Below are 55,394 nucleotides of genomic sequence, written 5' to 3'. Positions count from 1 at the left end.
CTCGCGCGAGCCGGTGCGCGTCACTTGCCACAGCACCCACGGGAACACCCGCCGGCCCACCAGCAGCATCAGCGCGATGAACACGGCCACCTGCAGCAGCGTTGCGCCCAGCGTGCGCCACATGTCCATGCCCGGGGCGGCCTGGCCGCCGAGCCAGCCGGCCAGCGGCGGCAGCAACACCAGCACCAGCACCATCGCCAGGTCCTCGACGACGAGCCAGCCGACCGCGATGCGGCCGTTCATCGATTCGAGCACCCCGACCGACTCCAGCGCCTTCAGCAGCACCACCGTGCTCGCCACCGACAGGCTGAGCCCGAACACCAGGCCCGCACCGAAGCTCCAGCCCCAGGCCCATGACGCCAGCATGCCCAGCACCGTGGCCGCGGCCATCTGCACGACGGCCCCGGGCAGCGCGATGCGGCGCACGGCCAGCAGGTCGTCGAGCGAAAAATGCAGCCCGACGCCGAACATCAGCAGCATCACGCCGATCTCGGCCAGCTGCGAGGCGATCTCGAGGTCCGCCACGAAGCCCGGCGTGGACGGCCCGATCATCACGCCGGCGAGCAGGTAGCCCACCAGCGCCGGCAGCTTGAAGCGCGCGGCGACGAAGCCGAGCACCAGCGCCAGGCCCAGCGCGGCGGCGATCGTGCTGATGAGGGAAACACTGTGCGGCACGGACACCCTCCTGCTGAAGCGGCATGGCAGTGCGCGCCGGTCCGCCTGCCGCGCGCGCATGTCGTTGGAAAGCCAGAGCATGCCAGCATCGACGCGGTTCCCGCGCAGAACCGCGTGCCGCCGGCAAATAAAAAACGCCCGCCGAAGCGGGCGTTTGGGCCTGCGGTTGGGACCGCGGGGTGGTCAGCGCACGATGGCGATCTGCTCGCGGTTGCCGCCCTTGAACGTGAAGAGGGTCAGCGCGCCGTTGCGGATATCGCCCTTCTCGTCGAAGGCGATCGTGCCGGTGATGCCCTTGTAGTTGGCCTTGGCCAGCACCGGCAGGTACTTGGCCGGGTCGGACGAGCCGGCCTTGACCATCGAATCGGCCATGACCATCACCGCGTCGTAGACGTAGGGCGCGTAGAGCTTGACGTCGACGTTGAACTTCTTCTTGAAGGCCGTGCTGAACTCCTCGACCGCCTTCTTCGATTCGCCTTCCACGCCGCCGGCTTCCGCGCACACGACCTGGCTGTCGGCCATCGTGCCGGCCGAGAGCTTGGGCAGCTCGGCGGTGCAGATGCCGTCGCCGCCCATGAACTTGGCGTTGATGCCGAGCTGCTTCATCTGGCGCAGCATCGGGCCGGCGACGGCGTCCATGCCGCCGAAGAAGACGATGTCGGGCTTCTTGGCCTTCAGGCTGGTCAGGATGGCGGTGAAGTCGGTGGCCTTGTCGTTGGTGAACTCGCGGCCCACGGTCTTGCCGCCGGCGGCCTTGACGCCCTTCTCGAATTCGTCGGCCACGCCCTGGCCGTAGGCGGTGCGGTCGTCGATGACGGCGATCGACTTGCCCTTGAGCTGTGTCACGGCGTACTTGCCGAGCGTGCCGCCCAGGTGCACGTCATCGGCCACGACGCGGAAGGTCGTCTTGAAACCCTGGCGGGTGTATTTGGGATTGGTGGCGGACGGAGAGATCTGAGGAATGCCCGCATCGCTGTAGATCTTGGACGCGGGAATCGTGGTGCCGGAGTTGAGGTGGCCGACCACGCCGTTGACCTTGCTGTCGACCAGCTTCTGGGCCGCGGCCGTGCCTTGCTTCGGATCGGCGCCGTCGTCCTCGGCGAGCAGCTCGAACTTGGCCTTCTTGCCGCCGATCGTCACGCCCTTGGCGTTCAGTTCGTCGATGGCCATGCGGGCGCCGTACTCGTTGTCCTTGCCGAGGTGAGCGATCTGGCCGCTGGTAGGGCCGACGTGGCCGATCTTCACCACCAGTTCCTGGGCGCTCGTGGCGCCCGTGAACAGCACGGCTGCGGCGGCGACGATGACGTTCATCTTGACTTGCATTCAAACTCTCCGATTGATGGGTTGAGAGGTATGGGTAGGTTTCTCAACGGCCGAGAAGATACTCCAAAACAGTGCCTGTCTTGCCCCGATATTCCCTGAAGCAGGGCGCGTGCCACACGATGGAAAACCCCTTCGGCGTGGGCCCGAAACGTGGCACGGCAGGATTGCGATGACAGGCCCTGGCAAACCCTGATAGCCGGGCTGCCGTCCGAGCCGCCTCAACGGCCGCGCTGGCGGTTGAGTTCCTGCGAGACGGCCCGGGCGACCACGTCGCGCAGCGTCGACGCCAGCTCGGTGCGGGCCTCGTGGACCAGCGCATCGGTCAGCCGCGCCATCGCCGGCGCGAGCGCCTCGCGCAGCCGGTACTCGAGCATCAGGTCGATCTGCCGCTGCACGTCGGCCAGCACGCGGCGGGTGAGCTGGTGCTCGTCGACGGTGGCGGGCTCGACGACGGCGTCGAGCACCGGCGGCTCGGACAGCGGCGGCATGTCGGCCGGCGGCTCGACACGGACGATCTCGGTGAGGGTGGGCAGGACGGAGCGGGGCATCAGGCAGCTCCCTGGGCATGGTGCACGATCTTCGCACCCTGCGCCTCGTAGGCGCGCCAGCGGCGGCGGCCGGCCTCGCGGTCGCCGGGGTCGGCGGCGACGATCTCGATCACGCGGGCGAAGCGGTGGGCGTCCTCGGGCATCTCGGGCCCGAGGTTGACCAGCACCTCGGGCGCGGGGCTGCCCGGCGCGGCGGTGCCGGGGTCGAGCAGCCACAGCGGCGTGCGCGCCAGGCGCGGTGCGACCGCCGGGCCGCGCCTCACCCGCACGTGCGGCACGAACTGCTGCGGATCGAACAGCCACAGCGCCTCGTCGAGGCGGCCCAGCAGCTCGGGTGCGCCGCGCACCGCGACACGCGCCCCCTTGGCGTAGGCCTTGCGCAGCAGGCGGCAGGCGAAGCCGACCTTGTCGGCCATGCCGGTATGGAACTCCACCGCGGAAGGCATGGCCAGCGTGCGCCTGCGGCTCTCAGCGCGCCTGGGACAGCACGAAGTGCGTCAGCAGCGCCACCGGCCGGCCGGTGGCGCCCTTGGCCGCGCCACCCTTCCAGGCGGTGCCGGCGATGTCGAGGTGCGCCCAGCGGTACTTGGCCGCGAAGCGCTTCAGGAACATCGCTGCCGTGATCGCGCCGCCCGGGCGGCCGCCGACGTTGGCCACGTCGGCGAAGTTGCTCTTCAGGCCCTCGGCGTACTCGTCGTCCAGCGGCATGCGCCAGGCGGTATCGAGCCCCGCGTCGCCGGCGGCCAGCAGGTCGGCGGCCAATGTGTCGTCGGCCGTGAAGAGGCCGCTGTGCACGTGCCCCAGCGCGATCACGCAGGCCCCCGTGAGCGTGGCGATATCGACCACGGCCCTGGGCTTGAAGCGCTCCGCGTAGGTCAGCGCATCGCACAGGATCAGCCGGCCCTCGGCGTCGGTGTTGAGGATCTCGATCGTCTGGCCCGACAGGCTGGTGACGACGTCGCCGGGCTTGACCGCCCGGCCGCTGGGCATGTTCTCGCAGGCGGGGATCAGCGCGACGACGTTGACCTTGGGCTTGAGCTGCCCGATCGCGCGCATCGCACCCAGCACGCTCGCCGCGCCGCCCATGTCGAACTTCATCTCGTCCATCTCGCCGCCGGGCTTGAGCGAGATGCCGCCGGTGTCGAACGTGATGCCCTTGCCGACCAGCACCACCGGGGCGTCGTTCTTGGCGCCGCCCTGGTACTGCATGACGATGAAGCGCAGCGGCTCGTCGGAGCCCTGGGCGACCGACAGGAAGGAGCCCATGCCGATCTTCTCGACCGCCTTGCGGTCGAAGGCCTGCACCTTGAAGCCGAAGGTCTTGCCGAGCGCCAGCGCCTGCTCGGCCAGGTAGGTGGGGGTGGCGTAGTTGCCGGGGCGGTTGGCGCATTCGCGCGCCAGCGTCACGCCGGCATGGACGGCCGCGGCGCGCGCCAGCCCCTTCTGCAGGCCGGCAGCCTCGTCCCGGGCGCAGGCCAGCGTCACCTTGGCCAGCTTGGAGGGCGCAGGCGCGCTCGGCTTGGTGTGCGTGTAGAGGTAGACGGCGTCGCCCACCGCGGCCACCAGCGCATCGGCATGGCCGGCCGTGAGCGGCGCCCCGACGCAGGCCACCACGAGGTGCTTGGCACCCAGCGCCTTCAGCGGGCCGAGGCCTGCGGACACCGCGGCCTTGAAGGCCTTGGGCGTCGCCGCCGACGCGGCGGCCAGCACCAGCCTGCCCGCCTTCATGCCCGCGGGCCGGTGCACGTACAGGCTGCGGCCCGCCTTGAACGCGAAGTCGCCCTGCGCGACGGCATCGGTGATCAGCGCGGCCAGCGGCGCATCGAGCGTATCGGGTGCATGGTCGCCGACGACGACCACCAGCAGCGCATCCGCTGCCAGCGAACCCAGCCCCGACGGGCCGATGGATTGGGAACGGAAGTCCATAATGCGCGCAGGTTTGAAGAACGCACGATGTTATTCGATACGACGCTGCGCAAAGAGCTCTCCCGCACCTTCGGCGCGACCCTCGTGGTGATCCTCACCATCGTGCTGACCATCTTCCTGATCCGCACCATCGGCCAAGCGGCCGGGGGCTCGATCGCGCCTCAGGACGTGGTGCTGCTGCTGGGCTACACGGCGCTGGGCCACCTGCCGACGATGCTCGCGCTGTCACTGTTCGTCGCGATCGTCGTGACGCTCGGCCGCATCTACCGCGACAGCGAGATGGCGATCTGGAACGCCTCGGGCGTCAGCCTCTCGCGCTTCGTGCGGCCGGTGCTGCGGACCTGCTGGCCGGTGCTGGTGGTGGTCGGCGCGCTGGTGCTGGTGGTGTGGCCCTGGGGCAACCGCAACTCGACCGACCTGCGCGACCGCTACCAGCAACGCTCGGACCTCTCGCGCGTCACGCCCGGCGTGTTCCAGGCCTCGCGCGACGGCAGCCGCGTCTTCTTCGTCGAGCGCGAGGACGATGCCTCCGTCAATGCCCGCAACGTCTTCGTGCTGAGCAACGACGGCGAGCAGGAGTCGGTGATCTCTGCGCGCAGCGGCCGGCTGGAGACCCTGGCCGACGGCCGCTGGCTGGTGCTCGAGAGCGGCCAGCGCAACGAGACCGACCTCCTCACCGGCACACGCAACCTGGCGCGCTTCGAGACCTACCGCGTGCTCGCCGACGAGCGCTCGGTGCAGCGCGCGCAGGAGCAGCCGCCGCGCGCCATCCGCACCATCGATCTGCTGCGCCAGCCCAGCGAGAAGAACCAGGCCGAGCTGGCCTGGCGCTTCGGCCTGCTGTTCGGCGCCGGCAACCTGCTGCTGCTGGGCATCGGGCTGGCCGCCACCAACCCGCGCCGCGCCAGCAACTGGAACCTGCTGTTCGCGCTGCTGGGCTTCGTCGTCTACTACAACCTCATCAACCTGTCGCAGGCCTGGATCGCTTCGGGGCGGATGTCGCTCGGCGGCTCGCTGCTGCTGCTGCACGGATCGATGTTCGCGATCGCGCTGGGGCTGCTGTGGTGGCGCGACCATGGCACCACGCTGCGGCGCCACCGGAGGGCCGCGGCATGAGGACCGTGCGGCGCCTGCTGTACCGCGACATCTGCGGTTCGGTGATCTTCGTCGCGGCGGCCTTCCTGTCGCTGTTCTTCTTCATCGACATCGTCGACGAACTCGACAAGGTCGGCCGCAAGGGCTACACGGTCGGCGGCGCGCTGCTGGCCGGCGTGCTCGACATGCCGGGGCATTTCTACGAGCTGTTCCCGATCGCGGTGCTGATCGGCACCATCTACTCGATGTCGCGCCTGGCGCAGTCGTCGGAGTTCACCATCCTGCACACCGGCGGGCTGGGGCCCGGCCGCGCGCTGCTGCTGCTGGCCGGCCTGGGCTCGGCGTTCGCGGTGCTGACCTTCGTGATCGGCGACTACATCGCGCCGCTGTCCGAACGGCAGGGCGTGCTGCTGAAGTCGCAGTACCAGGGCGGGCGCGAACTGGGCAAGGCCGGCGCCTGGCTGAAGGACCGCCGCAGCACGCCGGAGGGCGATCGCAGCGTCTCGGTCAACGTGCAGCGCACCACGGCCGATGGGGAGCTGCAGGGCATCCGCATCTTCGAGTTCGACCGCGACGGCCGGCTGACCGCGCGCGTGGGCGCGGCCCGCGGCCGCATCAGCGACCAGGGCCACTGGGAGCTGCAGGACGCCACCGTCACCCGCTGGCCGGTGCAGATCGAAGGCGCACGGCTGGTGGACGAGCGCCATGCGCAAGTGCAGTGGCCGACCTCGCTCACCGGCGACGTGGTCGCCGCCGCGGTGCTGCCGGTGAGCACGATGTCGACGGTGGAGCTGTGGCGCTACAGCAGCCACCTGACGGACCAGGAACAGGCGGCGCAGCGCCATGCCATCCTGTTCTGGAAGAAGGCGCTGTACCCCTTCGCCTGCCTGGTGATGATGGGCCTGGCGCTGCCCTTCGCCTACCTGCACGCCCGCAGCGGCGGCGTGAGCCTCAAGGTCTTCGGCGGCATCCTGCTGGGCATCAGCTTCGTGCTGCTGAACAATGTCGCCAGCCACCTCGGCCTGCTGCGCAACTGGACGCCCTGGGTGGTCGCGGCCACGCCCAGCCTGCTGTACCTGCTGATGTCGATGGCCGCCTTCACCTGGCTCGTGAGGTACCGATGACGGACACCGCCTCCCCCCCCGGCCTGCTGCTGTTCGCCCACGGCGCACGCGACCCGCGCTGGGCCGAGCCCTTCGAGGCCCTCGCGGCCCGCCTGCGCAGCCGGCGCCCGGGCCTGAACGTCAAGCTGGCCTTCCTGGAGCTGATGGCGCCCGACCTGCCCGCCGCGGCCGCCGCGATGGCGGCCGAGGGCTGCAGCCGGATCGACGTGCTGCCGCTCTTCCTCGGGGCAGGCGGCCATGTACGCAAGGACCTGCCGGCGCTCGTGCAGCGGCTGCAGGCCGAGCACCCGGCCGTGCAGTTCCGGCTGCACCCGCCGATCGGCGAGATGCCGGCGGTGATCGATGCCATGGCCGAGGCCGCCGCCTCGCTGCTGCCATGAACCTCCACCAGTTCCGCTTCGTGCAGGAGGCCGCGCGGCGCGGCCTCAACCTGACGGAGACCGCCAAGGCCCTGCACACGTCGCAGCCCGGCGTCAGCAAGGCGATCCTCGAGCTGGAGGAGGAGCTGGGCGTCGACATCTTCACGCGCCACGGCAAGCGGCTCAAGCGCATCACGGAGCCGGGGCTGCAGGTGCTGAAGTCGATCGACGCGATCATGCGCGAGGTCGGCAACCTCAAGCGCATCGGCGAGGAGTACAGCCTGCAGGACGCCGGCACGCTCTCGATCGCCGCCACCCACACCCAGGCGCGCTACATGCTGCCGGAGCCGGTCGCGGCGCTGCGCAAGCGCTTCCCGAAGGTGATGGTCAGCATGCACCAGGGCACGCCCGCCGAGGTGGCCCGCATGCTGCTGGACGAGAGCGCCGACATCGGCATGGCCACCGAGTCGATCCACGAGATCGACGGCCTGGTCACGCTGCCCTGCTACGAATGGCAGCACGTGCTGGTGCTGCCGCCGGCGCATCCGCTGGCCGCGGTGGAGCGGCCCACGCTGGAGCAGCTGGCCGCCGAGCCGCTGGTGAGCTACCAGAGCGCCTTCACGGGCCGCCGGCGCATCGATGCGGCATTTGCGCAGCGGCGCCTGAAGCCCAACTTCGTGCTGGAAGCGATCGACTCCGACGTGCTCAAGACCTACGTCAAGCTCGGCTTGGGCATCGGCATCGTGGCCGAGATGGCGGTGCGGGACGATCCGCCGGGCGGCGACCTGGTCTCGCGTCCGCTGGGCTACCTGTTCGGACAGAACATCTCGCGCGTCGCGTTCAAGCGCGGCGCCTACCTGCGCAACTTCGTCTACACCTTCGCCGAACTGCTCTCCGACCGCCTGAACCGCGCGCTGATCGCCCGCGCGATGGGCAGCGAGCAGGAAGGCGACGACTACGTGTTGTGAGCCTTGGCAGGTAGCTTGGTCACCTTATTCCACATGCTTACGCCCATGAACACGCCCGTAACGCCCGCCCTGCCCAGCCGCCTGCCGGACGTGGGCACCACCATCTTCACCGTGATGTCGGCCCTGGCTGCGGAGCACGGGGCGGTCAACCTCGGGCAGGGCTTCCCCGACTTCGACTGCGACCCGAAGCTGCTCGACGCCGTCACGCAGGCGATGCGCGAAGGCCTCAACCAGTACCCGCCGATGGCCGGCGTGCCGGCGCTGCGCGAGGCCGTCTCGGCCAAGCTCGACACACTCTACGGCCACCGCTACGACCCGGGCAGCGAGATCACCGTGACGGCCGGCGCCACGCAGGCCATCCTCACCGCGATCCTCTGCTGCGTGCATCCCGGCGACGAGGTCGTCGTGCTGGAGCCCTGCTACGACAGCTACGGCCCCAACATCGAGCTGGCCGGCGGCACCATCGTGCGCGTGCCGCTGACGCCCGGCACCTTCCGGCCCGATTTCGACCGCATCGCCGCCGCGCTGACGCCGCGCACCCGGGCCATCATCGTCAACTCGCCGCACAACCCGAGCGCCACCGTGTGGACACGCGACGAGATGCAGCGGCTGGCCGCGCTGCTGCGCCCGACCGGCGTGCTGCTGATCAGCGACGAGGTCTACGAGCACATGGTGTACGACGGCCGCCCGCACGTCAGCGCGGCGAGCATCCCGGAGCTGGCGGCGCGGGCCTTCGTGGTCTCGAGCTTCGGCAAGACCTACCACGTCACCGGGTGGAAGGTGGGCTTCGTGGCCGCGCCGGCGGCGCTGACGGCCGAGTTCCGCAAGGTGCACCAGTTCAACGTCTTCAGCGTCAACACGCCGGTGCAGCATGCGCTGGCGCGCTACATGGCCGATCCGGCGCCGTACCTCGAACTGGGCGCCTTCTACCAGCACAAGCGCGACCTGTTCCGCGAAGGACTGGGCGCCACGCGCTTCCGGCTCCTGCCCAGCGAGGGCAGCTACTTCCAGTGCGTCGACTACAGCGCGATCGACGAGCACAGCACCGAGGAAGACTTCTGCCGCCGGCTGACCACGCAGGCCGGCGTCGCGGCGATCCCGCTGTCGCCGTTCTACGCGGAAGGCTTCCAGCAGCGCATCGTGCGCTTCTGCTTCGCGAAGAAGGACGAGACGCTGCAGCGCGCGCTGGACCGGCTGGCCCGGCTGTAAGGCCGCGCGCGCGGCGTCAGCGCAGCGGCGAAAGGTCGCTGGACAGGTCGAGGTCGAGCCGGGCGTCGCGCGCCGGGCGTGCACGCTCCGCGCCTTCGGCGCCGGGGTCCATCGGCAGCAGCAGGTCGACGTCGGAGGCCGCCGGCGGCGCCTCGCCCGGCAGGAACGAGCGGGCGACCTGGTACAGCAGCAGCGCCTCCTGGCTGGCCTGGAGCGACAGCACCACGCCGCGCTCGCAGCCGCCGAGCAGCCGTTCGAGCAAGGCCATGGCCTCCTGCGGAGCGGACCATGCCTGCTGGATGCGATGGACGACGCCGGGGTAGTCGTCGAGCAGCCGGGGCGGCAGACCCTCTTCCTGCCATTCGTCGCCATGCGGCCCGAACCGCTGGCGGAACCGGTCCAGCGCCCGCTGGTACGAGCCCTGGTCGCCCTGGCGGCGATGGATGTCCAGCAGCTTGAGCCAGGGCATCGGGCTGCGGCCCTCGACGGTGCGCAGCTCCGCGATGAGCCGCTCGACGGCGGCTTCGTGCTGCCCGAGCGCCAGGAAGAAGTCGGCCTGCTGCTCCAGGTCGATCAACGCGTCGGCGGTCAGCGCCGGTTCCACCGCGGGGGGTGCCGAAAAGAGCTGCGGCACCGGCCGGGTGCTCGAGACGAACTCCGGCCGCTCGGCCAGCGACCGTTCGAAGGGACTGCGCGGCGGCTCGGCCGGCGCCGGCTGCCCCGCCGGGGGGGCGGTGGCCGGCAGCGCGGCCGCGGCCGTCGTGTCGGAGGACGGCGGCTCCTCGTCCTCGGTTTCCACCAGCCGCATTGGCTGCGGCTCGGGCGGGCTTCGCCGCGGCACCGGCGGCATCGCCGTGCGATGCACGGCGGCGGACGCGGGACGCCGGCGCAGCGACCACCAGCCCGACAGCCCCAGCGCGCCCGCCATCAGCACCAGCGCCGCGCCGATCCAGGGCAGCACCTGCTCGTGCCATTCGACCTGCGCCCTCAGCAGGGTGACCTGGTCGTGCAGCCGATCGAGTTGCGCCTGGCGGGCGGCCTCCGATGCCCGCAGGCGGCCCACCGTGGCAGCCAGCTCCACGGTGCGCGCCACAGCGGGCCGGCCCTCGGCACCGGCAGGCGGGGCCTCGGCTTCGGGCGCTGCGCCCAGCGGCGCCGCCGTCAAGCCCAGCGGCGCGCTGGCGGCCCCCTCCGGCGCCTGCTGCGCAGCGGCCGGCAGCCATGCCGCCAGCGCCAGCGCGGCCGCGGCCAGGACCAGGGAACAGCGTCGGACGCCAGCGTCGCTCATGCGTCGGTAAGGAGGGGCTGCGGGGATCGGACCACTCTAGCATGCAGCCCGCCCGCCGGCCGGCACGCCGGCGACCGCATGACACAATGGCCTGCAAGGCCTTACCTTCCTTTGCAGGCCGCCTCGGCGGCGGCAGCGACGATGCCCTTCGAACTGCTGACCGAACGACGCGATGCCACGCTGGTGCTCACGCTGAGCGATCCGGCCACCCGCAACACCTTGTCGCGCCAGGCCTGCGCCGCGGGCATCGAGGTCCTCAACAACGCGGCGGACGATCCCACGCTGCGCTGCCTGGTGCTGCACGGCGGCGGGGCACATTTCTGCGCGGGGCTCGAATCACCGGCGGTGCAGGCCGGCGGCCCCGACGAGGAGCAGGATCTCTTCCGCAGCCTGCTCGACGCGCTGCGCGCCTGCCCGCTGCCGGTCATCGCCGCGATGGAAGGCACCGCGGCCGATGCCGGGCTGGTGCTCGCGCTGGCCTGCGACCTCGTCGTTGCCGCGGAGGATGCGCAGTGCCTGTGGTCGCGCGCCCCGCGGGCGCCTTCGCTCGCACGGCTGCTGCCGCGGGCGCTGGCCATGCAGATGCTGTGGCTGGCGGAGCCGCTGGCGGGGACGCGGCTGCACGCGCTCGGCCTGGCCAATGCGGCGGTGCCCGCGGGCCAGGCGCTGCCCGAGGCGCTGCGCTGGAGCGCGCGGCTGGCGGCGGCGCCGGCCGCCACCATCGCCGAAGCCAAGGAGTGGCTTCAGCGGTCGTAGCCGGGCATCGTGCGCGCCAGCCGGCGCAGCAGGCCCGGCCACGCGAGCGCGCCGGCACCCTGCCCGCGCGTGACCTCCCGCGACTGCTGGCGCGCGGTCGCGATGATGTCCTGCGGCACGTGCACCAGTTCGCCGCCGCCGGCCTGCGCACGGATCTGGATCGTGCAGACCGATTCGAACAGGTACATCGCCATGAACGCGTCGGGGATGGTGCGGCCCACCGTCAGCAGGCCGTGGTTGCGCAGCATCAGGAAGGTGTTGCGGCCCAGGTCGTCGACCAGCCGCGGCTTCTCTTCATCGCGCAGCGCCACGCCTTCGTAGTCGTGGTAGCCGAGCGAGCCCATCACGAAGATCGACTGCTGCGACAGCGGCAGCACGCCGCCCTTCTGCGCCGACACCGCGATGCCGTTGAGCGAATGCACGTGCAGCACGCACGCCGCCTCGTGGCGCGCCTCGTGGATCGCGCTGTGGATGGTGAAGCCGGCCGGGTTCACCGGCCAGGGCGAGGCCTCGGTCTTCTCTCCGGCCAGGTTCACCTTGACGAGGCTCGACGCGGTGATCTCCTCGAACATCAGCCCGTAGGGGTTGATCAGGAACTGGTCCTGCGTGCCGGGCACGCGGGCGCTGATGTGCGTGAAGACGAGGTCGTCCCACTTGAACAGCGCCACCAGCCGATAGGCCGCGGCGAGGTCCACGCGGGCCTGCCACTCCTCGGCGCTGACGCGGCCTTGCAGGCTGGGGATGTCGATCGGGGCCATGGATTCGTCTCGTGGTGGTGGTTGAAGGCATGTGGACAATACCCAGCGCGCGGCGGACCTCGCTGTCGCCTGAGAGACACGACATGACCAGCCCGATCCTCACCGCCGCGGAACGCCAGAACATCGAGCAGGGCTCGTGGTTCTCCAAGCTCTCGCTGGGGCTGCGCCAGGCCATCCTCGCACGCGCCACCGTGCGCCGGTTCGCCGATGGCGCGCTGCTCTCCACGCGGGGCCAGCCGGCGGAGGACTGGTGCGGCGTGGCGGCCGGCGCGGTGCGCGTGAGCTCGGTCTCGCTGTCGGGCAAGCAGATCGCGCTCACCTACGTCGAGCCCGGCACCTGGTTCGGCGACATCGCGCTGTTCGACGGCCTGCCGCGCACGCACGATGCGAACGCGCATGGACCGACCACGCTGCTGGCCGTGCGCAAGGCCGACTTCAAGGAACTGCTCTCGCAGCACGTGGAACTGTACGAAGCCCTGCTGCGCCTGAACTGCCGCCGGCTGCGGCTGATGTTCGACCAGATCGAGGACCTCAATACCCGCCCGCTGTCGGCACGGCTGGCCAAGCAGATCCTGCTGCTCGCCAAGAGCTACGGCATCGCCCAGGGCGAGGAGATCCGCATCAGCCTGCAACTGGCGCAGGAAGACCTCGCGCAGCTGCTGGGCGCCTCGCGCCAGCGCGTCAACCAGGAGCTGAAGGGCTTCGAGCGCGAGGGCGCCGTGCGCGTCGAGCCGACGCGGCTGGTGGTGCTGTCGCGGGACAAGCTGCTCGCGCTGGCCGACCGCTGAGCGGCCTGCCTCGGCAGGCTCAGCGGGTGGGCGATCCGTCGAGCCGTGAGTCGAGCGGCGCGCCCGTCCAGTCGCCGGGCGGCGTGCTCGCCTCGTCCGCCGCGGTCCACGACGCGGCGGCACGCCGGCCTTCGCGCAAGGCGGTGTCGAACAGCTGCACGAGCGCGCGGACGAGCTCGGCATCGGGCTCGGCCATCCGGGCCCGCAGCGTGAGCCGGCCCCGCAGCGCGATCAGCACGAAGGGATCGTCCTCGGCCAGCCACTGGCGGCGGGCCTCCACCAACCTGGCCGACAGCGGCCCCGAGAGCCACTGCTCGACCGCGGCGAGTGAACTGCCCACGGCGCCGAAGCCCTCCTGCAGGGCCTTCGAGGCATAGGCCGGCTGGGCCGGGAACAGCACCAGCCAGCGCATCTCCTCCGGCGTCTCGGCGTCCATGCGGGTCTGCAGGCCTTCGGTGAACTGCTCGAACACCTGCTTCTCCAGCGCCTCCATGAGCCGGCGCGAGATCACCAGCATCTGCAGTTCCTCGCCGCCCTTCAGGTCGCCGCGCAGCCGCAGTTCGTTGCCCTCGATGTAGCCCCGCTGCGAAGGCCCCCACTCCAGCCGCCAGCCCTGCGACGCCGCCGCCGGCTCGATCACGAAGCCGCCGCCCTCGCGCGTGCGCTTGAACGAATGGCCGGCCGATTCCGCCCAATCGGCGACGGCAGACCAGGCCGGGCGCTCGGTGCGCCGGGACAGCCAGCGCTTGAGGGTTTGGAACATCGTGGACGTGGAAGGGGCGCTGATGAACTAGAGTCGCACCACCCTGACACGAGGAGCTGCGCTGATGATCGAAGTGTATTCGTGGGCCACACCCAACGGTCACAAGGTGCACATCATGCTGGAGGAGTGCGGCCTGCCGTACCGCGCCATCCCGGTGGACATCGGCGCGGGCGACCAGTTCAAGCCCGGGTTCCTCGCGATCAGCCCGAACAACAAGATCCCGGCGATCGTCGACCCCGAGGGGCCGGACGGCAAGCCCTATTCGCTGTTCGAGTCCGGGGCCATCCTGCTCTACCTGGCCGGCAAGACGGGCCGCTTCCTGCCCGAGGACACACGCGGCAAGTACGACGTGCTGCAGTGGCTGATGTTCCAGATGGGCGGCGTCGGCCCCATGCTCGGCCAGGCCCACCACTTCCGCATCTACGCGCCCGAGAAGCTGCCCTACGCGGTGGAGCGCTACACCAACGAGGCGCGGCGCCTCTACGGCGTGATGGACCGGCGGCTGGCCCGCAGCACCTACCTCGGCGGGCCGCAATACAGCATCGCCGACATCGCGGTGTTCCCGTGGCTGCGGTCCTGGAAGAACCAGGGCATCGACTGGAACGACTTCCCGCACCTCAAGGGCTGGTTCGACGAGATCGCCGCCCGGCCCGCGGTGCAGCGCGGCGTCGAGGTGCTGGCCGACCGGCGCAAGCCGCTGACCGACGACAGGGCGCGCCAGACGCTCTTCGGCGACATCCAGTACCAGCGCGGCCGATGAGCCGCGGCGGCCGCGCCGGGCCATCACTAGAATGCCCGGGTTGACCGGCTGCCCGTAGCTCAACTGGATAGAGCAGCTGCCTTCTAAGCAGCAGGTCGGGGGTTCGAGTCCCTCCGGGCAGGCCAACCAGACGTTCCCACCCCACCACCCATGCAACCCCTTCGCAGCGCCACCCGCCTCTACCGCCTGGTAGTGGCCTGGTTCATGCTGTCGCTGGGCGTGGCGGTGGCCTCGCCCATCGTGCATCCGCAATCGATGGAGCTGGTGTGCTCGGCGGCCGGGTCGGTCAAGCTGATCGTGCAGAACGGCGACGGCACCGCCACCGAGCTGGGCAGCGTGGGCATGGACTGCCCGCTGTGCCTGCCGGTCGGCGCGCCGCCCCCTTCCCTTGCCGCCACCCTCGTGCTGCCGGCGCTGCCGCTGGCCTACGCACTGCAGTCCGTGCCGTCGGCGCGGATCGCAGCGGCCACGGCCGCGCCCTTGCCCGCCCGCGGGCCGCCTGCCCTGCGCTGAACCCCTTCCCTCGGCGGCCTGCGGTGCGACGACCCTCGCGCCCGCGGGCCATCACGGTTCAGCCGCTGCCCCACGCCCCGCCCGATGCGGCCGGCGCGGGGCAGCGCCAGGAAAGCATCCATGTCCACTGTCGTCCACGGCCGCTGCGCGGCCGCCTGCGGCGCTGCGCTTCGGCAGCGCGCCCCCTCGTCCCTTTCGACCCCCCGCATCGCCACGCTGGCCGCCGCCACCCTCTGCGCGATGGGCCTGCCCGCGGCCGCCCAGGACGGCACCGCCGCGCAGCAGGTGGAGATCGTCGGCACCCCGGCCACCGCGCCGGCGCCCAACGGCCGGCTCGAGCTCGACACACCGTCCGACACCGGCAGCCGGCTCGGCCTGACGCCCCGCCAGACCCCGGCCGCCGTCACGGTCATCCGCCGCGAGACCATCGACGCCCGCGGCGCGCAGAACACGCAGGAGGTGCTGCGTGCGATCCCTGGCATCACCGCGCACGATGCGCCCGGCTCGATCGGCGTCAGCTACCGCGGTTTCGGCGCCGGCTCGCTGAACCAGCTTTTCAACGGCATCAACGTGCAGTACTCGATCGCCGCGCGGCCGGTCGACAGCTGGATCTACGACCGCGTCGAGGCCATCGGCGGCGCGTCGAGCTTCCTCTACGGCGCCGGCGGCGTCGGCGGCACCATCAACTACATCACGCGGCTGGCAGGCACCGAGGACGACTCGCAGGGCCGGCTGCGGCTGGGCAGCGATGCGCTGAAGGAGGCGTCGGTGGGGCTCAACCGCCGCATCGCCGGCACCGGCGGCGAGCCGGGCAGCCACTACGCGCGCCTCGACCTCAACCACCGGCGCACCGGCGGCTGGGTCGACGGCAACGCCGCGCGGGCCACCCAGGTGGCGGCCTCGGTGCTGTCCGACCTCGGCCGCGGCCTGCGCCACACGCTGGCCTACGAGTACCAGCACGAGCACGTCGACCGCCCCTACTGGGGCACGCCCGTGCTCAACCCGAACACCGGCACGCTGCGCATCGACGAGGGCATCCGCTTCAAGAACTACAACAGCGCCGACGGGCTGTACCGCCAGCGCGTGCAGTGGTTGCGCTCGGTCACCGACTTCGCCGCCGGCAGCGCCCTGCGCCTGAAGAACACCTTCTACGTCTACGACGCGCTGCGCGACTACCGCAACGTCGAGAGCTACCGCTACACCGCGGACAACACCGCCATCGCCCGGTCGAGCACGCTGCTGCAGCGGCACGACCAGCGCCTGGTGGGCAACCGCCTCGAGGCCGTGCACGAAGGCACGCTCGCCGGCCGCCGCAGCGACTGGGCCTTCGGCATCGACCTCAGCGTCAACCGGCAGACGCGCTTCCCGAACAGCCTGACGGCCGTGGTCAGCACCGTCGACCCCTACGACTTCGAGGTCGAGCACTTCTACGACATCCCCGGCATGACGCCGGGCCACCGGCCGGACAAGCTGAACCGAGTGCAGACCGTGGCGGTGTACGCGGAGAACCGCACCGCGCTCGCGCCCGTGCTGCACCTGGTGACCGCGCTGCGCCACGACGAGATCGACCTCGACCTGAAGAACCGCCGTGCCGTCACGCCCACCAGCCCGGCCCGCTTCGACCGCGCATACCACCCGACCACCGGCCGCATCGGCCTGGTGTGGGACGTGGCGCCCCACGCCAACCTGTACGCGCAGTACGCGACGGCCGCCGATCCGCCCTCGGGCGTGCTCAGCACCGCGTCGTTCGCCGACGTGCGCAACAACAGCGAGTTGACCACCGGCCGCCAGGCCGAGGTCGGCGCCAAGCTCGACTTCTGGAACGGCAAGGGCAACGCCACCGTCGCGCTCTACCACCTGCGCCGCAAGAACATCGCGACGCAGGACCCGGCCAACAGCGCGCTGACGGTGCTGGTGGGCGAGCAGTCCTCGCGCGGGATCGAGGTGGCGGTCGGCCTGCAGCCGAGCGCGCGCTGGTCGCTGCAGGCCAACGTGAGCCATGCCGACGCGCGCTACGACCGCTTCGTGCAGGGCGGCGTGTCGCTGGCCGGCAACCGACCCCAAAACACGCCGGCCACGGTGGCGAACCTCTGGGCCTCGTACGCGCTGACGCCGGCCGTGCAGGCCAGCGCGGGCCTGCGCCATGTCGGCAAGGTCTATGCCGACGCGGCCAACACCGCCCAATGGCCGCACTACACGCTGCTCGACCTGGGCCTGGCCTGGCAGGTGACGCCGACGGTCTCGCTGACGGGGCGGCTGCGCAACGCGACCGACCGCGTCTACGCCGCCAACGCCACCGCGACCATGGCCTACCTGGGCGCGCCCCGCACCGCCGACCTCACGCTGCGGGCGTCGTTCTGAACGGGAGGCCCCGGTGAGCGCAAAACGCTGGCTCTTCCTCACGCACCGCTGGCTCGGCGTGCTGCTGTGCGCCTTCTTCGCGATGTGGTTCGTCTCGGGCGTGGTGATGATGTACGTGGGCTACCCCAAGCTCACCGAGGCCGAGCGGCTGCAGCACCTGCCCGTGCTCGAGGGCGCGGCGGGCTGGCTGGCGCCGCGCGACGCGCTTGCCGCCGCCGGCGTCGCCGGCCCGTTGAAAGACCTGCGGCTGGCCGCGGCCAGCGGCGGGCGCGCGGTGTACCTCGCAACCGCCGCGGACGAGGCGGCCGGCCCGCGCCGCGGCAGGCCGGCCGCGGTGGTCATCGACGCGGCCAGCGGCGAACGGCTGCCGGCCGCGGACCGCGACCGCGCCCTGGCCAGCGCGGCGGCGTACGCCGGAGCCGGCGTGCCGCTGGCGCACCAGGGCTCGATCGGAGAGGACGCCTTCACGCACTCCCGCGCGCTCGATGCGCACCGCCCGCTGCACGTCGTGCAGGTGGGCGATGCCGCCGGCACGCGGCTCTACGTCTCCAGCCGCACCGGCGAGGTGGTGCGCGATGCCACCTCGGCCGAGCGGGGGTGGAACTACGCCGGCGCATGGATCCACTGGCTCTACCCGTTCCGCGGCAACCTGTTCGACCGCTGGTGGGCCGACATCGTCAACGGCCTGTCGGTCGCCGGCATCGCGCTCACGATCACAGGCACCGTGGTCGGGCTGATGCGCTGGCGCTTCGGCCGGCCGTACCGCAGCGGCGCGCGCACGCCCTACCCCGGCGCGCTGATGCGGTGGCACCACGTCAGCGGCCTGCTGTTCGCCGCGGTCACCCTCACCTGGATCTTCAGCGGGCTGATGTCGATGAACCCGCTGCGGATGTTCGACAGCGGCGCGCCCGCGCTGCGCGAGGCGGCGATGCACGAGGGCCGCCTGCAGGCCGAGGCGCTCGGCACCGCCCCCGCCGCGCTGCTGGCGGCCGCCGGCCCCGGCGTGCGGGAACTGCGGTGGGTGCGCAGCCTCGGCGCCGACCGCGTGCTCGCCCAGCCGGCCGCCGGCCGGCCGCTCGTGCTGGACGCCGCGCAGGCCCGCCCCGCGTCGGTCGACCGAGAGGCGCTGCGGGCCGCCGCCGCGGCGCTGGTCGGCGCGCCGGTCGTGCGCACCGAGTGGCTCACCGCCTACGACACCCACTACTACGCGCGGGCCGCCCACACCATGACCGGCGGCACCGACAAGCCGCTGCCCGCGCTGCGGGTCGTGTTCGGCGATGCCGCGGGCACCTGGGTGCACCTCGATCCGCACACCGGCCTGGTCATCGGCCGCAGCGACACGCTGCGCCGCACCAGCCGCTGGCTGTTCGCGATGCTGCACAGCTGGGACTGGCTGCCCCTGCTGGAGCGCCGGCCGCTGTGGGATGCGGTGCTGGTCGCCCTCAGCCTGGGCGGCGCCGCGCTCAGCCTCACCGGCGTGGTGGTGGGCTGGCGCCGCCTCGTGCGTCCGCTGCAGCCGCGCCGGCGCCAAGCCGCGGAACACCAGCACACGCCGCGCAACAGCGAAGCCGCAGTTCCCACATCGACCCTGGGGCGGGCCGGGCGCTAAAGTCGGCGGTTCCCGCCCCATGACGCCAGACGCCCCGCCGCCGCCCCTCCCGCCCCGCGCCAGCACGCTCGCGCCGCTGTCCCGGCCGGTGTTCCGCATGCTGTGGATCGCCACCGTGACGGCGAACGTCTGCATGTGGATGAACGACGTGGCCGCGGCCTGGCTGATGACGCAGCTCGCGCCCGACCCGGTCTGGGTGGCGCTGGTGCAGACCGCCGCCACGCTGCCGGTGTTCCTGCTCGGCCTGCCCAGCGGCGCGATGGCCGACATCGTCGACCGGCGGCACTGGTTCATGTTCACGCAGCTCTGGGTGGCGAGCACCGCGGTGCTGCTCAGCGTCCTGGCCTTCGCCGGCGCGCTCAACGCCCCGCTGCTGCTGCTGCTGGTGTTCGCCAACGGCATCGGCCTGGCGATGCGCTGGCCGGTGTTCGCGGCCATCGTGCCGGAGCTGGTGCCGCGCCACGAGCTGACCTCGGCGATGGCGCTCAACGCGATCGCGATGAACGCCTCCCGCATCGCCGGTCCCATCCTGGCCGGCGCCATCCTCACCGGGCTGGGCAGCGCCTGGGTGTTCGCGCTCAACGCGACGCTGTCGCTGGGCGCGGCCGGCATCATCTGGCGGTGGCGCAACACGCCGCGCGCCAGCGCGCTGCCGGGCGAGCGCTTCGTCGGCGCGATGCGCGTGGGCGTGCAGTACGTGTCGCAGTCGCTGCGCATGCGGGTGATCCTGCTGCGCATCTTCGTGTTCTTCCTGCACAGCACGGCGCTGCTGGCGCTGATGCCGCTGGTCGCGCAGCAGTCGCAGGGCGGCGGCGCGGGCACCTTCACGCTGCTGCTGGCCTGCATGGGCGGCGGCGCGGTGGCGACGGCGCTGATGCTGCCGCGCATCCGCGAGAAGCTCACGCGCGACGACCTCATCTTCCACGGCACGCTGGCCAACGCGATCGGCACGGTGATCGTCGCCCTCTCGCCCAGCCTGTGGCTCACCGCGCCGGCCATGGCGCTGGCCGGCGCCGGGTGGATCTCGGTGGCCAACTCGCTGACGCTGTCGGCCCAGCTCGCGCTGCCCGACTGGGTGCGCGCCCGCGGCATGGCGACCTACCAGACGGCCCTGATGGCCGGCAGCGCCGGCGGCGCGGCGCTGTGGGGCCAGGTCGCCAGCCTCAGCAGCCTGCGCGGCAGCCTGCTGGCCTCGGCGGCCGCGGGCCTGGTGCTGCTCGTCCTGCTGCGTGGCAAGCGGGTCGAGTCGCTCGCCGACGACGACCTCACGCCGCAGCGCGTGTGGGCCAGCCCCACCCCCGCGCTCGACATCGACCCCCACGCCGGCCCGGTGATGGTGACCGTGGCCTACGACATCGACCCCGCCGACGCCGATGCCTTCTCCGACCTGATGCGCGAGAGCCGCCGCAGCCGCCTGCAGCAGGGCGCGCTGTCGTGGGGCCTCTTCCGCGACCATGCCGACCCCCGGCGCTGGCTGGAGTACTACGTCGACGAGTCGTGGGTCGAGCACCTGCGCCGCTTCGACCGCGTGACGGCGGTGGAGGTGGCGCTGCGCGCGCGGCGGCTGGCCTTCCACCGGGGCGAGTCGCCGCCCAAGGTCTCGCGCTACATCGGCCAGGAAGTCGAGCGCTGACGCGGTCTTTGCGGGCCGGGCATGATCGCGGGCCACCGACAGAACACACGAAGGAGAAGCTTGCGATGACCCCTCCCACGAACCGCTGGGTGCTCTACACCGCGCCGAACACCTGCGCCCTGGCCACCCACATCGCGCTGCGCGAGGCCGGCGCCGATGTCGACATCGTCGTGCTCGACTTCAAGGCCCAGCAACAGCAGAGCGCGGAGTACCTGGCCGTCAACCCGAAGGGCCGCGTGCCCGCGCTGAAGACGCCGCAGGGCGTCATCACCGAAACGCCGGCGCTGCTGGCCTTCGTCGCGCAGTCCTTCCCGCAGGCGGGCCTCGCGCCGCTGGACGACCCCTACGCCTTCGCGCAGCTGCAGGCCTTCAACGGCTACCTGGCATCGACCGTGCACGTCGCGCACGCCCACCGCTTCCGCGGCGCACGCTGGGCCGACGATCCCGCCGCGCTCGAGTCCATGCGTGCCAAGGTGCCCCAGACGATGACGGCCTGCGCGCAGCTGCTGGAAGAAGGCCTCTCCGGCCCCTGGGCACTGGGCGAGCGCTACAGCGTGGCCGATGCCTACCTCTACACCGTTGCCAGCTGGCTGGAAGGCGATGGCGTCGACACCGGCCGTTTCCCGCGCCTGATGGCCCACCAGGAGCGCATGTCGCAGCGCCCTGCGGTGCAACGCGCCCTGGCCGAAGCCGCCCCCCGCTGAACGCAGCACCGGCCGGCGCCAGCCGGCCCGCGGGGCTGCTGGGCCCCTTCAGGCGGGTGCGTCCAGCGCCCGCGCGAGGGCCTGGTTGAAGGCCTCGGGCCGCTCGTACTGCACCCAGTGCCCGGCCCCTTCGATGAACACCGGCGCGCCGGCCCGCGGCGCCTGGGCGAGGGCGTGGCGCACGACGTCCAGGCGCCCGCGGTAGAGCGCGTCTTCCTCGCCCCAGATGCCCTGCACGGTGCAGCCGATGTGCGGCAGCGTGCGCAGCAGCAGGTCCGTGCGCATCAGCCGGCGCCGGCGCATGCGGTCGCGCACGATGTTCGCGGCGTGCAGCGAGACGGCCAGGTCGTCGATCGCATCGGGCCGGGAGAGCATCAGCACGCCCAGGTTGTGGCGGTGCACGGCGTCGCGCCGTTCGCCGGGCGGCAGCCGTTCCCAGACGCGCAGCGGCAGCGGCGGCATGGTCTCGGCCGACAACGCGGGCGCGCCGACCAGCACCAGCCGGCGCACGGGGCAGGTGCCGCCGGCGGCCAGCAGGCCCGACACCAGGCCGCCGAAGGAGAAGCCGACGAGGTCGAAGGGCTCGCGGGGCGCCAAGCGGGCCAGGCCCTCGGCGATCCAGCGCGGCAGCACGTCGGCGTCGTGGCCGTCCGGCGGCTCGGCTGAATCGCCGAAGCCCGGCATGTCGGCCGCCAGCACGCGCCGGCCCGCAGCGACCAGCGGCCCGATGGTGCGGACCCAGTGTGTCCAGCTGCCGGCACCGCCGTGCAGCAGCACCACGGCCGGCCCGTCGCCCCAGGTGTGCCAGGTCATGCGTCCGTCGCCGCACGGCGTGTGCACCACGTCGGCGGCGGCTTCGAGGGTGGCGACGTCGGCGGCCGTGGCGACGGGAAAGGGCCAGGTGTCGAAGGAGGTCATGCAGGGGCAACAGCGGGAAAGCCGGCATTCTCGCCTTCGGTCCCCGGGCCCCCGCCGTCCGGGCGCCGGCGCGAAGTACCCTTGCGGCGATGGACTCACTCATCACGGCCGCGGCGCGCGCGCTGGCGGCCGGCGACGTGCTCGGCGCCCTCCAGCGCGTCAGCCTGCGCCAGGACCCGCCGGCCCTTGCGCTGCGCGGCGTGGCGATGGCGCAGCTCGGCGAACACCCCCGCGCCCGCGAACTCCTGCGCCGCGCCGCGCGCGGCTTCGGCAGCCGCGAGGCGCTGGCCCGCGCCCGCTGCGTCGTCGCCGAAGCCGAGGTGGCGCTGGCGATGCGCGACCTGCGCAGCCCGGCACGCGCGCTGGCGGCCGCATCGGCCGTGCTCGAGGCGCACGCCGACCGCGCCAATGCGCAGCAGGCCCGGCTGATCGCGGTGCGCCGCCTCCTGCTGCTCGGCCGCGCCGGCGAGGCCGCGGCGGCGCTCGCGGGGCTCGACGTGCACGGGCTGCCGCCGGCCCTGCAGGCCGTGGCGGCGCTCACAGAGGCCGAGGTCGCGCTGCGTTCGCTGCGCACCGTGCCCGCCGAGGCCGCGTTGGTGCGCGCGCATGCGGCGGCGGAACGCGCAGGCGTGCCCGCGCTCGCCGCCGAAGTGGCGGAGGCCCGCGGCGTGCTCGACCGGCCGGCCGCGCGGCGCCTGCAGGCGGGCGACGACCGGCCGCTGCGCCTGGCCGGGGTCGAGGCGCTGCTGGCCTCGGGCGCCCTGGTGGTCGACGCCTGCCGCCGCGGGCTGCGGGCCGGCCCCGCCTGGACGCCGCTGGCCCGCCGGCCGGTGCTGTTCGCACTGGCGCGTGCGCTCGCCGAGGCCTGGCCCGGCGACGTCGACCGGGAGACGCTGATCGCCCAGGTGTTCCGCACCCGCCGGCCCGACGAATCGCACCGGGCCCGGCTGCGGGTCGAGATGAGCCGCCTGCGCGCGCTGGTCGCGCCGCTGGCGCGTGTCGAGGCCAGCGCGCGCGGCTTCGTGCTGGCGGTGGGCGATGCGCGTGAGGTTGTCGTGCTGGTGCCGCCCATCGAGGGCGAGCCGGCGGCCCTGCTCGCCCTGCTGGCCGACGGGGCGGCCTGGTCCACGTCGGCGCTGGCGCTGGCGCTGGGCGCCAGCCAGCGCACGGTGCAGCGCGCGCTCGCCGAGCTGGAGGCCGGCGGGCGGGTGCGCGCCATCGGCCGAGGGCGGGCGCAGCGCTGGCTCTCGCCGCCCCTGGCCGGATTCACGACGATCTTGTTACTCCCCGCCGCGCTGCCGCTCACGTAGATTGGCCCCGGCGGCGCACCTTCGACGCGCCGGACGGAGCCAGACCCCATGACCCCTCTGACCGACCTCCAGCCCCGGGCGGCCACCACGCCGCCAGCCCGTGCCGCCGAGATCGTGCGCGAGTACGGCCCCTTCGAGGGCGCCGAGCTCATCCACGGCATCACGCACGACGGCCGCCACGTGTGGGCCGCGACCGGCCCGCGGCTGCTCGCCATCGACCCGGCCACCGGCACGGTGGCCCGTTCGCTCGACCGCACCGGCGACGCCGGCACCGCCTTCGACGGCCAGCACCTCTACCAGATCGCCGAGGCGCGCATCGACAAGATCGACCCCGCCACCGGCGACATCCTCGCCTCCATCCCGGCCCCCGGCGGCGGCCGGGACTCGGGCCTCGCCTGGGCCGAAGGCAGCCTGTGGGTCGGCCAGTACCGCGACCGCCGGATCCACCGCATCGACCCGCAGACCGGCGCCATCCTGCGCACCATCGAATGCAACCGCTTCGTGACCGGCGTGACCTGGGTCGACGGCGAGCTGTGGCACGGCACGTGGGAAGGCGACGACAGCGACATCCGCCGCATCGACCCGGACAGCGGCGCCGTGCTCGAGCGGCTGGAGATGCCCGCCGGCACCGCCGTCAGCGGCCTCGAGTCCGACGGGGCCGGCCTCTTCTACTGCGGCGGCGGGCCGAGCGGCAAGGTCCGCGCCGTGAAGCGTCCCCGCCGGCAGGGGCGTTGAACGGCCGCAGGGCGTTCGGGCCATCATTCGGGTCCCTGCCGGGCCGCCTCCCAGAGCCCGGCGGACGAACCCCGGGGGCCGGCCGCCCCCGCCCTGCATGGACGCCTTCTCCGACATCGCCTTCTTCTCGCTGCTGGTCAAGCACGGGAGCCTCGCCGCCGCGGCCCAGCAGCTCGGCGTCACGCCGCCGGCCGTCAGCAAACGGCTGGCCGCGATCGAGCGCCGCCTGGGCGTGCGCCTGCTGCACCGGACGACGCGGCGCATCGGCCTCACGCCCGAAGGCGAGATCTACCTTGCCGACGGCGCCCGGGTGCTGGAGGACCTCGACACGCTGGAACGCACGGTGGCCGGCAGCCGGGTGGCGCCGAAGGGCCTGGTGCGCGTGTGCGCCACGCTCGGCTTCGGCCGCCGGCACGTCGCGCCGGCGTTGTCGGCCTTTGCGCGGCAGTACCCGGACGTCGAGGTGCAGCTGCACCTGACCGACCGGCCGGTCAACCTGGTCGAGCAGGGCTTCGACCTGCAGCTGCGCTTCGGCGAACTGCCCGATGCCCGGCTCACCGCACGGCTGCTGGCACGCAACCGGCGCGTGCTGTGCGCATCGCCGGCCTATTTGCAGCGCGCCGGCGAACCGGCTTCGCCGCGGGCGCTGGCGCAGCACGCCTGCCTGTTCATCCGCGAGCACGAGGAGACCTTCGGCACCTGGCACCTGAAGACGGCCTCGCAGGCCGAGACGGTCAAGGTGCGCGGGCCGCTGGCCTCGAACGACGGCGAATGCGTGCTGGGCTGGGCGCTCGACGGGCACGGCATCGTGGTGCGCTCGCTGTGGGAGGCGGCCCCGCTGCTGCGCGCCGGCCGGCTGCAGGCGGTACTGCCGGAATGGCAACTGGCGCCGGCGGACATCTACGCCGTCTTCCTCACGCGCAGCCACCTCCCGGCCAAGACACGCGTGCTGGTCGATTGCCTGCTGGAAGCCTTTGCGCCGCACCGGGCGGACGACGAGGGAAACTGGTGAGCCCGAGCGGTTGGATCGCGGCCTAAACTTCCTGGGCCATGCCCGCCTCCCATCCCGCCGGCCGCACTGCGGCAGCCCTCGCGCTGCTGGCGGGCACCATGGGGCTGGCCGCGCCGGCGGGCGCGCAGGTCGATGCCCAGGCACTGCGCGTGCGCAGCCTGGCCGCCAGCTGCGCCGCCTGCCACGGCACCGACGGCCAGGCCGCGGCCGGTGGCGAGATGCCGCGGCTCGCGGGCCTGCCCGCGGACTACTTCGCCGCGCAGATGCTGGCCTTCCGCAGCGGCGCACGGCCGGCGACGGTGATGCACCAGATCAGCAAGGGCTACTCGGACGAGCAGGTCCGCGCCCTCGCCGGCTACTTCGCGGCGCGCGGCGGCCGCTGACGGAGCAGGCATGCGCCGGCGGCTCGTGCTCGGTGGATTCCTGGCCGGCGGCGCGGCGGCGCTGGCGGGCTGCGCGGCCGTGCGCACCGGGGCGCCGGCACGCGTCGTCGTGGTCGGCGGCGGCTTCGGCGGCGCCACGGCGGCCAAGTACCTGCGGCTGCTGTCGGGCCAGGCGCTCGACGTGGTGCTGGTGGAGCCGCAGCCGGCCTTCGTCTCCTGCCCGCTGTCGAACCTGGTGGTCGGCGGCCTGCGGCAGCTCGCCGACCTGACGCGGCCCTACGCCGCGCTGCACGCCCGCCACGGCGTGACGCGGGTGCAGGACACCGCCACCGCGGTCGACGTGCAGGCCCGTACGCTGCGGCTCGCCCGCGGCGCGCCGCTGCACTACGACAAGCTGCTGCTGTCGCCCGGCATCGACCTGATGTTCGACGACATCCCGGGCCTGGCCGAGGCGCAGGCCGACGGCCTGGCGCTGCAGGCCTGGAAGGCGGGCCCCGAGACCGCCGCGCTGCACCGGCAGCTCGCCTCGATGCGCGACGGCGGCGTCTTCGCGATCACCGTGCCCGAGGCCCCCTACCGCTGCCCGCCGGGCCCCTACGAGCGGGCCAGCGTCGTCGCGGCGTACCTGAAGGTGCACAAGCCGCGCTCGAAGGTGCTGATCCTCGACGCCAACGACGACGTCACCTCCAAGGGCCCGCTGTTCAAGCAGGCCTGGCGCGAGCTGTACGGCGGGATGGTGGAGTACCGGCCGCAGCACCAGGTCGCCGCGGTGGACGGTGCGCGCCGCACGATCCGCTTCGCGGTGCACGACGACGTGGCCGCCGACGTGCTGAACGTGCTGCCGCCGATGCGCGCCGGCGTGCTGGCGGTGCAGGCCGGGCTGGCCAACGCCAACGGCCGCTGGTGCCGCGTCGACTTCCGCAGCTTCGCATCGACCGCGGCAAGGCACGTGCACGTGATCGGCGATGCGATCCAGGCCGCGCCGCTGATGCCCAAGTCGGGCCACATGGCCAACGCCCACGCCAAGGTGGCGGCCGCCGCCATCGTGGCCGAGCTCGCGGGCCTCGAACCCGATCCGGGCCCGATGCTGACCAACACCTGCTACAGCTTCGTCGGTGCCGAGGAGGCGATCCACGTCGCGAGCGTGCATGCGTACGCCGACGACGAACGCACGTTCAAGACCGTGCCCGGCTCCGGCGGCGTCTCGGCCGCGCGCTCGGCCGCCGAAGGCCGGCTCGCGCTGGCCTGGGCGCAGAACATCTGGGCCGACATGCTGGAGTGAGCTGCCCTGGTCGCTGGGCATCACGGCCTGGCCGCCGCGGGCGACTGACGGCCGCAGCCGGTAGAGTCCCCTTCCCCCTTCCCCCGTCCAGCCGCACCCTGCCATGAACCCACTGCAGTCCGAACTGCACCGCCTCTACCTGCCGCTGCCGCAGGCCCCTGCGGACCGCGTCCGCGCGATCGTGATGGAGCTGGCGCGCCCGCCGGCCTGGAACGAACTGGCCCGGGTCTGGCACGGCGTGCAGGACGAGCTGGCGCTGCCCGCACCCGCCATCGCCGTCTCGGGCACCGACGGCCTGCAGCTGTGGTTCTCGCTCGCGGAACCGGTCCCGGCCGCGCAGGGGCCGGCCTTCCTCGACGGCCTGCGACGGCGCTTCCTGCCCGAGGTCGCGCCCGGGCGCGTGCGTCTGCTGCAGGCGCCCGACGCGTCGGCGCCGCCTTCCGCGCCGCAAGCGCTGCCGGTCCCGGCCTGCCGGGACGACGAGGGCCGCTGGTCCGCCTTCGTCGCGCCCGACCTGGCGCCGGTGTTCGACGACACCCCGTGGCTCGACATCCCGCCGAACGAGGAAGGCCAGGCCGCCCTGCTGCGCGGGCTGCAGCCGATCAAACCGGCGGCGTTCCGCGCTGCGCTCGACCAGCTCGGCCCCGGCGCCCCCCCGCCGCGCACGGGCGAAGCGGCGGCCCCGGCGGCCTCCGCCGCGGACGCAGCGGCCACCGACGACCCGCGGCGGTTCCTGCTGCGGGTCATGAACGACGAGAGCGTCGCGATGGCGCTGCGCATCGAGGCGGCCAGGGCGCTGCTGCAGCACCCCGGCGCCGCCCCGCCGGGCGGCGGCTGAAGCGGCGGGCGCGTCAGGGCGCGCGGCCGACCCAGCGCGCCAGCGTGGCGAACATCGCGTCCACGTCGATCGGCTTGACGATGTGGTCGTCCATGCCTGCGGCCAGCGCACGCTCGCGGTCGCCCGACATCGCATTGGCGGTCATCGCGATCACCGGCAGCCGGTGCCAGCGGGCCTGCGCGCGGATGAGGCGCGAGGCCTCGTAGCCGTCCATCACCGGCATCTGGCAGTCCATCAGCACCGCGTCGAACGCGCCTTCGCCGTGCTCCAGCATCTCCAGCGCCTGGCGGCCGTCGCCCGCCACCGCCACCTCGGCCCCCGCGTCCTGCAGCAGGGCGATGGCCAGTTCCTGGTTGATCAGGTTGTCCTCGACCAGCAGCAGCCGGGTGCCGCGCAGGCGGTCCCGCGCCGCGGCGACGGCATCGGCCCCCGCACCGGACGCGTCGGCGCCTTCGACCTGCAGGCCGAGGGCACGCCGCAGCGCGTCGGCGAGCGTGGCACGCGTCGCGGGCTTGACCAGCAGCTCGCAGCCGCTGGCCAGCAGGCCCTGCGCCTCGCGCAGCGTCGCCTCCCCGGCACCCGGGCCGGCCGTCAGCACGAAGGGGCCTGCGTGGGCGCCGTCCGCCAGCTCCTGCGCGACGGCCACGCCGCCCAGGCCCGGCAGGCTGGCCGCCAGCACGATGGCGTCGAAGGGCCGGCGGCCCTGCTGCGCGAGGGTGGCGGCACGCATCGCGTCCCAGCCGTCGGCCGCGGCCTCGGCCTCCATGCCCAGCGTCGCCGCCGTCGCGCACAGCGCCTGGCGCGCCACCAGGTGGCTGTCGACGACCAGCACCCGCCGGCCGGCCAGGCCTTCGGCCAGCGTGTCGGGGCCGGCGGGCGCGTCGGCAGGCAGGTCGAAGCGCAGGTCGAAGAAGAAGCGGCTGCCCTGCCCCGGCGCGCTTTCCAGCGCCAGCGTGCCGCCCATCAGCTCGATCAGCCGGCGGCTGATGGCCAGGCCCAGGCCGGTGCCGCCGTGGCGCCGCGAGATCGAGGCGTCGGCCTGCTCGAACGGCTGGAACAGGCGCGCCTGCTGCGCCGCGGTCATGCCGATGCCGGTGTCGGCCACGCTGAAGCGCAGCACGGCGGCGCCGCCGGTGCGCTCGAACTGCTCGATGCGCACCGACACATGGCCCTGCTCGGTGAACTTGACCGCGTTGCTGCACAGGTTGACCAGCACCTGCCCCAGCCGCAGCGGATCGCCCATCAGCATGGCTGGCAGCCCCGCCGGCTCCTCGAAGACCAGTTCCAGGCCCTTCGCATCCGCCTGCAGGCCCACGAGGTTCGCCAGGTTGGCAACCACGTCGCGCAGCGGGAAGGCGATGCGCTCGACCTCGAGCTTGCCGGCCTCGATCTTCGAGAAGTCGAGGATGTCGTTGATCACGCCCAGCAGCGCCTTGGCCGCGCGCTGCACGTTGCGCACGTAGTGCCGCTGCTGCGGCGCCGGCACGCCGGGCTCCAGCGCGAGGTGGGCCATGCCGAGGATCGCGTTCATCGGCGTGCGGATCTCGTGGCTCATGTTCGCCAGGAAGGCGCTCTTGGCCTGCGTGGCGGCCTCGGCCGCGCGGCGCGCCTCGTGCAGGCTGCTCACGTCGATCGCGATGCTGCCCACCGCGCAGGCCACGCCGTCGTCGTCGAAGACCGGGAACTTGTTGACCTGGTAGACACGCTGGCCGCCGCCGACCGGCAGCCACTCCTCGTTGCGCAGGCGCTGGCCTTCGCGCAGCACCTGGAGGTCCTGCGCCCGTGAGCGCTGCGCCACCTCGGCCGGCCACACGTCGGCCGCGTACAGCCCCTGCAGGCGCGCGACGGGGCGCCCGACGATCTGCGCATAGCGCGTGTTGGCGAGCTGGTAGCGGCCCTGCGCGTCCTTCAGCGCGATGGCCGCCGGCGCGCCGTCGAGCACCGTCTGCAACAGGCGCCGCTCGCGCTGGATGTCGGCGGTGCGCTCGGCCACCAGCGTCTCGAGGCTGCGGTGGACCCAGGCGTTCTCGTAGGCCACGGCGAACTGCAGCCCGATCAGCCGCAGCGTGTCGATCTGCTGCGGCTCCAGCCGCGTGGGAGCGCGCAGGTTGTCGAGGTAGAGCAGCCCCACGGTGTCGCCACGCAGCTGGATGGGCAGGCCGACGATCGACTGGATGCCCTGCGCCGCGACCTGCGGATCGCGGCCGAAGCGCGGATCGTGCGCCACATCCTGCAGCAGCACGGGCTGCTGTGCCTGGGTGAGGTAGTTGCGCACCAGCGGCGGCACGATGGCCGTGCGCTCGGCGGCCTCCACTTCGTCGAGCGAGAAGTCCACCCACTGGCGGCTCGCGTCGAAGCCCGCGCCCGGCCGCCAGCGCGGGCCCTCGCGCCACAGCAACAGGCCCCGCTCCGCGGCCGCGTAGCGGCGCAGCAGGTCGAAGAGCAGGCCGGGCAGCTTCTCGGGGTTGCGCTCCAGCGCGAGCTGCTGCGCCGCCTGCGTGATGCCCACCACGTCGATGCCCTGCGAGGCCGAGGTGATCGGCAGCGTGGACATCGCGGCGGATTGCGCACCCTCCACCACGCTCATCGCCAGTACACGCTGGCGCAGCAGCGCGGCCTTGCCCTCCGCGCCCCAGTGCTCGTAGGCGCCGAGGGCCGCGAGCCGGTGCGCCGAGCCGTCCAGGCCGTGCGCGGCCTCGAACTCCGCCGCGAGTTCGCAGGCCAGCGCCAGGTGGTAGGGCCGCCGGTGGCGGCGCGCCGCGGCGATGCTGGATGCGAAGGCCGGCACCGCGGCGAGGAAGTCGCCGGCCGCCCAGGCCTGCAGCGCGGCCGCCAGCTGGTGCATGTGCATGAAGTTCTCGGGCTGCCCCGCGGCGCAGCGGCCCAGCCACGCGGTGAGCGATGCCAGCTCGCCGCGCGCGGCCTCGCGGTCGGCCACCGGTTCGCCCGCGCCCAGCAGCGACTTGCCCAGCGCCAGCGCGTGCACCCAGCGTGCCAGCACGTCGATGTGCGTGCGCCCCCGCAGGCCGTTCGAGGCATGGGCGATGCGGATGTAGTGCATCACGCCGGCCCAGTCGCCGAAGATCGCCGCGGAGATGGCGCGCTGCGTGCCGTAGCGCATCGGGCCGCGCATGCTGGTGCCGTACTCCGCGAGGAGTGCCGCTTCGTCGAAGACCTCGTCCTCGAAGCTCCCGGGCGCCCGCGTGCGGCCCTTCATCGCCGCGATGAACTGCCGGTACGGCTGCAGCATCGTGACGCCATAGTCGTCGCCCCAGGCGGCGCTCGGGGCGATGGCGGCCTCCAGTTCGGCGGCGAACTCGTCGAGCGTCGGCGCCGTCTCCAGGATCATCTCGGAGGTCGGGATCGTGTAGTACGGCAGGAACTCCCGGTCGCCCGCCTCCAGGAAGGTGCGGAAGTTCGGCCGCGAGAACGCGATGACCCGCGGCAGCGGGTCGAACCAGAAGAGACCGATCGTCGCGGCCAGCTGCCGCCCGCGGGCCAGGCCCACCGGATCGGACTCGCGCGCGAGCATGCGCAGCGACGCCTGCACGAGCTGGTAGGCCATGGCGGGATGGTCCGCGCGCCGCGTGTCGAGCGAACCGGCGGCGCCGTTGATCACGGTGGGCAGCTCCGGGTGCCAGCCGTGCGCCACCCCCAGCCGCACGCCGCGCAGGCTGCACCACAGCCAGTGCGGCGCGCTCCAGCGCAGCGCATTGGTCGCCGCGCGGCTCAGCAGCGTGGCAGCCATGCGCACCGAGTCGTCGGCCATCGCCGGCAAGCCGTCGAAGACCTCGACGCCCCGTTGCGCCATCAGCGCGTAGAACGCGGCCTGTTCGTCGCGGGCCGCCTTCCGCCAGCCGTCGTCGGCCGGCACGTCGAGCCCGAGCCGCGCGGCATACCGCAGCGCGAGCTGGGTGGATTCGGGCAGCAGCAGCCGGCTGCCCAGCAGCGCGCACTGCCGGCCGACGGCCTCGACCACGAGGGCGCGGTCGAGCTCGAAGCGCGGCTCCAGCGTGGCGAACAGCGCATCGGCCTGCGCGTCGCGGCCGAGGCCGCAGAGCACACGGTGCGCCAGCACGTCGAGCCGCAGCCGCTGCAGGCCGTCCGGGGGGCTGCGCGGCTGCAGGGCGAGCGCGGCCTCGATGAAGCGCTGCGCACCGTCGAACGCACCGCCCTGCAGCGCGGTGCGCGCCGACGCGGTGAGCAGTTCCATCACCGCAGGGCATTCGCCGTCGTCCAGCAGCGCCAGCGCCGCGATGTAGTGGTGCGCCACGACGAAGCGCCGGCCCGCGTCGTCCGCCGCCTGCGGGTGCAGCACCCGCGCCAGCCGCAGGTGCCAGCGGGCGCGCTCCGCCTCGCCGAGGCAGCCCAGCGCGGCCTCCTGCATGCGGTCGTGGCAGAAGCGCAGGCGCCGCGGCGCGCCCTCCTCGGCCGCGTGCACCGGCAGCAGCACGTCGCGCCGCAGCAGCGGCAGCAGCCAATCGTCGACCTGCTGCGGCAGCACCTCCATCACCTGCGCGATCGTCGACGGATCGATCAGCCCGCCCGCGCACGCGCAGCCGCCGGCGAGCTGCAGCGTCTCCGGCGGCAGGCGCTGGAACTGCTCCATCAGGCCGGCGACGAGGTTCTCCGAACCCGGCAGCGCATCGAGCGCCCGGGCATCCCAGTACCAGCGGCCGCTGCGGCTGTGCAGATGGGAGGCATCGAACAACTGCTGCAGGTACTGCAGCACGAAGAACGGATTGCCGCCGGTGCGGCGGTGCAGGCCGTCGGCCAGGGGCCGCAGCGGCGCCGCATCCGCCGGCTGCGCGGCATCGCCGGCCAGGACATCGCAGACCAGCGCCGCGACCGCCTGCGGCTCCAGGTCGCCCACCACCACGTCGGCGATCGCCACGCCGGCCTCGCGCCAGCGCCGCAACACGGCGGCCAGCGGATGCGCCGCGCCGACCTCGTTGTCGCGGTACACGCCCACGACCAGCAGCGGCGCAGCCCCGTGCTCGCGCACCAGGTACTCCAGCAGCTCCAGCGAGCCCAGGTCAGCCCATTGCAGGTTGTCCAGGAGCAGCAGCACTGGCACGTCGCGTTCGCGCGCCACCCCGAGCACCGCGCCCACCGCCTGCTGCAGGCGCAGCGTGGGGTTGGGCGGCTCGACACCGGCATGCCCGCCCTCGCCGGGGCCGTGCCCATCCGCCCACAGCACCCGGGCGAAGCCAGGCGCGAACTGCGCCAGCAGGCCGGCGTTGGAGCCCAGGGCCGCCAGCAGGCGTGTGCGCAGGCCAGCAAGCACCGAGGGCGGCTCCGCCAGCCAGTGGCTCGACAGCTCGCCCAGCGCGTCGACGAGGCCGCTGAAGGGCTGCAGGCGCTGGAACTCGTCGTAGCGCCCACCGGCGAAGACGCCGTTGCGCCGGCCCAGCGCCGGATACAGCCCGCGCACCAGAGAGGACTTGCCCGCCCCCGAAAAGCCGCGCACCAGCGCCACGCGCGGCCCGCCGGCCTGCGCCTCGAGCAGTCCTTCGAGCACCGCCAGTTCGGCCTCGCGGCCGAAGAGACGGGACGGCTGCGCCGGCGCGACGCGGTGGTCGGCCAGGCCCAGCTCGAAGCCGCTGCCGCCGTCCAGGCAGCGCTGCAGGTCCTCGGCAACGCCGTGGGCCGACTGATAGCGCAGCTCGGGCTGCTTGGCCAGCAGCTTCCGCACGATGGCCGACAGCGTCGGCGTCACCTTGGGGTTCAGCCGCTCGGGCGGCTCCGGCGCCTGCGTGAGCAGCGCGTGCAGCAGGTCGAGCGGATCGCTGTGGGGCAGCGGGGGGCGGCCGGTCAGCGCCCAATACAGCACCGCGCCGAACGAGTACAGGTCCGCGCGGTAGTCGGCGCCCCGGCCGAGCCGGCCGGTCTGCTCGGGTGCGCTGAAGGGCAGCGTGCGGGCCAGCCGGGCCGCGTGCGCGAAGTCGAGGTCGACGTGGCTCTGCGCGATGGCATCCCCGAAGTCGATCAGCGTGACGATGCCGGTGGCCGGCTCGAACATCACGTTGGCCGGGCTCAGGTCGCCGTGCACCACGCGCTCGGCATGCACCGCGCCGAGCACGCGGGCCAGCGCCACGCCCAGGCGCAGCGTGGCGGGCACGTCGCGCAGCAGCGCCGCGGGGGTGGCGTAGAGGTTCGCGCCGGGCGCCAGCGTCTGCACGATCTCGGCGCCGTGCGCTTCGGCGCGCAGCAGGCGGGGCAAGCCCGGCACGCTCCCGAGCAGCTTCAGCAGCTGGGCTTCGGTGCGCAGGTTGGCGGCCGCGGCGGCGTTGGGCCGGTCGGCCCGTACGGACTTGACGATGCAGCCGATGTCGGCCTGCGCCGGGGCGCACCACAGCGCCGCATGGAGCGTGTAGCGCAGCGTCTCGCACAGCGGGCGCCGGGCCTTGACGAAAGCGGCGTCGCCTGCGGCCGAGGCGTCGGCGGCATCCGGAGGGCGAGGCTGGCGATCGACATGACCCATCGTGCTTGGACTCCCGCCCGCGCTGAAACCGCGTACGTGTTGAAACAGTTTAAGTCGACCTGCTGCCTGCGCCGTGACATGGGGCGCGCACTGCGCCCGGCTTTGTTGCCTGACCCCTATGATCCCTGCGCGACACCCTGGAGACAACGGCATGCAGCTGCACTTCATCGGCAACCGCCTGGTGCCCCCGGCCTCGGGCGCATCGATCCCGGTCGTCGACCCCTCCGACGGACAGGCCTTCGAGGCCATCGCACGCGGCGATGCCGCCGATGTCGATGCCGCCGTGCAGGCGGCCCGAAGCGCCTTCGAAGGCGACTGGGGGCGCCTTGCCGCGGCCGAGCGCGGGCGCCTGCTGCAGCACCTGGCGCAGCGGCTGCGGGACGATGCGGAAGGCCTGGCCACGACCGAGGCGCGCGACTGCGGCAAGCCGCTGAAGCAGGCGCGCGCCGATGCCGCCGCGGTGGCGCGCTACTTCGAGTTCTATGCCGGCGCGGCCGACAAGCTGCACGGTGAGACCCTGCCCTACCAGAACGGCTACACCGTGCTGACGCTGCGCGAGCCGCACGGCGTCACCGGCCACATCGTGCCGTGGAACTACCCGCTGCAGATCTTCGGCCGCAGCGTGGGCGGGGCCCTCGCGGCGGGCAACGCCTGCGTGGTCAAGCCGGCGGAGGACGCCTGCCTGTCGCTGCTGCGCGTGGCGGCCCTGGCGGCCGAGGCGGGCCTGCCGCCCGGGGCGCTGAACATCGTCACCGGCCTCGGGCACGAGGCGGGCGATGCGCTGGTGCGCCATCCCGGCATCGACCACCTGTCGTTCACCGGCTCGCCGGCCGTCGGCCAGGCGGTGGTGCAGGCCGCGGCCGGGCAGCACACGCCGGTCACGCTGGAGCTGGGCGGCAAGTCGCCGCAGATCGTGTTCGACGATGCGGACCTCGACGCGATGCTGCCGGTGGTCGTCAACGCCATCGTGCAGAACGCCGGGCAGACCTGCTCGGCCGGCAGCCGGCTGCTGGTGCAGCGCGGCGTGTACGAGGCCGTGCTGGCGCGGCTGGGCGAAGCCTTCTCGGCGCTGCGCGTGGGCAGCGCCGCGATGGACCTGGACTGCGGCCCGCTGATCCGCCGCTCGCAGCTCGACCGCGTGGCCGGCTTCATCGACGAGGCGCGGCGCGACGGCATCGCGGTCGTGGCGCAGGGCCGCATCGACCCCGGGGCACCGCCGGGCGGCTTCTACCAGGCGCCGACGCTGCTGCGCGACGTGCCGCCCGGGCACCGGCTTGCGCAGCAGGAGGTGTTCGGTCCGGTGCTGGCGGCGATGCCCTTCGACGACGAGGCCGATGCGCTGCGCATCGCCAACGGCACGCCGTACGGGCTGGTGGCCAGCGTGTGGACACGCGACGGCGGCCGCCAGCTGCGCATGGCGCGCCGGCTGCGCGCGGGGCAGGTGTTCATCAACAACTACGGCGCGGGCGGCGGCGTGGAGCTGCCGTTCGGCGGCGTCAAGGCCAGCGGCCACGGCCGCGAGAAGGGGTTCGAGGCGCTGTACGGCTTCACCGTGCTCAAGACCATCGCCATCCGGCACGATTGACCTTCGACCAGGAGACGGCACCCATGCGTGTGAAAGGCAAGTCCATCATCGTCACCGGCGCGGGCGGCGGCATCGGCGAGGGCATCGCCCGGCGCCTGGCCGCCGAAGGCGCGCAGATCGTCGTCAACGACATCCGGGAGCAGGAAGGCCGGCGCGTGGCCGAGGAGATCGGCGCGGCCGGCGGCACCGCGATCTTCTGCCGGGCCGACATGACGCTTACCGAGGAGGTGCGCGCGCTGGTGGCCGCCGCGGTGGCCCGCTACGGCGTGCTCGACGTGATGGTCAACAACGCCGGCTGGACCCACCGCAACCGGCCGATGCTGGAGGTCGACGAGGCCGACTTCGACCGCCTCTACGCGATCAACGTCAAGAGCCTGTACCTCTCGGCGATCCACGCGGTGCCGGTGATGCGGCGCCAAGGCAGCGGCAGCTTCATCAACATCGCGTCGACCGCCGGCATCCGGCCGCGGCCCGGCCTCACCTGGTACAACGGCTCGAAGGGCGCGGTGATCACGACGAGCAAGTCGATGGCCGCCGAGCTGGGGCCGGACAACATCCGCGTCAACTGCATCAACCCGGTCTTCAACCCGGACACCGGGCTCGCGGCCGAGTTTGCCGGCGGGCCGGTCGACGAGGCACGCCGCGCCAGGTTCCTCGCGACCATCCCGCTCGGCCGCTTCTCGACGGCGCTCGACGTGGCCAACGCCGCGCTCTACCTCGCCAGCGACGAGGCTGCCTTCATCTCGGGCGTGTGCATCGAGGTGGACGGGGCGCGCTGCGTGTAGCCGGGCCGGGGCATGCGGAAGTCCCAAGTTGCCGGCAGGCGATGCAAGATCGATGCGTTGCCGACGACGGAACCTATTTGGCGGCTGGATGCCATTTGGAGATGACCCGCGGCGTATCCGGTGATCTCTCGCCCGCCAGGCTGAACGACAACTCGTTGGCGGCGGCCATGACGTCTTTCGCCAACCGCCGCAGTCTCGTCTGCGGCAAGCGAGAGATCGGCCCGACGATGCAGACAGACCCGAGCAAGCGCCAGTTGAGGCCGAACACGGGAGCGGAAACCGTTGACACGTGCTTGTCCCGCTCTCCCAGCGTGAAGTGGTACCCGCGGGCGCGGATGGTCTCGTAGATCTCGCCGGCCTCGCCAGAGAAGGCCAGGATGACACGGCCGGGTGAACCCTTGTCCAGAGGCAGTGCCTCCCCCATCCGCGCATGGTGGCGCAGCGCCTGCGGACCTTCGACGCGGATGAGACAGGTGCGAGCGTTGCCTTCACGAACGTGGAAGGCTGCGCTTTCCCCGGAGATGCGCGACAGGTGCCTCAGCGTTGGCTCAACGACGTTCTGCACGTCGAAGCCAGCTTGATAGCGCGCACCGAGCCACCCGCAGGCGGGACCCAGCCGCCATGTGCCATCGTCGCGTTGAACCGTGTATCCGGCACGTGCGAGCGTGCGCGCCATGCGCAGCACCGTCGTCTTGTGCATGTTGCACCTGCGGCTCAACTCGGCCAGGGAGAGCTGTGATTCGCCCAGCTGAAACGCCCCCAGCAAGGACAGTGCTCGAAGCACCGCGACGGTCGCTCCGGCGCCGGGCTTCGGATCTGCCCAGGCAATGGCGGCCTGGGAGTCCGTTTCAAATGCCTGAGCGCTCTTCGAACCACCCCTGTTCAATCGGTCCTCCGTTTCAGCCAGTGCAACGCTGTTGTATGGCTTGATACACCGCCCTAGAGTAGCGCCAAACCAAGCAGCGAGAGACCCTCGCGCAACAAGCCACGGAGACAACGATGAACATCGTGCACGCGGGGGCCCACGCACGCCGCTCCCGGGGAGCCAGAGCCGATCCCGGCGCATCGCAGTGACGCCGAAACGCCCGTCTCGAAGCCCACAGCGCCCTGTCGATTCAGCGAGCCCCAACCACCCGACCCCATGGACCTCAGAGACCTTCGGTACTTCGAGACCATCGCCACGCTCCAGCATTTCGGCAAGGCGGCAGAGGCGCTGCATCGCACGCAGCCAGCACTGACCAGCTGCGTGAGGCGCCTCGAAGCGGAATGCGGAACGCCGCTGTTCGAGCGATCTGGCCGCGGCGTGCGGCTGACCCATGCGGGTGAGGTGCTGCTTCGCTGGGCCCAGAGGATGCGGTTCGACGAGGAGGACGCGCGACGCGAAGTCACCAACGTAGGCAAGGGCCTCTCAGGCCACATCCGCATCGGCATCGTTCCGACGGCCGCGGAGTATCTTCTGCCCGCCGCAGCCAGACAGCTTTTGCAAGAGGCGCCCGGCCTCACGCTGCGCACGGTCGTGGGCCTGGTCGACACCCTGATGCCCCTGATGCGCAAAGGCGAGCTGGATCTGCTGGTGGGAACCGAAGGCCCTGCCGAACCCGGCTACGTGAGCCATCTGCTGGCCGAAGACGAAATCGTCGTGGCCGCCAGTGCCGGCCACAAGATCTTCAACGGAACACCCAGCATGGCCGATCTGACGAGGCATCGGTGGGCCCTGCAGCCGCCCGGCGCGCCAACGCGCGACTGGCTTGACCATGAGTTCGAGCGCCGTCAGCTGCCAAGGCCCAAGGTTCAGGTCGAATCCACCATGCTGTTGATGTTGCCGTCGCTCGTCGCCCAGACGGGCCTGCTGAGCTTCGTGTCTCGCCACCATATTCGCCAGCACAGTGCGTCGACCGGATTGCGCGAGGTGCCGATCCCAGAGGCCACCATGCGGCGAAGACTCGTGGTGACCTATCGCTGCCACAGTTACTTGTCCCCATCGGCATCGCGGCTGATGTCGTTGCTCGCAAACCCGCCGAATCGAGGAGGCGACGACAACAGGCCATTGGGAAGCACGCCGTCCCGAGAAATGCACATCCATCGGTTCGAATTCCCATCGCCCGTCGACAAGACTACCGTGCCGTAAATTCTGGCGCTTTGGGTGGACGCAGGAGCTGCGTTGTCGGCAGCAAGATTGGATTGCCCTTCAAATTGCCGGGGAATGTCGCCACGACGGGTTCCCGGTCAAATTCTGGATGACCCCCTGCATGCCCATAATTGTCTGCCAACTGGCAGGTTGCAGTGCCATCGGCCCGACTCGTTGCAGTACACGCGGCGTGCGGGGGCTTGGTGAACATGACCTGCACTCCCGATAGCGGCCCAGCCTGGTCGGATACGCGGACCGTGACCACCGAATTGTCGCCAGGCAATACCTCCTGGGGACGCAATGTCACGATGCGCCAACCTGGCACCGTGGTGCGCACGCTGGCCGGCAAAGCCGCCGCGACACATTCGCGCCGCTGCGCGATCTGCTGCAGCGCTTCTGCCTGAGAAAGCAACTGCTCGGATTCGCAGTCGCCGACAAGGCAGAAACGGGCATTGGCTTCCTGCCGAAACCCGATCGTGTAGAGGTGTTCCAACCTCGCCACCTCGACGGCCGCTCCGGCCTCCTTGGCCGCGGGCGAAGACAGGGCAAGCAAGGACACCCGCGTCGAGCGCCATCGCGACCGGTCCACGACAGCCGCCGCCACAGGGTGCGTCTCCCCCATGGGAGCCTGGTACATCACGTACGAGATCGTGCTGCCCTTCCATTCGACCTCTTCGACGAAGAGGGGAGCCTTCGCGCCCACGAGTGCAGACCTCGAGTGCGACCTGGCGGCGGGCAGCGTTGCCGCGGCGAGTGGCTGCGCACGGGAGGCCAATGAACTCTGCACCTGGGTGGACGCGATGAGCCTGTCAAAGGAAGAGTTGCCTGGCCGCAGGAATGCCGCATTCGATGCGGGCAGGCCCCATCGTTCCTGGCCAACGCTCAGAGAGAAAACACCTTCTTCGGCAGCCAGTCCTGCGGCATCGCATTCCAAGCCTTTGGGTTGCGGCAGATGCGAACAGGCCGAGAGCACGCTGAAGCTGCAGAACCCAACGAGTCTGATCCAAAAGGCCGATCTGCTCAATGCCGGGCGCAATGAATAACTTCGATAGGGCGGTGGCGAAACAGTCATTTCAACTTTGCATGGCGGGCAGGACGAAGAACACTCTCGGCCGGCACGTCCCAGCTGTCCATAGGTGATTCCATGTCCATTTGCGGTGACCAGATTTATTGATCGAGAAACCGAATCTATTGGACGACGGCAAAGCCGCTGGGGAAACTTTCGTCAGCGCCCATCCACACCCAGCCGATCGGCGCGCCACTTGGCGAGTCCGCGCAATCCGGTCACCACTCGGCCGCGCGCAGGCCCCGCCCACAAAACTCCTCCGAGACAAAGGAACCCACATGAGTCAGAACGTGCAGGAAGACGGGCAGCAGACCTTCAAGCAGGCGGCGCAGCCCACGCGCCGCATGCCCAAAGCAACTTCGATGCTGGTACTCGCACTGACCGTCGCGGGTGTGACGACGGCGGTCATGCCGGAGGCCCGGGCCCAGTCGGCAGAAGCACTGAGGCACCTCGACTCGGCGGTCAAGAACTCCGGTGGCGACCTCGCCCTGCTCAACCACTATCGGGAGTACTCCTGTGACGCGGTCGAGGACACCGGGATGTACCCCCGCTCCAGTGCCGAGCGGAGAGAGACGCGGGTGCCGCTGACCCAGATCTTCGACAACGTCTGGTACATCGGGGACATGTACGTCGGCCAGTTCATCCTCAAGACGGCCAGCGGCGGCTTCGTCCTGATCGACGCGCTCAACAACAGCGCCGAGGTGGACCAGTACACGATGCCGGCCCTGCGGTCGCTCGGCCTGAGCGCCAGCAACCCGCTGCTGGCCGTGATGATCTCGCACGGCCATGGTGACCACGACGGGGGGGCGAACCGTCTGCGCGAGATCTTCGGCTCCAGCCTCGCCATCTACCTCGGATCGGGAGACGCCCGCAACAAGGCCTACAACCCCTTGCAGATCGATTCGGCGATCGCAGAACCCCAGGAACGCACGATAGGCGGCACCACGGTGGTCTTCCAATCCATCCCCGGTCACACGCCGGGCATGATGAACTTCGTGATCCCGGTTCGCCACAACGGCGTCGAGCACAAGCTGATGATGGGCGGCCGTCAGGGTCATCCCGGCGCGGTGGCGTCTGCCCGGAGCTACCTCCGCGGCACGGAGCGTTCCTACGAGTTGGTGAAGAAGTACGGCGTCGTAGGGACCTTCCTCACGCACCCCACGTCGGATGGCACCACCGTCCACATGCAGGCGATCGAACGCGCTGGCAGCCGCGATCCGAATCCCTTCTTCATCGGCCACGAACGCACCCTGCGCGCCGCAGCCATGTGGCGCGGCTGCGCAGCCGGTTGGCTCTCGACCCGGGATGCATCGTCCGTCGAACTGGTCTGGCGCGTCACGTCGCTGACGTTCCCTGAACTCAAGCCGAACCTCAATACGGTTTCCGCGCAGCTCGCTTCCGGGTGGGGGCCCAACGATCCCGACGCCGCGCAGACCACGCCCGATGCGCAGTGGGGCCCCATCGCTGGCCAGACCGTGACCTTCAGCATCGAGGGCGGTGGCCCCGGGTGCACGGCGATCACCAATGCCAAGGGCTTGGCCACCTGCACGCTGCCCAACAAGGCCAAACTGCTGCCGAATCAGCGAGTGGCTGCTTCGTTTGAAGGCAACACCACGGACACGTTCGTCAACCTGTCCAGCAAGGCGTCTGCCGTCGTTCCGGCCCGCGGCCGCTGAGTTCCGCCCGGCCGATGACCCCTGCAGGCCACACCGTCCTTCTCCATCAAGGAATCATTCGAATGTTCACCAAAACCTGGATTGCTGCTGCAGCAACCGCTGCCACGTTCGCGCTGCCCGCCCATGCCGACATCGTGACCTTCACCGGCAACACGACCGCAGGCATGACCTACACACGTGCGCTCGACGACTTCAGTGCGCCCAGCGCCGTCGGCGCTGACGTTCGCTACGAGCTGTACGCCGTGACGGTCAGCGCCGCCGGCGACTACACATTCCTGACCACGGGCGACTTCGACACGTTCACGTTCCTGTACACCTCCTTCGACCCGGCCAGTCCGCTGTCGGGAGGCATGATCGCCAACGACGACCTCCTGGGCACGGGCACCTCGGGCTTCACCGTTACGCTGGATGCCAATACACAGTACTCCTTCGTCGTCACTGGCTACCAGGGGACCGACTTCGGGTTTCACAGCACGACGATCGGCGGCATCGGCACCATCTCGGCCGTACCGGAGCCGTCGACCTACCTGATGCTCGCGATGGGTCTCGGTGCCGTCGCGCTTCGGCGTCGGCGCCTGGTCAAGGTCGATCACTGACGTGTCTCGAGCGGCTGCAGGTCGGCCAGGCCCTCGAGGCGCCAGAGCTGGCCGAGCAGCGCCCTGGCCGCCGGGGTGCCGAGCACCGGCGAGGCGAGCTCCAGGAACTTGCCATCCAGCTCCTCGTCCGACAAGGGCAGCTCGGGATCGCCCTTGCGGTCCGGCTGCAGCCACACCAGGCGCCGCCCGTCCACCGTCTCGATCTCGACGCGGGCGGAACGGCGGGCAGGAAAGGCCGCGTCGATGGCCGGGTCCACGGCCACGGTGATCCTGTTCATCATCGCCCGGGTGGCGGGATCCTGCAGCCGCTCTGGCGTGTAGGCCGCCAGCCGCACGCTGCCATGCACGAGCGCCGTCGCGACGACGTAGCGCAGGCTGAACTTGGCCTCGGTCTCGGTGCGGGGATCGTGGTGGCAGGCGATGTCGAGGGCCGGCCCGTACGTCGCGATGTGGACCCGCTGGACGTCCCCGGGCCGCAGCCCGTGCGCCGCCATCAGCGCGAGCGCGCCGTCGATCGCCGCGAAGGTGTGGCCGCAGCCGATGTGGTTCTTGAAGGTCAGCCGCTGGATGTGGAACGCCTTGCCCAGCGTCTGCCCGACGGCCGACCAGTCCGGGTCCTCGCCCATCGCCTGGCCGAACCCGGCGTCACCGTCGAGGACGTCCAGCGAGCCGGTCACGCCGCGCACGGCGAGCTGGGCGGCCAGCAGGCCGGCCTCGGCCGCGCGCCCGGCATGCAGCGGCTTGGACATCGAATCCATGCGAAAGGCCTGCTGCAGGCCAGCCGCGAAGGTGGCGGCCGTGGCGAGCGCATGCGCGAAGGGCAGGCCCCCGAGCCCGTACAGGCCCGCCGAGGCGGCCGCCGCGCCGAAGGTGCCGACGGTGCCGGTGTTGTGCCAGAAGCGGTAGTGCGGCCGCCCCATCACCACGCCGATCCGGGTGGAGACCTCGTAACCCAGCACGATGCCCCGAAGGAAGTCCTTCCCGCTCGCCCCGCGCTCCTGCGCCGCGGCCAGCGCGGCCGCGATCGTGGCGGCCCCGGGGTGGTACATCGCATCGCGGAAGCTGTCGTCGACCTCCGCCGCATGGGCGGCCGTGCCATTGATCAGCGCCGCTGCGCGGGCCGTCGCGCGCCGGCCATCGGCCAGCCGCGCCCTGCCCTGTCCCAGCTCGTCCTGCATCAGGTCGTGCAGCTGCGGCACGGGCGCGACCGCCAGCCCGGGGAACAGCGCGGCATACCAGTCGACGACCGCGCGCTTCGCGTGGTGCAGCACCTCGTCGTCGAGCGCGGCCTGGCGGAACTCCGCCGCATAGGCGGCAAACACTTCGGTGGCAAACATGCCGGACCTCCTTGGCTCACGCATCGGGTGGGCAGGCGACGCCGGGCGACTCCAGCCAGCGGGCCATGTGTTCGTTGACCACGGCGTGCGCCTCGTACTGGACCCAGTGCCCCGCGCCGGGAACGATGTGCGCCGTGCAGCGGGCCTGCGTGGCGAGCCGGGGCACCAGCACCGCGGGTTCCGCGGTCACGTCCTCGGCACCCCAGATCGCCAGCGTCGGCCCCGGGTGCGCCGCCCAGGCGTCGAACAGGCCGCCTCCACGGGAGATGCGCTTGCTGCGGAAGCGGGTCTTCAGGCAGGCCTCGGTGTGGATCGCCACGGCCAAGGCATCGACGCTCGACGCAGCATGCAGCATGTGCATCAGCAGGTTTTGGCGCATCACGCGCTCCAGCGCCGCCCGGTCGCCGCTCGCGGCGCTGTCGTGCCAGTCCTGCAGGGCCCCACGGGGCCGCCTCGCGCCGCCGTGCCCCGCCGCGCCCAGCAGGATCAGGCCCGCGACCCGCGGGCCGTCACTTGCCCACAGGCGTTCGGCCAGCTTCGCGGCGACCAGGCCGCCGAACGAGAAGCCCGCCAGGTCGAACCGGCCGGCATGCAGGCCGGGCAGGCGTGCGACGCTTTCCGCCAGCGCGTCCAGCAAGCCGGTGAAGCTGCCCTGCGGTGGATCGTCCGAATCGCCGTAGCCCGGCATGTCGGCCACCCAGACGACACGCCCGGCGGCCAGGGCCTGGGCGTTGCGGGCCCAGTGGCGCCAGCTGCCGTGCCCGCCATGCAGCAGCAGCAGGGGCCGCCTGGCCGTCTCCCGGCCGAAGCGCCGCCACGCCACCTGGCCACCGGCCGTCTCGACCCGGAGCACCTGCGCGGCCTCGTGCCCATGCCCGTCGTCCTGCTTCATGTCGCTGCCACGCTCCGTCATCGGTGCCTCGTTTGCTCGTCCTTGCCCCACGCGCCAGTATGTCGCCGGCCCTGCAGCGAGCCGCCTAGGCGAGCACCGCCACGCCGTCCGCCGCGCACACGCCCTGGCCCTGCGGCATCACGAAGAGGGGATTGATCTCCGCCTCGACGAGGCGGTCGCCCAGCTGCGCCGCCATCCTGGAGAACGCCACGATCGCATCGACCAGGGCGGCGACGTCGGCCTTCGGGCGGCCGCGAAAGCCGTCCAGCAGCGGCCAGGCCGTCAACGACTGCGCCATGCCCAGCGCATCGGCGGCCGCCAGCGGCTGCAGGCGCACGCCGTCGTGCGGCAGCAGCCGCAGGGCCGTGTCCTGGAAGAGCTCCGCGGTCACGCCCCCCATGCCCAGCAGCACGGCCGTGCCCAGCGCATCGCGGTGCATGCCGAGGATGAACTCGGCACCGCCCTGCACCATCTCCTGGACCAGGAAGCGATGCGGCCGCACGCCCGCCTTCGCCTCCACCTCCTGCGCCATCGCCGCCAGGCGTTCGCGGATCTGGTCGGCAGCCAGGCCGACGGCCACGCCGCCGACGTCGCTCTTGTGGGTGATCTGCGTCGACAGGATCTTCAGCACCACCCGGTCGCCCAGCGCCCGGGCGGCGGCCTCCGCGTCCATCGGGCCCGACACGACACGTTCGCGCGCACAGGGCACGCCGAAGCCGCTGAACAGCTGCTTGGCCTGGGCCTCGTCGAGCGAGCCCTGGCCGAACGCCGCAAGCGCCACCGGCGCCGCCTCGGCGCGGGGCGTGTCCGCCGGGGGGCGGAAGGTCGTCGCGCGCAGCAGGCCGCCCAGCGCCGCGGTGCAGCTCTCCGCCGCGGCGAACGCCGGGACGCCACGCTGCGTGAGCAGCGCGCCGATCTCCGGCGCGTGCGGGCTCACGTAGGCGAGCACGGGCTTGTCGGAGTTCGGCAGGCAATCTTCGATCGCTCCGGCCAGCAGTTCGGGCATCGCCAGGCTCGACGAGCCGACGATGATCACCAGGGCGTCATAGGTGGGGCTCGCCAGCAGCGCGTCGATCGCGCCGCGCAGCAGGTCGGGCCGAAGGCCGGCGAGCGTCACGTCGATGGGGTTGCGGTCGAGCACCGCTTCGCTGCCGGTCTGCAGCGCCCGCAGCGCCGCGGCGGTGGCCTCGTCCGGCGCGGGGGTGTCGAAACCCGCGACGCCGAGGTCGTCGGACACCAGCGTGCCCGCGCCGCCGGTGGAGGTCAGCACCGCCACGCGCCGCCCGTGCAGGCGCCGGCCCGTGGCCAGCGCGGCCGGGATGTCGAGCAGATCGGCGAAGCTGGCGGCGCGGATCACGCCGACCTGCTTGAAGAGCGCGTCGTACATCCGGTCGGCGCCGGCCAGGGCGCCGGTGTGCGAGACCGCCGCCTTCGCCCCCGCCTCGGAGCGCCCGATCTTGAAGGCCACCACCGGCTTGCCCAGGCGGGCGGCCTTCAGGCAGGCAGCGCGGAACTTGAGCGGGTCGCGGACGGTCTCGATGTAGAGCGCAATCACCTTCGTGGCCGGGTCGTCCGCCAGGTGGTCGATGAAGTCCGCGAGCTCCAGGTCCACTTCGTTGCTGGTGGAGATCAACTTCGACAGCCCGATGCCCCGCGCCGCCGCCCGGGACAGCAGGGAGCCGAGGATCCCGCCGCTCTGCGACACCACGCCGATGCCGCCGGCAGGGAAGGTGTCCATCTCCAGCGCCCCGGAGGGCGAGAGCACGATGCCGTCGGTCAGGTTGACCAGGCCGATGGTGTTGGGCCCAAGGAGGCGCATCGTGCCGGCGGCCTCCACCAGCTGCCGCTGGCGGCGGGCGCCTTCCTCGCCGGTTTCGGTGTAGCCGCTCGCCAGGACGATGGCGGCGGAACAACCGCGCGCCGACAGCGCCTTTACCGCGAGGTGCGCCCGCTCCGCGCCGAGCAGCACCACGGCCACGTCCGGCACCTCGGGCAGGGAGGCGACGTCCGGATAGCAGGTGAGCGCCCCGATGCGGTCGACCTTCGGATTGACCGGCAGGATGCGCCCCGCGAACCCGTGCTTCTGCAGGTAGGCCACGGGCCGGCCGGTGGTCTTGTTCGGATCGGCGGAGGCGCCGATGACCGCGACGCTGCGCGGCGAGAGCAGCCTGGCGATGGCTTCGTTCATCGCATCACTCCTTGGACGCCGACTTGGCGAGGAAGGCCTCGACCGCCGCGCGGTGCTCGCTGCTGGTGTAGCAGATGCCCTGCGCCTGGCTGCCCTGGGCGAACACGTCGTGCGCGGACAGCTCGAAGCTCTGGTTCAGGATGGTCTTGCTCAGGGCCAGGGCCGTCGCGGAGCCCCGGCCCAGCTCACGGGCCCACGCCTGGGCGTCGGCCAGCAGGGTGTCGGCCCCGGCCTTGCGGTCGACGATGCCGAGCGCCAGCGCTTCGTCCACCTTGACCTGGCGGCCGGAGAAGATCAGCTCCTTGGCCCGCGGCAGGCCGACGCGGCGGGGCAGGAAGTACATGCCGCCGCCATCCGGGATGATCCCCCGCAGGATGTACGACCAGGTGAAGCTGGCCGCCTCGCTGGCGATGACGAAATCGCAGGCCAGGGCCGTGTCGGCGCCCAGGCCGGAGGCCGCGCCGTTGACCGCGGCGATGACCGGCTTCGGCAGGGTGTGGAGCAGCGCCTGCGTGGTGTGCACGCGCTGCTGCCGGTGCCAGCCATTGAAGCCGACCTCGCCGGCGGGGGCGTTCATGCGCTGCTGCATGCCGCTGATGTCTCCGCCTGCGCAGAAGCCCTTGCCCGCGCCCGTCAGCACGACGGCCTTGATGGCCTGGTCGGCCGCGATGCGCTCCAGGGCGGCGATGAACTCGGTGCGCATGCCGTCGCTCATGGCGTTGCGCTTGTCGGGGCGGTTGAGCGTGAGGGTGGCGACCTGGTCGCTCACTTCCAAGAGAACGAGGGGTTCGCTCATGATGCTTACTCGGGCTTGATGTGGTTGTCCTGGATGATCTTGCGCCAGCGCTGTTCCTCGGCCTTGACGTACCGCTCCAGCTCGGCCGGCTCGCCGACGCTGACGACCAGGCCTTCGTGCTCGACCTTCTTCGCGAAGTCGGGGCTGCGGGCCGCCTTACGCGCGGCGGCGTTCAGCCTGGCGATCGCCTCGGCCGGCGTTCCTGCGGGCACGTACAGGCCGTACCAGCTGTCGACGACGTAGCCGGGCAGCGTTTCGGCGATGGCGGGCACGCCCTTGTAGGCCGGCGAAGGCTCCGCCGTGGTGACCGCAAGGGCGCGCAGCTTGCCGGTATCGATCAGGTTGGCGACCGCGGCGGCCGTTCCGAACATCAGGTCGACCTGCCCGCCCAGCAGGTCGGTCAGCGCGGGCCCGGCGCCCCGGTAGGGCACATGCACCATCTGGACCTTGGCGAGGTTGTTGAACATCTCGCCGGCGAAGTGCGCCGAGGTGCCATTGCCCTGCGATGCGTAGGTGAGCTTGCCGGGCGCGCCCTGCGCCGCGGCGATGACGTCCTTGACGCTGCGGTACGGGCTTTCGGGCCGCACCACCAGCACGTTGGGGCCCTTGCCGATCAGGACCACGGGTGCGAAGGCCTTGTCGGCCGGATACGGCAGCTTCGGCTGCAGGCTGGGGTTCACCGCGTGCGCAAAGCTCGCGATGACGACGGTGTAGCCGTCCGGTGCCGCCTTGGCCGCGGCGTCCGTGCCGATGATCGTTCCGGCACCGGGCTTGTTGTCGACGATGATCTGCTGGCCGAGCTCCTTGCCCATCTCGGCACCGAGGGTGCGGGCGATCAGGTCGGTGCCGCCGCCGGGCGCAAACGGCACGATGAGCCGGATGGGCTTGTCGGGGTACGCCGCGGATGCGCCGGCTGCGGCGGTGAGGCCCAGCGCCAGCAGCGCGATCCGGCTCAGGGCATGGAATCGTTCGAACATGGATGTCGTCTCCGGTGAACCAAGTGGAACCCTTGGCTGATGGGCTGCAGCGGAGGTGGCTGCGAGTCGTCAGCTTAGGCAGCCGGGCACCCGAGCGCGAGACCCGTGTTCCATGGAGTGGAACAATGGGGTCCATGCCTGCTGCCATCCCACCCCGCGACAAAGTCGCTCCGAGCGCCGCGCCGGCCGTGCGCGGACTGGCGCGCGGCCTCGAAGTCCTGCGTGCGTTCCGCCCCGGCTCGGCGCTGCTGGGCAACGGCGACATCGCGGAGCGCACGGGCCTGTCGAAGTCGACGGTGAGCCGGCTGACGCAGACGCTCGTGCACGCCGGCATGCTGCAGTTCGACGTGCGCAGCGGCGCCTACCGCCTGGCGCCGGCGGTGCTCAGCTTCGCGCATGCCATGCGCACCGGCTCAAGGGTGCTGGAGATCGCCGCGCCCGCGATGCGCGCGCTGGCGGAGGCCCGGCGCATCAACGTCGGCCTGGCCGCGGCCGACCGCGACGAGATGGTCTACCTCGAATCGGTGCGCTACAGCCGGCGGGTGGCGCTGCGCACCGTCGTGTCGGGGCAGCGCGTGCCGATGGAGCTGACGTCGCTGGGGCGGGCCTACCTGTCCACGCTGGACGAAGACCACCGCCGCGCCCTCTTCGCCCACTTCATGCAGCGCCGCGGCACACAATGGCGGCGGCTGCGTGCCGACATCGAGGCGGCCTTGCAGGACGTGGCCCGCCGCGGCTACTGCGCCGCCGCGTGGCAGCCGGAGGTGGTGGCCCTGGCCGCGCCGCTGCAGGCGACCGACGGCACCTACGTGCTGAACGTCAGCATCTCGACCGAGCAGGCGTTCGGACCCGCGGTCGAGCAGCTCGCCGAGCCCCTGCTCACGCTGCGGGCGCAGCTGCAGGCGGCGCTGGATGCCGATGCCGAACCCGGCCCCGGCTGAGCGCGCCGAGCGGGAACGGGGCGATCGGCCTGGGCGTGTTGGCCACGGAGGAACGCTGTTTGCTGCACCGGGGCATCACTTCGCCAGAGCCCCCCTGCCATGACGATCTCCCGTCTCCTCCCTTCGGTCCTCATCGGCTGCATCGCCAGCGCACGATCCATGACGCCCATGGCGCTCATCGCTGCGGCGCGGCTGGCCGGCCGCCGCACACCCGGCGAGGTGTTCTTGCTGGATCGCTCGCTGTTCAAGGCCGGCGCGCTCGTGATGGGCGCCGGTGAGCTGGCCGGCGACAAGATGAAGTCGGCGCCTGACCGCACCGTGTTCCTCGGCCTGGCGGCGCGCATCGCCAGCGCCGGCATCGCGGGCGCCGCGCTCGCGCCGCGGGGGCGGGAGCCGGCGGGCGCTGCCGTCGCCGTCGCAGCGGCAGTGCCCCTTGCCTATGTGACGCTGGCCGCACGCAAGCGCGCCATGGCGGGCATCGGCCAGACCCGCAGCGGGCTGGTCGAAGACGCGCTGGTGCTCGCCGCCGGTGCAGCGGTGATGTGGCTGTCTACACGACGATCATGACGCCATTGACCATCACCATTCCCCATCAGCTCGGCCGCGCGGAGGCCCGGCGCCGCATCGAAGGGGGCTTTGCGCAGATGCTGCACCAGATCCCGGGCATCAGCGGCGGCAGCACAAGGTCCTGGGACGGCGATCGGCTCAGCTTTGGCATCACCGCCGTCGGACAGTCGGTCTCGGGCGTGGTGGACGTGGGCGAGAACGCGGTCACGATCGAGGTTCTTCTCCCCGGTCTGCTTGGCACGATCGCGCTGGCGCTCAAGGGCCGGCTGAAGGAAGCCGGCAAGCTGTTGCTGACGAAGAAGTAGCCTGAAGGCCCTGCCGACGCCAGCCGGCAGCACCGGCATGGCGTACGGAGGGCTTGAAAGGCAAACGCCGAGGCGCGCGTTCAGGCCGCCGCTGAAGCGGCGCTGCGGCGGCGACGCGCGTGCAGCCCGCCGAGCCCGGCCACGCCCAAGGCCAACATCAGTGCGGACGCCGGCTCGGGCACCGCGGTGACGGTGAAGTCGAACTGATACGGCGAGGCCCCCGAGTCGTAGTCCTGGATCCAGAACGCATAGTCGCCGGACGGCAACGGCGCGGTGAAGCCGATGGTGTTGAGGTCTTCACCCATGACGGGCAGGATGTCCCGGCCGATGTCGTTCATCTCGTACAGGATGTAGCCCAGCAGCGGGCCGGCGCTGTTGGTCGTGACCTGCGTGCCCGCCTGGATGCCCATGAAGGCGAGCGTGGGGGGCGTGGTGCCGGCCAGCACCGTGATTGACGACAGCACCGCGCCGACCGGGATGGTGATGCGGAAATAGTCCAGGTCGGGGCCGCCGCCGAAGAGGTCGCCCGACGCACCCCGGATCTCGTTGGAGCCCAGGGCCAGCGCCACGAACGTCGGGGCCAGGCCATCGTCCGAGAAATCGCCGTTGGTCGCTTCGTTCCAGGCCACGCCTGCGTGGGCAACTGGCGCCAGGGCCAGCAAGGCGCTCATGCCGAGCAAACTGCGGATCTTCAACATCACTTCATCTCCTTGAAAAAATATAGGCCCGGCGATGCGGCCCTTATGAACCGTCACGGTAAGCACCGATTGGCAAAAACGAAATGCGATTCGCTTTTTGTTGGTCAGAAGCTAGCCGGAACCCCCTCAAGTCAAGGAGGACGTCAATCGGCGGCCGCAGGCTCGTTCTCGGTGTGCCGGTCAGGCTCCGTGGTGCGCAGCAGTTCGTTCAGGACCGAAGTGGCGTAATTCCCGGCGGGCAAGGAGAACGCGAGCACCAGTTGATCGGGCTGGGGCCATGCCCATGACATGTCCACCGGGCTCGCCACCAGGGCGCGGCGCTCCTGGTCGAGGCCGGCGTGTTCCATGCCGTCGCACAAGGTGGCGTGCCGCTCGGCCACGCCGTTCTCCAGGGCCTGGGCTTGATCGGTGGTGACCACGCGGCCCCGCCCCCAGAGCGGCCCGGTGGGCCGGCCCGCCTCGTCCATCACGTCGCCGGGCAGGGTCTGGCCCCAGAGCCCCTGCTGGATGCGCAGCGCCAGCACTTCATTGAAGACGAAGGAGCGCACCGCCGACAGGTAGATGCCTTTCTTCTTCGGGTTGCGCACGCGGACCTCGCGCGCCAGCATGGCCCGGCCCTGCTCGACGTTGCCCCCCTCGAAGCCGAAACGCTGGGCGCCGAAATAGTTGGGCACGCCCTGGGACGCAACGGCCTGAAGATTGGCCTCGATCGCGCCGCGATCACCGGCCACGTCACGCAGCACGATGCGGAACCGGTTGCCCTGCAGGTCACCGGGGCGCAGCTTCTTTACGTGGCGGCTCTGGCGCAGCACCTTGAACTCCGGGTGCTGGAGCTGGGTCAGGTCGGGCGTGTCGCCCTTCGGGAGGTAGATGCTGAACCACTGGCGGGTGATCGCGTAGCGGTCCTTGAGGCCGGCATAGCCCACGTCCCTTTCCTGCACGCCGGCGGCCTCGGCCAACTGCTGGGCGACAAAGGCGGTGTTGGCGCCGTTCTTCTCGACGTCCAGCCAGACATGTTCGCCCTCGCCGGAGGGCAACTGCAGCGGCAGTTCGGTGACGATGAAGTCCTCGTTGAGGCTCTTCAGCGTGGCGCTGGCGCCGCTGGCCGGATAAGCGTTGGGCCACTGCGGCAAGGTCGTGTAGGGAGCGTCGGTCATGAGGGGTCTGGCGGCGCCGGCTGGGGAGAGGGACAGGCTGCCTGGCCGGACGGGGCAGTGCAGGCGGTGATTCTCTCGCTGCCTGGGGGCACTGCCGAGCGTTGGCAGGTGCGGCTTCGATGGAAGCCGGGGCGCGCTGCGACGGGAGGATTGCGGGTGGGACGTGAACCTACGGCCTCGGTCAGCGCGTTCGTCGGGGGTGTCCAATGACGGTACAAGACTGGGTGCAGCCGCTCGACCGCATCGGCCTGCCGCACTCAGGCCATGTTGTTCAACTGGTCGGCAATCAACTGGAGCGCCCGCACGGCGAGCGCCGGATCATCGCTGTACTGGGCCTGCACGATGGCGCCATCCACGGCGATGGCCAAGGCCTCGGCCGTCCGCCTCCGCTGACCCGACGGCGGCAACAAGGCTTCGATGGCATCGGTCATCTGCTGCTTGTGCAGTCGGGTGGCCTCAACGACCGCAGGTATCGCGGGGCCCATCTCGCTGACGCCGTTGATAAAGGCACAGCCCCGGAAAACGCCGAGCGCCTGGCTGCTGAACCATTCTTTCATCACGGGCGGCAGCGCATGTGCGCCCCGTGACGCGCCGCCATGGCGCGCCAAAGCCTCCGTGAACCACGTCATCCACAGGTCATGTCGACGGTTCAGGTACGCCAGGATCAAATCGTTCTTGCTCGGGAAGTGTCTGTAGAAGGTCACCTTGGTCACGCCGGCCTCGGCGATGACGCGGTCGATGCCGGTGGCTCGAAGGCCCTCGGTATAGAAAAGGTCGTGCGCCGTGTGCAGGATGCGTTCTCTTGCCGGCAGGTCGCCGATGTTGACATCAGTGCGTGGGGTCATGCCTGCACTATAGACAGACTTGTCTACATGCGCCAGAATTCGTACGTAGACAGATCTGTCTACGTGCCGCCGGTCTGCGGCCCATCCTGACCACTCACTGAAAGCCACTGCCATGGACACCCGCCCCCCGCTGCCGCCGTTCACTCGCGAAACGGCCATTCAGAAGATTCGCCTGGCCGAAGACGGCTGGAATAGTCGCGATCCCGCACGCATCGTGCTGGCCTACAGCCCCGACACGGTCTGGCGCAACCGGGCGGAGTTCCCTCGGGGCCGCGCCGAGGCGCAAGCCCTGCTGGAGCGCAAGTGGGCGCGAGAGCTGGACTACCGCTTGATCAAGGAGCTCTGGGCCTTCGACGGCAATCGCATCGCGGTGCGGTTTGCGTACGAGTGGCACGACGACGCCGGCAACTGGTTCCGCAGCCACGGCAACGAGAACTGGGCGTTCGACGAACAGGGATTGATGACGCATCGTCACGCGAGCATCAACGATCAGCCCATCAAGGCCGAAGACCGGAAGTTCCATTGGCCGCTCGGCCGACGCCCGGACGACCACCCAGGGCTCACGGCGCTGGGACTTTGACCTGAACGCACGCCATCGGCGACATCGACGGCGAGCCGGCCATCGAGCGCAGCGATGCGCTGATCGCCGAGCCGCGCGAGCGCGTGCACCTGGTGCTGGCCAACCCGCCCTTCGGCAAGAAGAGCAGCATGACCCATCACCAACGCCGATCAAGCGTCCGCTGTCGGCGGGCCCGCTGATTGCCGCAGGCATCCTGGTGGCGTTGGTCGCGCTGCCCGCGGTCCGCGGCAAGCGCGAGGTCGCGTTCCAGGAGGCCTGACCGGGCCGCTGAAAGGAGCCCATCGATGAAGAGCAGGTGCATGATGGCCGGCGCGTTGTCGTTGGCATGTGGACGGCAAGCCTGGCGCGACTGGGACAGCGTGATGGTGGGCACCAACGCCCGCGTGGGCACCTTCACCGAGGAAGGCTACTGTGAGCGCGTCCCGCTGCTGGAGCCCGGCGGGCAGACCAGCGACCTGCGCGGCGCCACCGGGCGCTTCAAGGACATCGAATCCATCTGGGTCGACTGCGTTGAACGCTGACGCGGCGGCGGGACGCGCATGAACGGCGTGCGCACCGTCTGGCTGAGCGTGCGCGACAGCCTCTGGTTCATCCCCTCGGTGATGGTGTGCGGCAGCATGGTGCTGGCGCTGGCGTTGATCGAGTCGCAGGCCCTGACCGGCTCGGAACTGGCCAGGAACTGGCCGCGCCTGTTCGGCGCCGGTGCGGAGGGCGCGCGCGGCATGCTCAGCGCCATCGCCACGTCGATGATCACCGTGGCCGGCGTGGTGTTCTCCATCACCATCGTGTCGCTGTCGCTGGCGGCCAGCCAGTACTCGCCCCGGGTGCTGCGCAACTTCATGTCCGACCGCACGACGCAGGTGGTGCTGGGCGCCTTCGTGTCGGTATTCACCTATTGCCTGATCGTGCTGCGCACCATCCGCGGCAGCGACGAAGGCGACTTCGTGCCCTCGGTGGCGGTGCTGGGCGGCGTGCTGCTGGCGCTGGCCGCGGTGGCGCTGCTGATCTACTTCATCCACCACGTGGCTTCGGCCATCCAGGTGTCGTCCATCGTCGGGCGCATCAGCGAGGAGACCGAAGCGGCGATCCAGCGGCTGTTTCCGGCCGACGTCAGCCTGCCGCCCGGCAGCGCCCAGCAGGCCACACCGCTGATGCCGCCGCCCCGGCCTGCCGCAGAGGCTCGCATCGTGCTTGCGCCCGACAGCGGCTACCTCGTGTCCATCGACGCCGACGGACTGCTGCGCGCTGCGGTGGGGGGTGACCAGGTGATCGAGGTGGTGCCGAGGGTGGGCGACTTCGTGCTGCGGGACGAGCCGCTGTGCCGCGTGTACACCGCCGCGGCGGGGCCCGGGCGCCCCGAGGAGGCGGACGACGGCCTGTGCAGCTGCTTCGTGCTGCAGGCCGAACGCACGGTGCATCAGGACGTGTTCCATGGCCTTCAGCAGCTGGTGGACGTGGGGCTGAAGGCCTTGTCGCCCAGCGTGCACGACCCCAGCACCGCCATCGCCTGCATCCACCGGCTGGGCCACCTGCTGGCTCTGCTGGCGGCGCGTGAGATGCCGCAGCCGGAGCGGCTGGTCGACGGCCGCCTGCGGCTGGTGGTGCCTGCGCCGCGCTTCGGTGAGCTGCTGCATGCCGCCTTCGACCCGCTCGTCCGTCACATCGGATCGCATGCCGAGGTGTACGCGGCGGTCGTGCGGATGCAAGCGCGCATCGGCAGCTTCGCCCGCGACACAACAAGGATTCACGAGCTGTGCAGGCAGCTCAACGAAGTGGCAGCCGTGTTGGAGGCAGTCGAGTTGTCGACGCAAGCAAGATCAGTACTGGACGACTTGATCGCAGCGGCCCGACACGACTTGGCCATGTCGACTGATTCCACAGCCCGACGAGTTGGCGCCAAAGGCGCCAATCCACTCAGGCCGTCGCCTGACGGCGCTGCACGCGCCGCGCCAACGTCGCCAGGCCCAGCCCGAAGAGCAGCCACGTCCCCGGTTCGGGCACGGCGCTGACCAACCCGTTCTGGACCGTGACCGTGATGTCGCCGAAGTTCGAGTTGGACAGCATCACGTCCGAGAAATTCAGCGCGCTGCTGCCTGCCCGCAGCACGTCGAAGCTGATGCTGGCCAGTGTCCCGCCGCCGTTGACGCCGGGCA

The 55,394-nt window shown here is 71.5% G+C and carries 50 protein-coding genes, 1 tRNA gene and 1 pseudogene (1 of these 52 running past the window's edge); 31 read left to right on the top strand and 21 right to left on the bottom strand.

Annotation, left to right across the window (positions count from 1 at the left end; genetic code table 11):
* The 5 genes from V4F39_RS01445 to V4F39_RS01425 form a co-directional block, all read right to left on the bottom strand.
* On the bottom strand, positions 1 to 675 hold the start of the coding sequence (locus tag V4F39_RS01445) for a cation:proton antiporter domain-containing protein (protein ID WP_332287450.1). It extends 1,014 nt beyond the left edge of the window; the window shows 675 of its 1,689 coding nt (coding positions 1-675); its start codon is at positions 673 to 675; the stop codon falls past the left edge of the window.
* A gap of 183 nt (positions 676 to 858) precedes the next feature.
* A complete protein-coding gene (locus V4F39_RS01440; protein ID WP_332287449.1) occupies positions 859 to 1,998 on the bottom strand; it encodes a branched-chain amino acid ABC transporter substrate-binding protein in 1,140 nt (379 codons plus the stop codon).
* 218 nt (positions 1,999 to 2,216) lie between these two features.
* Positions 2,217 to 2,546 carry a hypothetical protein gene (locus V4F39_RS01435; RefSeq protein ID WP_332287448.1) on the bottom strand — a complete coding sequence of 110 codons (330 nt, stop codon included), beginning with the start codon at positions 2,544 to 2,546 and terminating at the stop codon, positions 2,217 to 2,219.
* Positions 2,546 to 2,992, bottom strand: coding sequence for a DNA polymerase III subunit chi (locus V4F39_RS01430; RefSeq protein ID WP_332287447.1), 447 nt, complete (start codon positions 2,990 to 2,992; stop codon positions 2,546 to 2,548). Before V4F39_RS01430 ends, V4F39_RS01435 begins: the two co-directional genes overlap by 1 nt.
* A 22-nt stretch (positions 2,993 to 3,014) precedes the next feature.
* Positions 3,015 to 4,472 carry a leucyl aminopeptidase gene (locus V4F39_RS01425; protein ID WP_332287446.1) on the bottom strand — a complete coding sequence of 486 codons (1,458 nt, stop codon included), beginning with the start codon at positions 4,470 to 4,472 and terminating at the stop codon, positions 3,015 to 3,017.
* 27 nt (positions 4,473 to 4,499) lie between these two features.
* On the opposite strand from V4F39_RS01425, the gene lptF reads away from it, so the two are divergent.
* The 5 genes from lptF to V4F39_RS01400 are packed head-to-tail and all read left to right on the top strand — an operon-like array spanning position 4,500 to position 9,227.
* Entirely contained in the window at positions 4,500 to 5,588 is a 1,089-nt protein-coding gene (lptF, locus tag V4F39_RS01420) for an LPS export ABC transporter permease LptF (protein WP_332287445.1), read from the top strand.
* Entirely contained in the window at positions 5,585 to 6,691 is a 1,107-nt protein-coding gene (gene lptG / locus V4F39_RS01415) for an LPS export ABC transporter permease LptG (RefSeq protein WP_332287444.1), read from the top strand. The genes lptF and lptG overlap by 4 nt, the downstream gene beginning before the upstream one ends.
* Entirely contained in the window at positions 6,688 to 7,071 is a 384-nt protein-coding gene (locus V4F39_RS01410) for a sirohydrochlorin chelatase (RefSeq protein ID WP_332287443.1), read from the top strand. The genes lptG and V4F39_RS01410 overlap by 4 nt, the downstream gene beginning before the upstream one ends.
* Positions 7,068 to 8,018, top strand: a complete 951-nt coding sequence (locus tag V4F39_RS01405; protein WP_332287442.1) for a CysB family HTH-type transcriptional regulator — start codon at positions 7,068 to 7,070, stop codon at positions 8,016 to 8,018. Before V4F39_RS01410 ends, V4F39_RS01405 begins: the two co-directional genes overlap by 4 nt.
* A gap of 45 nt (positions 8,019 to 8,063) precedes the next feature.
* On the top strand, positions 8,064 to 9,227 hold the full coding sequence (locus V4F39_RS01400) for a pyridoxal phosphate-dependent aminotransferase (protein WP_332287441.1): 1,164 nt from the start codon (positions 8,064 to 8,066) through the stop codon (positions 9,225 to 9,227).
* A gap of 16 nt (positions 9,228 to 9,243) precedes the next feature.
* Here the strand turns inward: V4F39_RS01400 and V4F39_RS01395 are convergent, their stop codons facing one another.
* On the bottom strand, positions 9,244 to 10,515 hold the full coding sequence (locus tag V4F39_RS01395; RefSeq protein ID WP_332287440.1) for a hypothetical protein: 1,272 nt from the start codon (positions 10,513 to 10,515) through the stop codon (positions 9,244 to 9,246).
* Positions 10,516 to 10,656: 141 nt separating this feature from the next.
* Between V4F39_RS01395 and V4F39_RS01390 the strand changes: the two genes are divergently transcribed.
* Positions 10,657 to 11,271: an enoyl-CoA hydratase-related protein gene (locus V4F39_RS01390; protein ID WP_332287439.1), complete on the top strand. Its 615-nt coding sequence runs from the start codon at positions 10,657 to 10,659 to the stop codon at positions 11,269 to 11,271.
* Here the strand turns inward: V4F39_RS01390 and V4F39_RS01385 are convergent.
* Entirely contained in the window at positions 11,259 to 12,029 is a 771-nt protein-coding gene (locus V4F39_RS01385) for a class II aldolase/adducin family protein (protein ID WP_332287438.1), read from the bottom strand. The two genes, V4F39_RS01390 and V4F39_RS01385, sit on opposite strands and share 13 nt — an antisense overlap.
* Before the next feature lie 83 nt (positions 12,030 to 12,112).
* Between V4F39_RS01385 and V4F39_RS01380 the strand changes: the two genes are divergently transcribed.
* On the top strand, positions 12,113 to 12,817 hold the full coding sequence (locus V4F39_RS01380) for a Crp/Fnr family transcriptional regulator (RefSeq protein WP_332287437.1): 705 nt from the start codon (positions 12,113 to 12,115) through the stop codon (positions 12,815 to 12,817).
* A 19-nt stretch (positions 12,818 to 12,836) separates the two neighbouring features.
* Here V4F39_RS01380 and V4F39_RS01375 read toward each other — a convergent pair whose 3' ends face one another.
* Positions 12,837 to 13,580 carry a hypothetical protein gene (locus V4F39_RS01375; protein ID WP_332287436.1) on the bottom strand — a complete coding sequence of 248 codons (744 nt, stop codon included), beginning with the start codon at positions 13,578 to 13,580 and terminating at the stop codon, positions 12,837 to 12,839.
* Between the two features lie 64 nt (positions 13,581 to 13,644).
* On the opposite strand from V4F39_RS01375, the gene V4F39_RS01370 reads away from it, so the two are divergent.
* The 7 genes from V4F39_RS01370 (at position 13,645) to V4F39_RS01340 (ending at position 21,160) form a co-directional block, all read left to right on the top strand.
* Positions 13,645 to 14,340 (top strand): glutathione binding-like protein, encoded by a 696-nt coding sequence (locus V4F39_RS01370; RefSeq protein ID WP_332287435.1) that lies wholly within the window; start codon positions 13,645 to 13,647, stop codon positions 14,338 to 14,340.
* A gap of 48 nt (positions 14,341 to 14,388) precedes the next feature.
* A tRNA-Arg gene (locus V4F39_RS01365) sits at positions 14,389 to 14,465 on the top strand.
* A 25-nt stretch (positions 14,466 to 14,490) separates the two neighbouring features.
* Positions 14,491 to 14,853: a DUF2946 family protein gene (locus tag V4F39_RS01360; protein WP_332287434.1), complete on the top strand. Its 363-nt coding sequence runs from the start codon at positions 14,491 to 14,493 to the stop codon at positions 14,851 to 14,853.
* 240 nt (positions 14,854 to 15,093) lie between these two features.
* Complete coding sequence (locus tag V4F39_RS01355; protein WP_332287535.1) at positions 15,094 to 17,214, top strand: TonB-dependent receptor; 2,121 nt, start codon at positions 15,094 to 15,096, stop codon at positions 17,212 to 17,214.
* A 13-nt stretch (positions 17,215 to 17,227) separates the two neighbouring features.
* Positions 17,228 to 18,823, top strand: coding sequence for a PepSY-associated TM helix domain-containing protein (locus V4F39_RS01350; RefSeq protein WP_332287433.1), 1,596 nt, complete (start codon positions 17,228 to 17,230; stop codon positions 18,821 to 18,823).
* 19 nt (positions 18,824 to 18,842) lie between these two features.
* Positions 18,843 to 20,456 (top strand): MFS transporter, encoded by a 1,614-nt coding sequence (locus V4F39_RS01345; RefSeq protein WP_332287432.1) that lies wholly within the window; start codon positions 18,843 to 18,845, stop codon positions 20,454 to 20,456.
* 65 nt (positions 20,457 to 20,521) lie between these two features.
* Entirely contained in the window at positions 20,522 to 21,160 is a 639-nt protein-coding gene (locus V4F39_RS01340) for a glutathione S-transferase family protein (RefSeq protein ID WP_332287431.1), read from the top strand.
* 48 nt (positions 21,161 to 21,208) lie between these two features.
* Here V4F39_RS01340 and V4F39_RS01335 read toward each other — a convergent pair whose 3' ends face one another.
* Entirely contained in the window at positions 21,209 to 22,078 is an 870-nt protein-coding gene (locus V4F39_RS01335) for an alpha/beta fold hydrolase (protein ID WP_332287430.1), read from the bottom strand.
* Between the two features lie 89 nt (positions 22,079 to 22,167).
* On the opposite strand from V4F39_RS01335, the gene V4F39_RS01330 reads away from it, so the two are divergent.
* The 6 genes from V4F39_RS01330 (at position 22,168) to V4F39_RS01305 (ending at position 27,638) form a co-directional block, all read left to right on the top strand.
* Complete coding sequence (locus tag V4F39_RS01330; protein WP_332287429.1) at positions 22,168 to 23,388, top strand: helix-turn-helix domain-containing protein; 1,221 nt, start codon at positions 22,168 to 22,170, stop codon at positions 23,386 to 23,388.
* A 48-nt stretch (positions 23,389 to 23,436) separates the two neighbouring features.
* Positions 23,437 to 24,123 carry a Vgb family protein gene (locus tag V4F39_RS01325; protein ID WP_332287428.1) on the top strand — a complete coding sequence of 229 codons (687 nt, stop codon included), beginning with the start codon at positions 23,437 to 23,439 and terminating at the stop codon, positions 24,121 to 24,123.
* A 97-nt stretch (positions 24,124 to 24,220) separates the two neighbouring features.
* A complete protein-coding gene (locus V4F39_RS01320) occupies positions 24,221 to 25,135 on the top strand; it encodes a LysR family transcriptional regulator (RefSeq protein ID WP_332287427.1) in 915 nt (304 codons plus the stop codon).
* Positions 25,136 to 25,173: 38 nt separating this feature from the next.
* Complete coding sequence (locus V4F39_RS01315) at positions 25,174 to 25,518, top strand: c-type cytochrome (RefSeq protein WP_378235133.1); 345 nt, start codon at positions 25,174 to 25,176, stop codon at positions 25,516 to 25,518.
* Between the two features lie 10 nt (positions 25,519 to 25,528).
* A complete protein-coding gene (locus tag V4F39_RS01310; RefSeq protein WP_332287426.1) occupies positions 25,529 to 26,800 on the top strand; it encodes an NAD(P)/FAD-dependent oxidoreductase in 1,272 nt (423 codons plus the stop codon).
* A 103-nt stretch (positions 26,801 to 26,903) separates the two neighbouring features.
* Positions 26,904 to 27,638: a serine/threonine-protein kinase gene (locus tag V4F39_RS01305; protein WP_332287425.1), complete on the top strand. Its 735-nt coding sequence runs from the start codon at positions 26,904 to 26,906 to the stop codon at positions 27,636 to 27,638.
* Positions 27,639 to 27,651: 13 nt separating this feature from the next.
* Here V4F39_RS01305 and V4F39_RS01300 read toward each other — a convergent pair whose 3' ends face one another.
* Entirely contained in the window at positions 27,652 to 34,122 is a 6,471-nt protein-coding gene (locus V4F39_RS01300; RefSeq protein ID WP_332287424.1) for a response regulator, read from the bottom strand.
* Positions 34,123 to 34,273: 151 nt separating this feature from the next.
* Between V4F39_RS01300 and V4F39_RS01295 the strand changes: the two genes are divergently transcribed.
* Together V4F39_RS01295 and V4F39_RS01290 are read left to right on the top strand one after the other, a co-directional pair.
* Positions 34,274 to 35,707: an aldehyde dehydrogenase family protein gene (locus tag V4F39_RS01295; protein WP_332287423.1), complete on the top strand. Its 1,434-nt coding sequence runs from the start codon at positions 34,274 to 34,276 to the stop codon at positions 35,705 to 35,707.
* Between the two features lie 23 nt (positions 35,708 to 35,730).
* The gene (locus tag V4F39_RS01290) at positions 35,731 to 36,492 is read left to right on the top strand and encodes an SDR family oxidoreductase (RefSeq protein WP_332287422.1); all 762 of its coding nucleotides are present in this window, start codon (positions 35,731 to 35,733) and stop codon (positions 36,490 to 36,492) included.
* Positions 36,493 to 36,565: 73 nt separating this feature from the next.
* On the opposite strand, the gene V4F39_RS01285 is transcribed toward V4F39_RS01290, so the two are convergent.
* A complete protein-coding gene (locus V4F39_RS01285) occupies positions 36,566 to 37,321 on the bottom strand; it encodes an IclR family transcriptional regulator (protein WP_332287533.1) in 756 nt (251 codons plus the stop codon).
* Positions 37,322 to 37,633: 312 nt separating this feature from the next.
* On the opposite strand from V4F39_RS01285, the gene V4F39_RS01280 reads away from it, so the two are divergent.
* Complete coding sequence (locus V4F39_RS01280; RefSeq protein WP_332287421.1) at positions 37,634 to 38,620, top strand: LysR family transcriptional regulator; 987 nt, start codon at positions 37,634 to 37,636, stop codon at positions 38,618 to 38,620.
* On the opposite strand, the gene V4F39_RS01275 is transcribed toward V4F39_RS01280, so the two are convergent.
* Entirely contained in the window at positions 38,607 to 39,692 is a 1,086-nt protein-coding gene (locus V4F39_RS01275; protein ID WP_332287420.1) for a hypothetical protein, read from the bottom strand. The two genes, V4F39_RS01280 and V4F39_RS01275, sit on opposite strands and share 14 nt — an antisense overlap.
* 272 nt (positions 39,693 to 39,964) lie before the next feature.
* On the opposite strand from V4F39_RS01275, the gene V4F39_RS01270 reads away from it, so the two are divergent.
* Both V4F39_RS01270 and V4F39_RS01265 read left to right on the top strand, forming a co-directional pair.
* Positions 39,965 to 41,362, top strand: a complete 1,398-nt coding sequence (locus tag V4F39_RS01270; protein ID WP_332287419.1) for an MBL fold metallo-hydrolase — start codon at positions 39,965 to 39,967, stop codon at positions 41,360 to 41,362.
* A 62-nt stretch (positions 41,363 to 41,424) separates the two neighbouring features.
* The gene (locus V4F39_RS01265) at positions 41,425 to 41,958 is read left to right on the top strand and encodes a PEP-CTERM sorting domain-containing protein (protein ID WP_332287418.1); all 534 of its coding nucleotides are present in this window, start codon (positions 41,425 to 41,427) and stop codon (positions 41,956 to 41,958) included.
* Here V4F39_RS01265 and V4F39_RS01260 read toward each other — a convergent pair.
* The 5 genes from V4F39_RS01260 to V4F39_RS01240 form a co-directional block, all read right to left on the bottom strand.
* Positions 41,952 to 43,295 (bottom strand): MmgE/PrpD family protein, encoded by a 1,344-nt coding sequence (locus V4F39_RS01260; RefSeq protein WP_332287417.1) that lies wholly within the window; start codon positions 43,293 to 43,295, stop codon positions 41,952 to 41,954. The genes V4F39_RS01265 and V4F39_RS01260 overlap by 7 nt on opposite strands.
* Before the next feature lie 16 nt (positions 43,296 to 43,311).
* Positions 43,312 to 44,208 (bottom strand): alpha/beta fold hydrolase, encoded by an 897-nt coding sequence (locus tag V4F39_RS01255; protein ID WP_332287416.1) that lies wholly within the window; start codon positions 44,206 to 44,208, stop codon positions 43,312 to 43,314.
* 64 nt (positions 44,209 to 44,272) lie between these two features.
* Positions 44,273 to 46,375, bottom strand: a complete 2,103-nt coding sequence (locus V4F39_RS01250; protein WP_332287415.1) for an acetate--CoA ligase family protein — start codon at positions 46,373 to 46,375, stop codon at positions 44,273 to 44,275.
* 4 nt (positions 46,376 to 46,379) lie between these two features.
* Positions 46,380 to 47,171 carry an enoyl-CoA hydratase/isomerase family protein gene (locus V4F39_RS01245; RefSeq protein ID WP_332287414.1) on the bottom strand — a complete coding sequence of 264 codons (792 nt, stop codon included), beginning with the start codon at positions 47,169 to 47,171 and terminating at the stop codon, positions 46,380 to 46,382.
* 5 nt (positions 47,172 to 47,176) lie between these two features.
* Positions 47,177 to 48,148: a tripartite tricarboxylate transporter substrate binding protein gene (locus V4F39_RS01240; protein WP_332287413.1), complete on the bottom strand. Its 972-nt coding sequence runs from the start codon at positions 48,146 to 48,148 to the stop codon at positions 47,177 to 47,179.
* 134 nt (positions 48,149 to 48,282) lie between these two features.
* On the opposite strand from V4F39_RS01240, the gene V4F39_RS01235 reads away from it, so the two are divergent.
* From V4F39_RS01235 to V4F39_RS01225, 3 genes are all read left to right on the top strand, one after another.
* Positions 48,283 to 49,089: an IclR family transcriptional regulator gene (locus V4F39_RS01235; protein ID WP_332287412.1), complete on the top strand. Its 807-nt coding sequence runs from the start codon at positions 48,283 to 48,285 to the stop codon at positions 49,087 to 49,089.
* A gap of 99 nt (positions 49,090 to 49,188) precedes the next feature.
* On the top strand, positions 49,189 to 49,656 hold the full coding sequence (locus tag V4F39_RS01230; RefSeq protein ID WP_332287411.1) for a hypothetical protein: 468 nt from the start codon (positions 49,189 to 49,191) through the stop codon (positions 49,654 to 49,656).
* Complete coding sequence (locus tag V4F39_RS01225) at positions 49,653 to 49,961, top strand: polyhydroxyalkanoic acid system family protein (RefSeq protein ID WP_332287410.1); 309 nt, start codon at positions 49,653 to 49,655, stop codon at positions 49,959 to 49,961. The genes V4F39_RS01230 and V4F39_RS01225 overlap by 4 nt, the downstream gene beginning before the upstream one ends.
* A gap of 80 nt (positions 49,962 to 50,041) precedes the next feature.
* On the opposite strand, the gene V4F39_RS01220 is transcribed toward V4F39_RS01225, so the two are convergent.
* The 3 genes from V4F39_RS01220 to V4F39_RS01210 form a co-directional block, all read right to left on the bottom strand.
* Entirely contained in the window at positions 50,042 to 50,659 is a 618-nt protein-coding gene (locus V4F39_RS01220) for a PEP-CTERM sorting domain-containing protein (protein WP_332287409.1), read from the bottom strand.
* Between the two features lie 143 nt (positions 50,660 to 50,802).
* Positions 50,803 to 51,816: a tRNA pseudouridine(13) synthase TruD gene (gene truD / locus V4F39_RS01215; RefSeq protein ID WP_332287408.1), complete on the bottom strand. Its 1,014-nt coding sequence runs from the start codon at positions 51,814 to 51,816 to the stop codon at positions 50,803 to 50,805.
* A 257-nt stretch (positions 51,817 to 52,073) separates the two neighbouring features.
* On the bottom strand, positions 52,074 to 52,661 hold the full coding sequence (locus tag V4F39_RS01210) for a TetR/AcrR family transcriptional regulator (protein WP_332287407.1): 588 nt from the start codon (positions 52,659 to 52,661) through the stop codon (positions 52,074 to 52,076).
* 112 nt (positions 52,662 to 52,773) lie between these two features.
* On the opposite strand from V4F39_RS01210, the gene V4F39_RS01205 reads away from it, so the two are divergent.
* The 3 genes and pseudogenes from V4F39_RS01205 to V4F39_RS01195 form a co-directional block, all read left to right on the top strand.
* Positions 52,774 to 53,241 (top strand): nuclear transport factor 2 family protein, encoded by a 468-nt coding sequence (locus V4F39_RS01205; RefSeq protein ID WP_332287406.1) that lies wholly within the window; start codon positions 52,774 to 52,776, stop codon positions 53,239 to 53,241.
* A gap of 284 nt (positions 53,242 to 53,525) precedes the next feature.
* On the top strand, positions 53,526 to 53,762 hold the full coding sequence (locus tag V4F39_RS01200; RefSeq protein ID WP_332287405.1) for a hypothetical protein: 237 nt from the start codon (positions 53,526 to 53,528) through the stop codon (positions 53,760 to 53,762).
* Positions 53,763 to 53,780: 18 nt separating this feature from the next.
* Positions 53,781 to 54,932 (top strand): annotated as a pseudogene (locus V4F39_RS01195) (DUF2254 domain-containing protein); the annotation flags it as partial.
* A 223-nt stretch (positions 54,933 to 55,155) separates the two neighbouring features.
* Here V4F39_RS01195 and V4F39_RS27165 read toward each other — a convergent pair.
* The gene (locus V4F39_RS27165; RefSeq protein WP_378235135.1) at positions 55,156 to 55,305 is read right to left on the bottom strand and encodes a PEP-CTERM sorting domain-containing protein; all 150 of its coding nucleotides are present in this window, start codon (positions 55,303 to 55,305) and stop codon (positions 55,156 to 55,158) included.
* Positions 55,306 to 55,394: the final 89 nt, after the last annotated feature.

It is taken from the genome of Aquincola agrisoli (genome assembly GCF_036621135.1).
GTDB classification, from domain to species: Bacteria; Pseudomonadota; Gammaproteobacteria; order Burkholderiales; family Burkholderiaceae_C; genus Aquincola; species Aquincola agrisoli.
The sequence above is the reverse complement of the archived record's forward strand: the minus strand, read 5'-3'. Positions and strand labels throughout refer to the sequence as shown.

Excerpts from the sequence above, each read along its gene's own strand:
- V4F39_RS01335 (WP_332287430.1), bottom strand. The coding sequence starts at position 22,078 with ATGACCTCCTTCGACACCTGGCCCTTTCCCGTCGCCACGGCCGCCGAC.
- V4F39_RS01300 (WP_332287424.1), bottom strand. The coding sequence starts at position 34,122 with ATGGGTCATGTCGATCGCCAGCCTCGCCCTCCGGATGCCGCCGACGCC.
- V4F39_RS01315 (WP_378235133.1), top strand. The coding sequence starts at position 25,174 with ATGCCCGCCTCCCATCCCGCCGGCCGCACTGCGGCAGCCCTCGCGCTG.
- V4F39_RS01200 (WP_332287405.1), top strand. The coding sequence starts at position 53,526 with ATGAAGAGCAGGTGCATGATGGCCGGCGCGTTGTCGTTGGCATGTGGA.
- lptG (WP_332287444.1), top strand. The coding sequence starts at position 5,585 with ATGAGGACCGTGCGGCGCCTGCTGTACCGCGACATCTGCGGTTCGGTG.
- V4F39_RS01230 (WP_332287411.1), top strand. The coding sequence starts at position 49,189 with ATGACGATCTCCCGTCTCCTCCCTTCGGTCCTCATCGGCTGCATCGCC.
- V4F39_RS01375 (WP_332287436.1), bottom strand. The coding sequence starts at position 13,580 with ATGTTCCAAACCCTCAAGCGCTGGCTGTCCCGGCGCACCGAGCGCCCG.
- V4F39_RS01205 (WP_332287406.1), top strand. The coding sequence starts at position 52,774 with ATGGACACCCGCCCCCCGCTGCCGCCGTTCACTCGCGAAACGGCCATT.
- V4F39_RS01360 (WP_332287434.1), top strand. The coding sequence starts at position 14,491 with ATGCAACCCCTTCGCAGCGCCACCCGCCTCTACCGCCTGGTAGTGGCC.
- V4F39_RS01220 (WP_332287409.1), bottom strand. The coding sequence starts at position 50,659 with ATGTTGAAGATCCGCAGTTTGCTCGGCATGAGCGCCTTGCTGGCCCTG.
- V4F39_RS01340 (WP_332287431.1), top strand. The coding sequence starts at position 20,522 with ATGACCCCTCCCACGAACCGCTGGGTGCTCTACACCGCGCCGAACACC.
- V4F39_RS01410 (WP_332287443.1), top strand. The coding sequence starts at position 6,688 with ATGACGGACACCGCCTCCCCCCCCGGCCTGCTGCTGTTCGCCCACGGC.
- V4F39_RS01430 (WP_332287447.1), bottom strand. The coding sequence starts at position 2,992 with ATGCCTTCCGCGGTGGAGTTCCATACCGGCATGGCCGACAAGGTCGGC.
- V4F39_RS01380 (WP_332287437.1), top strand. The coding sequence starts at position 12,113 with ATGACCAGCCCGATCCTCACCGCCGCGGAACGCCAGAACATCGAGCAG.
- V4F39_RS01345 (WP_332287432.1), top strand. The coding sequence starts at position 18,843 with ATGACGCCAGACGCCCCGCCGCCGCCCCTCCCGCCCCGCGCCAGCACG.
- V4F39_RS01235 (WP_332287412.1), top strand. The coding sequence starts at position 48,283 with ATGCCTGCTGCCATCCCACCCCGCGACAAAGTCGCTCCGAGCGCCGCG.
- V4F39_RS01435 (WP_332287448.1), bottom strand. The coding sequence starts at position 2,546 with ATGCCCCGCTCCGTCCTGCCCACCCTCACCGAGATCGTCCGTGTCGAG.
- V4F39_RS01255 (WP_332287416.1), bottom strand. The coding sequence starts at position 44,208 with ATGACGGAGCGTGGCAGCGACATGAAGCAGGACGACGGGCATGGGCAC.
- lptF (WP_332287445.1), top strand. The coding sequence starts at position 4,500 with ATGTTATTCGATACGACGCTGCGCAAAGAGCTCTCCCGCACCTTCGGC.
- V4F39_RS01210 (WP_332287407.1), bottom strand. The coding sequence starts at position 52,661 with ATGACCCCACGCACTGATGTCAACATCGGCGACCTGCCGGCAAGAGAA.
- V4F39_RS01295 (WP_332287423.1), top strand. The coding sequence starts at position 34,274 with ATGCAGCTGCACTTCATCGGCAACCGCCTGGTGCCCCCGGCCTCGGGC.
- V4F39_RS01310 (WP_332287426.1), top strand. The coding sequence starts at position 25,529 with ATGCGCCGGCGGCTCGTGCTCGGTGGATTCCTGGCCGGCGGCGCGGCG.
- V4F39_RS01425 (WP_332287446.1), bottom strand. The coding sequence starts at position 4,472 with ATGGACTTCCGTTCCCAATCCATCGGCCCGTCGGGGCTGGGTTCGCTG.
- V4F39_RS01320 (WP_332287427.1), top strand. The coding sequence starts at position 24,221 with ATGGACGCCTTCTCCGACATCGCCTTCTTCTCGCTGCTGGTCAAGCAC.
- V4F39_RS01265 (WP_332287418.1), top strand. The coding sequence starts at position 41,425 with ATGTTCACCAAAACCTGGATTGCTGCTGCAGCAACCGCTGCCACGTTC.
- V4F39_RS01390 (WP_332287439.1), top strand. The coding sequence starts at position 10,657 with ATGCCCTTCGAACTGCTGACCGAACGACGCGATGCCACGCTGGTGCTC.
- V4F39_RS01305 (WP_332287425.1), top strand. The coding sequence starts at position 26,904 with ATGAACCCACTGCAGTCCGAACTGCACCGCCTCTACCTGCCGCTGCCG.
- V4F39_RS01395 (WP_332287440.1), bottom strand. The coding sequence starts at position 10,515 with ATGAGCGACGCTGGCGTCCGACGCTGTTCCCTGGTCCTGGCCGCGGCC.
- V4F39_RS01400 (WP_332287441.1), top strand. The coding sequence starts at position 8,064 with ATGAACACGCCCGTAACGCCCGCCCTGCCCAGCCGCCTGCCGGACGTG.
- V4F39_RS01330 (WP_332287429.1), top strand. The coding sequence starts at position 22,168 with ATGGACTCACTCATCACGGCCGCGGCGCGCGCGCTGGCGGCCGGCGAC.
- V4F39_RS01240 (WP_332287413.1), bottom strand. The coding sequence starts at position 48,148 with ATGTTCGAACGATTCCATGCCCTGAGCCGGATCGCGCTGCTGGCGCTG.
- V4F39_RS01280 (WP_332287421.1), top strand. The coding sequence starts at position 37,634 with ATGGACCTCAGAGACCTTCGGTACTTCGAGACCATCGCCACGCTCCAG.
- V4F39_RS27165 (WP_378235135.1), bottom strand. The coding sequence starts at position 55,305 with ATGCTGTCCAACTCGAACTTCGGCGACATCACGGTCACGGTCCAGAAC.
- V4F39_RS01260 (WP_332287417.1), bottom strand. The coding sequence starts at position 43,295 with ATGTTTGCCACCGAAGTGTTTGCCGCCTATGCGGCGGAGTTCCGCCAG.
- V4F39_RS01225 (WP_332287410.1), top strand. The coding sequence starts at position 49,653 with ATGACGCCATTGACCATCACCATTCCCCATCAGCTCGGCCGCGCGGAG.
- V4F39_RS01290 (WP_332287422.1), top strand. The coding sequence starts at position 35,731 with ATGCGTGTGAAAGGCAAGTCCATCATCGTCACCGGCGCGGGCGGCGGC.
- V4F39_RS01245 (WP_332287414.1), bottom strand. The coding sequence starts at position 47,171 with ATGAGCGAACCCCTCGTTCTCTTGGAAGTGAGCGACCAGGTCGCCACC.
- V4F39_RS01440 (WP_332287449.1), bottom strand. The coding sequence starts at position 1,998 with ATGCAAGTCAAGATGAACGTCATCGTCGCCGCCGCAGCCGTGCTGTTC.
- V4F39_RS01355 (WP_332287535.1), top strand. The coding sequence starts at position 15,094 with ATGGGCCTGCCCGCGGCCGCCCAGGACGGCACCGCCGCGCAGCAGGTG.
- truD (WP_332287408.1), bottom strand. The coding sequence starts at position 51,816 with ATGACCGACGCTCCCTACACGACCTTGCCGCAGTGGCCCAACGCTTAT.
- V4F39_RS01250 (WP_332287415.1), bottom strand. The coding sequence starts at position 46,375 with ATGAACGAAGCCATCGCCAGGCTGCTCTCGCCGCGCAGCGTCGCGGTC.
- V4F39_RS01405 (WP_332287442.1), top strand. The coding sequence starts at position 7,068 with ATGAACCTCCACCAGTTCCGCTTCGTGCAGGAGGCCGCGCGGCGCGGC.
- V4F39_RS01270 (WP_332287419.1), top strand. The coding sequence starts at position 39,965 with ATGAGTCAGAACGTGCAGGAAGACGGGCAGCAGACCTTCAAGCAGGCG.
- V4F39_RS01275 (WP_332287420.1), bottom strand. The coding sequence starts at position 39,692 with ATGACTGTTTCGCCACCGCCCTATCGAAGTTATTCATTGCGCCCGGCA.
- V4F39_RS01370 (WP_332287435.1), top strand. The coding sequence starts at position 13,645 with ATGATCGAAGTGTATTCGTGGGCCACACCCAACGGTCACAAGGTGCAC.
- V4F39_RS01385 (WP_332287438.1), bottom strand. The coding sequence starts at position 12,029 with ATGGCCCCGATCGACATCCCCAGCCTGCAAGGCCGCGTCAGCGCCGAG.
- V4F39_RS01325 (WP_332287428.1), top strand. The coding sequence starts at position 23,437 with ATGACCCCTCTGACCGACCTCCAGCCCCGGGCGGCCACCACGCCGCCA.